50 protein-coding genes, 1 tRNA gene and 1 pseudogene (1 of these 52 cut by a window edge) are annotated in these 55,864 nt (G+C 67.5%); 30 read left to right on the forward strand and 22 right to left on the reverse strand.

The window, feature by feature from the left end:
* On the reverse strand, positions 1–173 hold a 173-nt coding region (locus FBQ73_RS23565), incomplete at its 3' end, for a GCG_CRPN prefix-to-repeats domain-containing protein (protein WP_392567248.1).
* Positions 174–298: 125 nt separating this feature from the next.
* Between FBQ73_RS23565 and FBQ73_RS20535 the strand changes: the two genes are divergently transcribed.
* Positions 299–487 carry a hypothetical protein gene (locus FBQ73_RS20535; RefSeq protein ID WP_138401363.1) on the forward strand — a complete coding sequence of 63 codons (189 nt, stop codon included), beginning with the start codon at positions 299–301 and terminating at the stop codon, positions 485–487.
* 370 nt (positions 488–857) lie between these two features.
* Here the strand turns inward: FBQ73_RS20535 and FBQ73_RS20540 are convergent, their stop codons facing one another.
* The 3 genes and pseudogenes from FBQ73_RS20540 to FBQ73_RS20550 form a co-directional block, all read right to left on the reverse strand.
* Complete coding sequence (locus FBQ73_RS20540) at positions 858–1,358, reverse strand: DUF1097 domain-containing protein (RefSeq protein ID WP_138401364.1); 501 nt, start codon at positions 1,356–1,358, stop codon at positions 858–860.
* 76 nt (positions 1,359–1,434) lie between these two features.
* Positions 1,435–2,320 (reverse strand): annotated as a pseudogene (locus tag FBQ73_RS20545) (SDR family oxidoreductase).
* 62 nt (positions 2,321–2,382) lie between these two features.
* On the reverse strand, positions 2,383–3,120 hold the full coding sequence (locus FBQ73_RS20550) for an SDR family oxidoreductase (RefSeq protein ID WP_138401365.1): 738 nt from the start codon (positions 3,118–3,120) through the stop codon (positions 2,383–2,385).
* Between the two features lie 126 nt (positions 3,121–3,246).
* On the opposite strand from FBQ73_RS20550, the gene FBQ73_RS20555 reads away from it, so the two are divergent.
* On the forward strand, positions 3,247–4,155 hold the full coding sequence (locus FBQ73_RS20555; protein WP_138401366.1) for a LysR family transcriptional regulator: 909 nt from the start codon (positions 3,247–3,249) through the stop codon (positions 4,153–4,155).
* Between the two features lie 266 nt (positions 4,156–4,421).
* Here the strand turns inward: FBQ73_RS20555 and FBQ73_RS20560 are convergent, their stop codons facing one another.
* Together FBQ73_RS20560 and FBQ73_RS20565 are read right to left on the reverse strand one after the other, a co-directional pair.
* Positions 4,422–4,634 (reverse strand): hypothetical protein, encoded by a 213-nt coding sequence (locus tag FBQ73_RS20560; RefSeq protein ID WP_138401367.1) that lies wholly within the window; start codon positions 4,632–4,634, stop codon positions 4,422–4,424.
* Between the two features lie 138 nt (positions 4,635–4,772).
* The gene (locus FBQ73_RS20565) at positions 4,773–5,792 is read right to left on the reverse strand and encodes a zinc-binding alcohol dehydrogenase family protein (protein WP_138401368.1); all 1,020 of its coding nucleotides are present in this window, start codon (positions 5,790–5,792) and stop codon (positions 4,773–4,775) included.
* Positions 5,793–5,905: 113 nt separating this feature from the next.
* Between FBQ73_RS20565 and FBQ73_RS20570 the strand changes: the two genes are divergently transcribed.
* The 6 genes from FBQ73_RS20570 (at position 5,906) to FBQ73_RS20595 (ending at position 11,575) form a co-directional block, all read left to right on the forward strand.
* Positions 5,906–6,283 carry a winged helix-turn-helix transcriptional regulator gene (locus FBQ73_RS20570; protein ID WP_138401369.1) on the forward strand — a complete coding sequence of 126 codons (378 nt, stop codon included), beginning with the start codon at positions 5,906–5,908 and terminating at the stop codon, positions 6,281–6,283.
* Positions 6,284–6,756: 473 nt separating this feature from the next.
* Positions 6,757–7,521 (forward strand): enoyl-ACP reductase FabI, encoded by a 765-nt coding sequence (fabI, locus tag FBQ73_RS20575; protein ID WP_138401370.1) that lies wholly within the window; start codon positions 6,757–6,759, stop codon positions 7,519–7,521.
* A 95-nt stretch (positions 7,522–7,616) separates the two neighbouring features.
* Entirely contained in the window at positions 7,617–9,023 is a 1,407-nt protein-coding gene (locus tag FBQ73_RS20580; RefSeq protein ID WP_138401371.1) for a bifunctional enoyl-CoA hydratase/phosphate acetyltransferase, read from the forward strand.
* A complete protein-coding gene (locus tag FBQ73_RS20585) occupies positions 9,020–10,219 on the forward strand; it encodes an acetate/propionate family kinase (protein WP_138401372.1) in 1,200 nt (399 codons plus the stop codon). Before FBQ73_RS20580 ends, FBQ73_RS20585 begins: the two co-directional genes overlap by 4 nt.
* A 13-nt stretch (positions 10,220–10,232) precedes the next feature.
* On the forward strand, positions 10,233–10,886 hold the full coding sequence (locus tag FBQ73_RS20590) for a CoA transferase subunit A (protein ID WP_138401373.1): 654 nt from the start codon (positions 10,233–10,235) through the stop codon (positions 10,884–10,886).
* Positions 10,887–10,921: 35 nt separating this feature from the next.
* Positions 10,922–11,575 carry a 3-oxoacid CoA-transferase subunit B gene (locus FBQ73_RS20595; RefSeq protein WP_138401557.1) on the forward strand — a complete coding sequence of 218 codons (654 nt, stop codon included), beginning with the start codon at positions 10,922–10,924 and terminating at the stop codon, positions 11,573–11,575.
* 206 nt (positions 11,576–11,781) lie between these two features.
* Here the strand turns inward: FBQ73_RS20595 and FBQ73_RS20600 are convergent, their stop codons facing one another.
* Positions 11,782–14,190 carry a DUF3141 domain-containing protein gene (locus FBQ73_RS20600; RefSeq protein WP_246089814.1) on the reverse strand — a complete coding sequence of 803 codons (2,409 nt, stop codon included), beginning with the start codon at positions 14,188–14,190 and terminating at the stop codon, positions 11,782–11,784.
* A 642-nt stretch (positions 14,191–14,832) separates the two neighbouring features.
* On the opposite strand from FBQ73_RS20600, the gene FBQ73_RS20605 reads away from it, so the two are divergent.
* From FBQ73_RS20605 to clcA, 3 genes are all read left to right on the forward strand, one after another.
* Positions 14,833–15,318, forward strand: a complete 486-nt coding sequence (locus FBQ73_RS20605) for a DUF1269 domain-containing protein (RefSeq protein ID WP_138401374.1) — start codon at positions 14,833–14,835, stop codon at positions 15,316–15,318.
* A 289-nt stretch (positions 15,319–15,607) separates the two neighbouring features.
* Positions 15,608–16,093 carry a hypothetical protein gene (locus tag FBQ73_RS20610; RefSeq protein ID WP_138401375.1) on the forward strand — a complete coding sequence of 162 codons (486 nt, stop codon included), beginning with the start codon at positions 15,608–15,610 and terminating at the stop codon, positions 16,091–16,093.
* Between the two features lie 273 nt (positions 16,094–16,366).
* Positions 16,367–17,830 carry a H(+)/Cl(-) exchange transporter ClcA gene (gene clcA / locus FBQ73_RS20615; protein ID WP_138401376.1) on the forward strand — a complete coding sequence of 488 codons (1,464 nt, stop codon included), beginning with the start codon at positions 16,367–16,369 and terminating at the stop codon, positions 17,828–17,830.
* 50 nt (positions 17,831–17,880) lie between these two features.
* On the opposite strand, the gene FBQ73_RS20620 is transcribed toward clcA, so the two are convergent.
* Positions 17,881–18,435 (reverse strand): hypothetical protein, encoded by a 555-nt coding sequence (locus FBQ73_RS20620; protein WP_138401377.1) that lies wholly within the window; start codon positions 18,433–18,435, stop codon positions 17,881–17,883.
* Between FBQ73_RS20620 and FBQ73_RS22865 the strand changes: the two genes are divergently transcribed.
* Positions 18,434–18,592, forward strand: a complete 159-nt coding sequence (locus tag FBQ73_RS22865; RefSeq protein WP_170218993.1) for a hypothetical protein — start codon at positions 18,434–18,436, stop codon at positions 18,590–18,592. The genes FBQ73_RS20620 and FBQ73_RS22865 overlap by 2 nt on opposite strands.
* A gap of 118 nt (positions 18,593–18,710) precedes the next feature.
* Here the strand turns inward: FBQ73_RS22865 and FBQ73_RS20625 are convergent, their stop codons facing one another.
* From FBQ73_RS20625 to FBQ73_RS20635, 3 genes are all read right to left on the reverse strand, one after another.
* On the reverse strand, positions 18,711–20,036 hold the full coding sequence (locus FBQ73_RS20625; protein WP_138401378.1) for an MFS transporter: 1,326 nt from the start codon (positions 20,034–20,036) through the stop codon (positions 18,711–18,713).
* A gap of 104 nt (positions 20,037–20,140) precedes the next feature.
* Positions 20,141–20,890, reverse strand: coding sequence for an SDR family NAD(P)-dependent oxidoreductase (locus tag FBQ73_RS20630; protein ID WP_138401379.1), 750 nt, complete (start codon positions 20,888–20,890; stop codon positions 20,141–20,143).
* Positions 20,890–21,744, reverse strand: coding sequence for a fumarylacetoacetate hydrolase family protein (locus tag FBQ73_RS20635; RefSeq protein ID WP_138401380.1), 855 nt, complete (start codon positions 21,742–21,744; stop codon positions 20,890–20,892). Before FBQ73_RS20635 ends, FBQ73_RS20630 begins: the two co-directional genes overlap by 1 nt.
* A gap of 384 nt (positions 21,745–22,128) precedes the next feature.
* On the opposite strand from FBQ73_RS20635, the gene FBQ73_RS20640 reads away from it, so the two are divergent.
* A complete protein-coding gene (locus FBQ73_RS20640) occupies positions 22,129–22,875 on the forward strand; it encodes an IclR family transcriptional regulator (protein ID WP_246089816.1) in 747 nt (248 codons plus the stop codon).
* Positions 22,876–23,207: 332 nt separating this feature from the next.
* Here the strand turns inward: FBQ73_RS20640 and treS are convergent, their stop codons facing one another.
* Positions 23,208–26,507, reverse strand: coding sequence for a maltose alpha-D-glucosyltransferase (gene treS, locus FBQ73_RS20645; protein WP_138401382.1), 3,300 nt, complete (start codon positions 26,505–26,507; stop codon positions 23,208–23,210).
* A 645-nt stretch (positions 26,508–27,152) separates the two neighbouring features.
* On the opposite strand from treS, the gene FBQ73_RS20650 reads away from it, so the two are divergent.
* Together FBQ73_RS20650 and FBQ73_RS20655 are read left to right on the forward strand one after the other, a co-directional pair.
* On the forward strand, positions 27,153–27,395 hold the full coding sequence (locus FBQ73_RS20650; protein ID WP_138401383.1) for a hypothetical protein: 243 nt from the start codon (positions 27,153–27,155) through the stop codon (positions 27,393–27,395).
* A 241-nt stretch (positions 27,396–27,636) separates the two neighbouring features.
* A complete protein-coding gene (locus tag FBQ73_RS20655; protein WP_138401384.1) occupies positions 27,637–28,875 on the forward strand; it encodes an MFS transporter in 1,239 nt (412 codons plus the stop codon).
* Positions 28,876–28,893: 18 nt separating this feature from the next.
* Here FBQ73_RS20655 and ppk2 read toward each other — a convergent pair whose 3' ends face one another.
* The 3 genes from ppk2 to FBQ73_RS20670 all read right to left on the reverse strand — a co-directional run bounded on the left by ppk2 (position 28,894) and on the right by FBQ73_RS20670 (position 30,735).
* Positions 28,894–29,724: a polyphosphate kinase 2 gene (gene ppk2, locus FBQ73_RS20660; RefSeq protein WP_210236847.1), complete on the reverse strand. Its 831-nt coding sequence runs from the start codon at positions 29,722–29,724 to the stop codon at positions 28,894–28,896.
* Between the two features lie 48 nt (positions 29,725–29,772).
* Positions 29,773–30,264, reverse strand: a complete 492-nt coding sequence (locus FBQ73_RS20665; protein ID WP_138401385.1) for a hypothetical protein — start codon at positions 30,262–30,264, stop codon at positions 29,773–29,775.
* A 222-nt stretch (positions 30,265–30,486) separates the two neighbouring features.
* On the reverse strand, positions 30,487–30,735 hold the full coding sequence (locus FBQ73_RS20670; protein ID WP_138401386.1) for a hypothetical protein: 249 nt from the start codon (positions 30,733–30,735) through the stop codon (positions 30,487–30,489).
* A 365-nt stretch (positions 30,736–31,100) separates the two neighbouring features.
* Here FBQ73_RS20670 and FBQ73_RS20675 point away from each other — a divergent pair, with 365 nt between their 5' ends.
* The 3 genes from FBQ73_RS20675 (at position 31,101) to FBQ73_RS20685 (ending at position 36,485) form a co-directional block, all read left to right on the forward strand.
* Positions 31,101–32,444, forward strand: coding sequence for a D-amino acid dehydrogenase (locus tag FBQ73_RS20675; protein WP_281278818.1), 1,344 nt, complete (start codon positions 31,101–31,103; stop codon positions 32,442–32,444).
* Between the two features lie 277 nt (positions 32,445–32,721).
* Positions 32,722–33,843 carry a metallophosphoesterase family protein gene (locus tag FBQ73_RS20680; protein WP_138401388.1) on the forward strand — a complete coding sequence of 374 codons (1,122 nt, stop codon included), beginning with the start codon at positions 32,722–32,724 and terminating at the stop codon, positions 33,841–33,843.
* Positions 33,843–36,485 carry an AAA family ATPase gene (locus FBQ73_RS20685; RefSeq protein ID WP_138401389.1) on the forward strand — a complete coding sequence of 881 codons (2,643 nt, stop codon included), beginning with the start codon at positions 33,843–33,845 and terminating at the stop codon, positions 36,483–36,485. The genes FBQ73_RS20680 and FBQ73_RS20685 overlap by 1 nt, the downstream gene beginning before the upstream one ends.
* A 27-nt stretch (positions 36,486–36,512) precedes the next feature.
* On the opposite strand, the gene FBQ73_RS20690 is transcribed toward FBQ73_RS20685, so the two are convergent.
* Positions 36,513–36,587 (reverse strand) — tRNA-Gly (locus tag FBQ73_RS20690).
* 169 nt (positions 36,588–36,756) lie between these two features.
* Here FBQ73_RS20690 and FBQ73_RS20695 point away from each other — a divergent pair.
* Both FBQ73_RS20695 and FBQ73_RS20700 read left to right on the forward strand, forming a co-directional pair.
* Positions 36,757–38,604, forward strand: coding sequence for an aminopeptidase P family protein (locus FBQ73_RS20695; protein ID WP_138401390.1), 1,848 nt, complete (start codon positions 36,757–36,759; stop codon positions 38,602–38,604).
* Positions 38,605–38,696: 92 nt separating this feature from the next.
* Positions 38,697–38,849 (forward strand): DUF3309 family protein, encoded by a 153-nt coding sequence (locus FBQ73_RS20700; protein WP_138401391.1) that lies wholly within the window; start codon positions 38,697–38,699, stop codon positions 38,847–38,849.
* 107 nt (positions 38,850–38,956) lie between these two features.
* Here FBQ73_RS20700 and FBQ73_RS20705 read toward each other — a convergent pair whose 3' ends face one another.
* The gene (locus FBQ73_RS20705) at positions 38,957–40,318 is read right to left on the reverse strand and encodes an aspartate aminotransferase family protein (protein WP_138401392.1); all 1,362 of its coding nucleotides are present in this window, start codon (positions 40,316–40,318) and stop codon (positions 38,957–38,959) included.
* A gap of 339 nt (positions 40,319–40,657) precedes the next feature.
* Between FBQ73_RS20705 and FBQ73_RS20710 the strand changes: the two genes are divergently transcribed.
* The gene (locus FBQ73_RS20710) at positions 40,658–42,523 is read left to right on the forward strand and encodes a tetratricopeptide repeat protein (RefSeq protein WP_138401393.1); all 1,866 of its coding nucleotides are present in this window, start codon (positions 40,658–40,660) and stop codon (positions 42,521–42,523) included.
* A 463-nt stretch (positions 42,524–42,986) separates the two neighbouring features.
* Positions 42,987–44,294 (forward strand): sigma-54-dependent transcriptional regulator, encoded by a 1,308-nt coding sequence (locus FBQ73_RS20715; RefSeq protein ID WP_246089869.1) that lies wholly within the window; start codon positions 42,987–42,989, stop codon positions 44,292–44,294.
* A 24-nt stretch (positions 44,295–44,318) separates the two neighbouring features.
* Here FBQ73_RS20715 and hslU read toward each other — a convergent pair whose 3' ends face one another.
* The 3 genes from hslU to FBQ73_RS20730 form a co-directional block, all read right to left on the reverse strand.
* The gene (gene hslU, locus FBQ73_RS20720; RefSeq protein WP_138401395.1) at positions 44,319–45,626 is read right to left on the reverse strand and encodes an ATP-dependent protease ATPase subunit HslU; all 1,308 of its coding nucleotides are present in this window, start codon (positions 45,624–45,626) and stop codon (positions 44,319–44,321) included.
* A gap of 71 nt (positions 45,627–45,697) precedes the next feature.
* Positions 45,698–46,246 carry an ATP-dependent protease subunit HslV gene (hslV, locus tag FBQ73_RS20725; RefSeq protein ID WP_138401396.1) on the reverse strand — a complete coding sequence of 183 codons (549 nt, stop codon included), beginning with the start codon at positions 46,244–46,246 and terminating at the stop codon, positions 45,698–45,700.
* A 72-nt stretch (positions 46,247–46,318) separates the two neighbouring features.
* Positions 46,319–47,110 carry an alpha/beta fold hydrolase gene (locus FBQ73_RS20730; protein WP_170218995.1) on the reverse strand — a complete coding sequence of 264 codons (792 nt, stop codon included), beginning with the start codon at positions 47,108–47,110 and terminating at the stop codon, positions 46,319–46,321.
* Between the two features lie 147 nt (positions 47,111–47,257).
* Between FBQ73_RS20730 and hisB the strand changes: the two genes are divergently transcribed.
* The 7 genes from hisB to coaA all read left to right on the forward strand — a co-directional run bounded on the left by hisB (position 47,258) and on the right by coaA (position 51,896).
* The gene (hisB, locus tag FBQ73_RS20735; protein WP_138401398.1) at positions 47,258–47,851 is read left to right on the forward strand and encodes an imidazoleglycerol-phosphate dehydratase HisB; all 594 of its coding nucleotides are present in this window, start codon (positions 47,258–47,260) and stop codon (positions 47,849–47,851) included.
* Positions 47,852–47,862: 11 nt separating this feature from the next.
* A complete protein-coding gene (locus tag FBQ73_RS20740; protein ID WP_138401399.1) occupies positions 47,863–48,354 on the forward strand; it encodes a DUF2628 domain-containing protein in 492 nt (163 codons plus the stop codon).
* 3 nt (positions 48,355–48,357) lie between these two features.
* Positions 48,358–49,005, forward strand: a complete 648-nt coding sequence (gene hisH / locus FBQ73_RS20745; protein ID WP_138401400.1) for an imidazole glycerol phosphate synthase subunit HisH — start codon at positions 48,358–48,360, stop codon at positions 49,003–49,005.
* Positions 48,993–49,730 (forward strand): 1-(5-phosphoribosyl)-5-[(5-phosphoribosylamino)methylideneamino]imidazole-4-carboxamide isomerase, encoded by a 738-nt coding sequence (hisA, locus tag FBQ73_RS20750; protein WP_138401401.1) that lies wholly within the window; start codon positions 48,993–48,995, stop codon positions 49,728–49,730. The genes hisH and hisA overlap by 13 nt, the downstream gene beginning before the upstream one ends.
* A 7-nt stretch (positions 49,731–49,737) precedes the next feature.
* Complete coding sequence (gene hisF, locus FBQ73_RS20755; protein WP_012114309.1) at positions 49,738–50,514, forward strand: imidazole glycerol phosphate synthase subunit HisF; 777 nt, start codon at positions 49,738–49,740, stop codon at positions 50,512–50,514.
* Positions 50,515–50,578: 64 nt separating this feature from the next.
* Positions 50,579–50,905: a phosphoribosyl-ATP diphosphatase gene (locus tag FBQ73_RS20760; RefSeq protein WP_138401402.1), complete on the forward strand. Its 327-nt coding sequence runs from the start codon at positions 50,579–50,581 to the stop codon at positions 50,903–50,905.
* A gap of 19 nt (positions 50,906–50,924) precedes the next feature.
* On the forward strand, positions 50,925–51,896 hold the full coding sequence (gene coaA / locus FBQ73_RS20765; RefSeq protein WP_138401403.1) for a type I pantothenate kinase: 972 nt from the start codon (positions 50,925–50,927) through the stop codon (positions 51,894–51,896).
* Between the two features lie 124 nt (positions 51,897–52,020).
* Here the strand turns inward: coaA and FBQ73_RS20770 are convergent, their stop codons facing one another.
* The gene (locus FBQ73_RS20770) at positions 52,021–53,496 is read right to left on the reverse strand and encodes a porin (protein WP_138401404.1); all 1,476 of its coding nucleotides are present in this window, start codon (positions 53,494–53,496) and stop codon (positions 52,021–52,023) included.
* 365 nt (positions 53,497–53,861) lie between these two features.
* A complete protein-coding gene (locus FBQ73_RS20775) occupies positions 53,862–54,338 on the reverse strand; it encodes a J domain-containing protein (protein WP_138401405.1) in 477 nt (158 codons plus the stop codon).
* A 443-nt stretch (positions 54,339–54,781) separates the two neighbouring features.
* Between FBQ73_RS20775 and FBQ73_RS20780 the strand changes: the two genes are divergently transcribed.
* On the forward strand, positions 54,782–55,864 hold the 5' portion of the coding sequence (locus FBQ73_RS20780; RefSeq protein ID WP_138401406.1) for an ATP-binding protein. The gene runs 453 nt beyond the window's last position; 1,083 of the gene's 1,536 nt are visible here — the first part of the coding sequence; it begins with the start codon at positions 54,782–54,784; the stop codon falls past the right edge of the window.

Consider the following 55,864-nt stretch of genomic DNA (forward strand, 5'->3'; position numbering starts at 1 on the left):
TCGCGGCAATGGCCCCACGGCCCGCGCCACCAGCCCGGGCCGCAGCCCTGCGCGACGGGAAGGACCGAGGCGGTCTCGGGCACGGGCGATGGCGCAAGCGGCAGGGCCGAGGCCGGCAACGCCGCCAGCGCGCCGAGCCACAAGCCGGAAAGCAATCTGAAGGTGTTTCGCATGGAGAGCACTCGCAGTGTGACGTCCCGGGCCTCGAACATCGCAGCCCGCACCAAGGGTCCCTTTACGGACCCGAGTGCCACAAAATTATCTCCACCGCCTTGAAGGCGCATCGACAGAAGTGGTGATGCGCCAAGTTGTCTATCGGCTCTCTGACATCGAAACGGTGGCGACATTCGGCGCGACCGGGATCGAAGCCGAACAAATCAAGCTGGGTGCAAATGCGCACTATCGAGGTGTGAAGGTCTGCGCCAACACCGAGCAGGTGCTGGGCCGTCACCCCTTAGGTCTGAATTCTCGAGAACTTCGTTTATGATACGCGCACGTTTATGGCGGTCAGGACCATTATATCGGATCCGCAAATACACCGCCCTCCCCTGATGGTATCGGGTTGGTATAGACTTGGAGTGCGCGCGGAAAGGCCAGCAGCTACAATGCGCCGTCAAACCCATCGACCATCGAGTGGGACTGATTCAGGCCCATCCGAGGGGCACACGAAGCTGCGAAAAGTGGCTGGTCAACGTTTCGATGGCAGACAGCACGCGTGCGATGATGCTGCCCGTTGCATCTTCAATGGCGACCCGGTTCAAGGGGGGCGCCTTGAGGAAATTGACGCCGGTCCAGCGCGAGGAGCAACGGGCAAACGGCGCCTATGCCGCGCCGTTCGCTGAGAAGCCTTCCTTCTCTCATGTCACTGACGCCCGAAGCGGGATGCGCTGGGGCAGATTGTGCGACACCCATCCAGCAATCGAACCGACTGCGCTTGCGGTGAAGAGCTGCACCACGCTTTCAAGCGAAGGATCGAGATGCGCGGCGAACCGCGCGACGAGGCCCAGGAAGTAGCCAAGCAGGTTGTTGAGCACGGGCAGCCCGCGCAGACCAACGACCACCAAGGCCACGACGAAAACGACAATGGGCAGACCGGCACCCAGGCCGAAGTTCGCGGCCATTTGGGGGATAGCCAGAGAGGCGAGCAGCCCGATCACCATCCCGAGGCCGATGCACACCAGGTTTTCGACGGAGGTCCGGGTGTCTTGGACTCGCGTGAAGAACGCGATCCAGCCGACGAACATGGCCCAGACGGGCAGTGTCAGCGCCAGGCTCGCGGCCGCTGCGAGCGCAGCGGTCGCAGCGGCGACGAGCGTGGTCACGACGAAGACCTGGCGCGAAGGGGCGAGAGTGGACATGTCTTTTCTCCTGTTGGGGCTGGCGAGCAGATCCGCCGATGGCGGGCGGCGAAGCCGGCCGCCATCGCTGGCTGGCTCAGGCCGTCTTCACCGGCTTCAGCAGGTCTGACAGGCCGACGCGGTGGAGCATCTCGGCGCGGAGGCGGTCGAGCACGGCGAAGCCGACGTTCGCGCGTCCTGCGTCGGATCGTAGTGGATCCGGAACGGGCGCGTGCCGAAGGGCGTGTCGACCACGTCCACGATCATGTCGGCAACGGGTGCGGGATCGGCATCGTCGGGGACGATCTCTGCGAACGCTTTCTGCACCTGCTCACCGAAGCCCGCATAAGGGCCGGCCTCATATTCGGCGCGGGCCTCATCTGCCGGACGGCCGGAATGGGCGAAATGGTTGGTGCCCCTGGTGAAGGCCCCCCGGGACGACGATCGTCGTCTCGATGCCCCAGCGCGACAGCTCACGGGCGTAGAGGACCGCGAGCGAATCCATGCCGGCCTTCGCCGCGAAATACGGCGTAGCGCGGCGTACCGCCGGCCGAACTGGAGCTGGACACCCAGACCAGCAGGCCCTCGCGGCGCCTGCGCATGTGCGGTAGCACCGCGCGGTTGACGCGTTGGGTGCCCAGCACGTTGACGTCGTACTGCTGTGCGAACTATTCGGGGGTGAAGGCTTCGGCCGGGCCAAACATCATGTGGCCGGCGTTGTGGACGACCACGTCGGCTTGGCCGCTTTCGGCGATGATCTTTTCCACGGCCGCTTTGGTCGACGGCTCGGACTGCACATCGAGTTCGATGGGGCGGATATCGGTGCTCTCGATCGCGGACAGCTCGGCGGCATTCTGGGCGTTGCGACGGGCCACGTCGCGCATGATGGCATAGACGGTGTGGCCGGCGCGGCCCAGCGCTTCGGCGGTCAGCCGGCCGAAGCCGCTGGACGAGCCAGTGACCAGGATGATCTTGTTGGGCATGGGGAAATTCCCTTCGGATTGGTCCGCGTCAGGGCGGACGCAATGATGGGTTGGGGCGATGATCAGATGATCCCGCCGTTGGCGCGCAGGACCTGGCCGTTGATCCAGGCGCCGTCCGGACCGGCGAGGAAGGCGACCGCGTTGGCTATGTCCTCGGGCTGGCCGAGGCGCTCCAGCGGGGCAAGCTTGGTCAGGGTGTCGATGACCGCCTGCGGCTTGCCGTCGAGAAACAGGGCCGTGGCCGTCGGGCCGGGAGCGATGGCGTTGACCGTGATGTTGCGACCGCGCAACTCCTTGGACAAGACGTGGGTCATCGCCTCGACGCCCGCCTTGGTGGCCGCATAGACGCCATAGGTCGGCTGATAGAGACCCACCACGCTCGACGACAGGTTGATGATCCGCCCGCCGCTGCGCAGCCGCTGGGCCGCCAGGCGCATGGTGTTGCGCGGCCCCTTGAGGTTGATGGCGATCTGGCTGTCGAACAGCGCGTCGTCGCCGTCGGCGATCGTCGCCAGGCGCATGATGCCGGCGTTGTTGACGAGAACGTCGACGCCGCCGAACGCGGCTTCGGCAGCGTCCCACATGCGGGCGACGGCGGCGGGATCGCTGACATCGGCTTGGGCGGTCAGAGCCTTGCCGCCGGTCTTTTCGATGCTGGCGGCCAATTCCTCGGCTTCGGCGACAGTGCCGGCACAGTTGACGACGACGATGAACCCGTCCTTGGCAAGGCGCCGCGCGATGGCCGCGCCGATGCCCCGCGAGGCGCCCGTGACGAGCGCGACCTTGGTGCTGTTGCCCATGATGGTTCTCCTTGTGACTGCGCTCCGGGGCGCGGCTGGAACATGAACCTTGTTCAATTCCGGATAATCACCGAGTTTTGGACATCACTATTCTGCGTGAACGAATAAATGCGAGAGGCGCGTGAAATGGACCGGTTGGAGGTGATGCGGCTGTTCACGCGGGTGGTGGAGCGGCGCAGCTTCACGCAGGCGGCGCGGGATCTCGCAGTTCCCCGCTCGACCGCGACCCAGGTCATCCAGCAGTTGGAAGACCGACTGGGCGCGCGCCTGCTTCAGCGGACGACACGCACTGTCCGGCCGACCCTCGACGGCGAGGCCTATTACCGCCGCTGCATGTCCATCCTAGACGACATCGAGAACGCCGAGGGCGCGTTTCGCGGCGCCAATCCCCGTGGGCTGCTCCGGGTCGAAGTCCAGGGCACGCTCGCCCGGCACTTCCTCCTGCCAGCGCTACCGCAGTTCTTCGAGCGCTATCGGGATGTCGAGATCGCCATGAGTGAAAGCGACCGGTGGGTCGACGTGGTGCGCGAGGGAGTCGACTGCGTGCTCCGCTACGGCGCGCTTCCGGACAGCGACCTGGTGGCGCGGACCGTGACGACGCTTCGCCGGATCACCTGCGCAGCGCCAGCCTATCTTGAGCGGCACGGCGTGCCGTCTCACCCCGATGACATGGCCAATCATCGCGCCGTCGGCATCCGATCGTTGACGACGGGGAGCCTGACGCCGTTCGAGTTCACCTGTGATGGGCAGACGCGGCGGATGGATGTCGCATCGTTCTTCTCCGTCACCGGGACGGAGAGTTTTCGCGACGGTGTGCTGCTGGGGTTAGGTCTCGCGCAGATGCCGGTCTTCCACATCGAGCGGGATCTCGCGGAAGGGCGGCTCGTGCAGGTTTTGCCGGAGTTTCCACCCCTGTCCATGCCGGTTTCGGTGCTCTACCCGACAAGCAGGCAGCTCTCGCCGCGGGTGCGCCTGTTCATCGACTGGGTGGTGCAGCGCTTCGATGCCCCGCAATTCAAAGATCAGTTGGGCTAAGATCGTTCCGTGGCGCAGGGGGCCAGGGCAGATCAGGTGTAGTGGTCGAAGCGCGGGGCAGGACCGACACCGCTTTCGATCCACGCCAGTTTATCCATTACACAGGCGATCATCTGGCGATATGTTCCCGTCGCTCCTTGAGCTGCTTCGGCTGACCTGCCGGAACGGTCTTCGACCGTTCCGGCAGGTCAGCCGCCCCGCAGCGTTTTCCGCCAGCAATTCGCCGATCTCCCGCAGTGGCAGGCCGAGCGATTGCTGCATGCGGATCAGCCCACGGTCTCGACGTCCTTCTGCGAGAAGATCTGGTAAGGCCGATTGCCGCCTTTGGTGCCCGTCGTGGGATTGAGGAGGCCCAGGCCACATAGAAGCGCACCGCACGCGATCCATGGCTTCGCCAGGGTCGAGGAAGCGGCGACGGCGGTCGTGTTCTTGGCCGGCCCCAAGACCGGCTTCATCACCGGCTTCATCACTGGCTTCATCACCGGCTTCACCGCCTGACGGATGGTTTCTGCGCCACCCCGGCCTGCCTTTTGATGCGCGCCTCACGCCGAAGCGCAGGAAGCGCAGGTCCTCCGACGGGACTTCCTTTGTCCCGCGACGGAGGACGAAGCGTTGGGCTAAGCGGCGGCGAAGCCTTCAAGCACGATCTTGCCGCGCGCCTTCCCGCTCTCGATGAGCGCGTGGGCGCGCGTGAGATTTTCAGCCGTGATCGGGCCGAAGTTCTCTGCGATCGTGGTCTTCAGCGCTCCGGCGTCGACCAGGCGCGAGACTTCGTCGAGCAAGGCGGCCTGCTGGAGAATGTCGGCGGTCTGGTGCATCGACCGCGCAAACATGAATTCCCAATGCGTAGAGACGCTCTTGCGCTTGAAGGGGACGATATCGAGAACCTGAGGATCGTCGATTAGCGCGAGGCGTCCCTGGGGAGCGATCAGCTTGACGATTTCCAGCAAATGCTGGTCCGTGTGCGTGGTGGACAGCACGAAGCCTGGCACGCCGAGCTTCAAGCGGGCGATTTCATCGGACAGCGGCTGCGAATGGTCGAGGACGTGATGGGCGCCAAGTTCCATGATCCAGGTGCGTGTCTCCGGCCGTGAAGCGGTGCCGATAACCGTCAGATCGGTCAATTGCCGCGCCAGTTGAACGGCGATGGAGCCGACGCCGCCCGCCGCTCCGATGATCAGAATGCTCGATGCGCCCGGGACGGGACGTTTGACGTCCAGGCGATCGAACAACGCTTCCCAGGCGGTGATCGTGGTGAGCGGCAGTGCCGCGGCGCCAGCCCAATCGAGCGACTGCGGCTTGCGGCCGACGATCCGTTCATCGACGAGATGAAACTCGCAATTGGCTCCGGGCCGGGTGATATCCCCGGCATAATAGACCTCGTCGCCCGGCTTGAAGCGGCTGACATCGGCCCCCACCCCCACCACGACCCCGGCGGCGTCCCAGCCGAGGACATTCCACTCGCCCTGCGACGGAGGCGTGCTCTTGCGCACCTTCGTGTCCACCGGATTGACCGAAATTGCCCGCACCTCCACCAGGAGGTCACGGCCCGTGGGCACCGGGGTCGGCAGATCGACGTCGGCGAGAACCTGAGCCCCCGCGATTGGACCGGGGGCTCTGTAGGCGACAGCACGCATTTTGGTCTCCATCCGCTGTTGGGAGACCATGTGCTCCTTATAGGCCATTCTTGCAAGAACATACAAATATCGCTTATAGTACCTAAAATGATACTGTGAAATGGAAGGGCCAGATGCCTCGCATCCGTCACAAGAGCCTGGACTGCAGCCCTGGCTGCGTCGTGGAAGGCGCGCTGGCGCTGATCGGCGGCAAGTGGAAGGGCGTCGTGCTCTATCACCTGCTCCAGGAGGAGGTGCTCCGGTTCAACGAAATCCGCAGGCGGCTGCCGAATGTGACGCCGCGCATGCTGACTGCACAGCTCCGCGAACTGGAAGCCGACGGTTTTGTCGAGCGGAAGGTCTATCCCGAAGTCCCGCCAAAGGTGGAATATCGCCTGACCCGGCACGGGATGAGCCTTGCGCCCGTCATCGCTGCGCTGAAAGCCTGGGGCGACGCGCACATTGACCTCGAGGCTCGCGTAAAGCCATCAGCGAAAAAGAAGGCGGCTTAGGAAGCCCCCGTCTATGTAGAGCAGCAGCTTGCCGATCGGGAGACCCTTGCCGGTCGCGGCATCACCGCGCTCGATCGCTCGCCCGTGCTGGAACTGCAAGCAGCAGGTCTCGCTGTCCCATCTCGCCCACCGCGCCGGGAGCGGTTCGCTGGAGCCCCCCGATGCCTCATGCGGCACCGAGGCGCCAGGCCCTCGCGCGGACGCCTGGCGCGCGACCAAGTTCGCCTGGCCATTTCCGCCCAGTGCAAGACGAGACAAGACGCGACGAGACAAGAGGCAGATTCGCAAAGTAAATAGACAATGATACAAGCTGGACACTCAACTCAAGCAAATCGACATTCTACAATTTGATAATTATCAAAATTAAATCTGTTATATAAGTTTCAAACTGCCACTATAAAACCCTGCTTAGCATAAGACGTAAGAACGGTCGTGCATTTGGCTTTCCGACGACCGGAACAGGCGGGGGATCCATGTTCAGCCTCCAGGGACACAAGGCACTTGTGGTGGGTGTCGCCAACGACCAGTCGATCGCCTGGGGTTGCGCGAAGGCCTTGCGAGCGCAGGGGGCGGATCTCGCCATCACCTATCTCAACGCGCGGGCGGAGACGTTCGTCCGTCCGCTGGCGGAAGACCTGGGCGCGAGCCTCATCCTGCCGCTGGACGTCGGCGTTCCGGGACAGCTCGAGCTCGTGTTCGAGGAGATTGGCGAAAAATGGGGGCGGCTCGACACGCTCCTGCATTCCATCGCCTTCTGCCCGCGGGAGGACCTGCACGGCCGGGTGATCGACTGCTCGGCGGAGGGCTTCGCCAAGGCCATGGACATTTCGGTCCATTCGTTCCTGCGCATGATCCGCCTCGCCGAACCCCTGATGCCGCAGGGCGGAACCTGCATGACCGTCTCCTTCTACGGCGCGGAGAAAGTGGTCGAGAACTACAACATCATGGGTCCGGTGAAATCGGCCCTGGAATCCGTCGTGCGCTATGCGGCGGCGGAGCTGGGCGAGAAGCGCATCTCGGTGCACGCCCTCTCGCCGGGACCGCTCATGACCCGCGCGGCATCGGGCATCGATCACTTTGACGAACTGCTGAACGCCGCAGCCGAGCGCGCACCCACCCACCTCCTCGCCTCCATCGAGGACGTGGGCGCCTATGCCGCGTTCCTCGCCAGCCGCGAGGCCGCAAACGTGACCGGCGGCGTCCACCAGATCGACGGTGGATACAACATCATCGCGTGACGCAGGGCGGTGCACGCAGGGGCCGGCCCCTCGGCCGGGACATGCCCAGCGCCCCCTTCTCCCGGACTGTCGAGAACATCGGAGGCGAGCCCGCCATGAAGCGAGAGAACCGGACATTCGACGAATTGCAGGTGGGCGACGCCGCCGAGCTGAAGCGGGTGTGCACGGCAGACGATCTCTTCGTGTTCGCCACCGCGTCCGGCAACCACAATCCGGCGCACCTGCCGGGGTACGACCTCAACGGGGACGGCCACCCCGATGAGGTGACGGCCCCCGCCATGTGGGTCGGCTCCCTGATCTCGGCAGTGCTCGGCAACATCCTGCCGGGCGCTGGCACCCTTTACCGCGCGCAGACCTTCGAATTCCTCGGGCGGGCCAAGGCGGGCGATGATCTGGTGGCCCGGGTGCGGCTGGTGGAAAAACGGGACGACGGCACCGTGGTCTTCGCCAGCTCGGTATACCGCGACGAGCCGGAAGAGCTGCTGCTGCGCGGCGAGGCGGCGGTGAGCGCGCCGCGCACCAAATTCCAGTACGACGAGCACGACATCCCCGGCCTTCTGGTCCAGCGCCACCGCCATTTCGACGCCCTGGTGGCGCGCGCCGAGCCGCTGGAGCCCCTCGCGACCGCCGTGGTGGCGCCGGAGGAGGCCAATTCCCTCGGCGGGGCTCTGCTCGCCGCCCGTCACACCCTCATCACGCCCATCCTCGTGGGCGCCCGCGACAGGATCGCGGCTGCGGCCACGGCGATCGGGGAAAGCCTCGACGGCATCGAGATCATCGATGTGGCGGACCATGGCGCCGCGGCCCATGCGGCCGTGGACCTGGTGGCGGACGGGCGCGCCAAGGCCATCATGAAGGGACACCTGCACACGGACGAACTGCTGCGCGCGGTGCTGCGCAAGGATCGCGGCCTGCGAACCGGCCGCCGGCTCACCCACATTTTCGTCATGGACGTGCCCGGCGTGTCGCATCCGCTGCTCGTCACCGACGCCGCCATCAACATTCTCCCGGACCTTGCCACCAAGGTGGACATCGTCCAGAACGCCATCGACCTCGCCATCTCCCTCGGCATCGAGCAGCCCAAGGTCGGCGTCCTCTCGGCAGTGGAGACGGTGAACGCGCAGATCCCCTCCTCGGTGGATGCGGCGCTGCTGTCCAAGATGGCGGAGCGCGGCCAGATCACCGGAGGCCTGGTGGATGGGCCGCTGGCCATGGACAATGCGATCGACATCGCGGCCGCCCGCACCAAGGGCCTCGTCTCGCCGGTGGCCGGGCGGGCCGACGTGCTGGTGGTGCCCAATCTCGACGCCGGCAACATGGTGGCGAAGCAGCTCACCTACCTCTCCCATGCGGAGGGAGCCGGGCTGGTCATGGGCGCCCAGGTGCCGATCATTCTCACCTCCCGCGCCGACAGCGCGAAGGCGCGGCTTGCATCCTGCGCCGTTGCCGCCATCCATCACGCCCGCATGGCCGCCAAGGCCGAGGAGATGCAGCACCCATGACGCAGCCGGTCACCCTTACGCTCAACGCCGGCTCCTCGTCGCTCAAGTTCAGCCTCTACGACATCACCGGTGCGCCGGTGCAGCTCGCCATCGGCAATGTGGAGAACATCGGCCGGCAGCCGCGGCTGAAGGCGAGCCTCGGGGATGGCATGCCGCGCGTCGAGCGTGAGCTCTCGCCCTCCGAAGCCAGCGACCACCCGAGCACGCTGAAGACGGTGCTCACACTGCTGCGGGAGCATTTTCCCAAGGCCCACGCCGCAGTGGTGGGCCACCGGGTGGTGCATGGCGGCCCCCGCTTTTCCGAGCCCATGGCGGTGACGGACGAGGTGATGGCGGAGCTGAGGACGCTCTCACCCTTCGCGCCCATCCACCAGCCGCACAATCTCGCCGGCATCGAGGCGGCCAGGGCGGCGTTTCCCGACGCGCTGCAGGTGGCCTGCTTCGACACGGCATTCCACCGCCACCACCCCAAGGCCAATGACGTGTTCGCCCTGCCGCGCGAATATTACGATAAGGGCATCCGGCGGTACGGTTTCCACGGCCTCAGCTACGAATACGTCTCGGGGGAGCTGAAGCGCATCGCCCCCCTCCTTCACGCCGGCCGCGTCGTGGTCGCCCATCTCGGCAATGGCGCCTCCATGTGCGGCATCCTCGACGGCCGTTCGGTGGCCTCCACCATGGGCTTCACGGCGCTCGACGGCCTGCCCATGGGCACGCGCTGCGGCCAGGTCGACCCGGGTGTCATCTTCTACATGGTCCAGCAGGAAGGCCGCACCATCGACGAGGTGCGGGACATTTTCTACAACAAGTCGGGCCTGCTCGGCCTGTCGGGCATCTCCAACGACATGCGGGTGCTGGAGAGCGCAGGCGTGCCGGAGGCCAACGAGGCCGTGGATTATTTCGTCTTCCGCATCCGCCGCGAACTGGGCGGCCTCGCCGCGGCCCTCGGCGGCCTGGATGCCCTGGTCTTCTGTGGCGGCATTGGCGAGAATTCGCGCAAGATCCGTCGACGCATCTGCGACGGCATGGACTGGATAGGCATCGAGCTCGATCATGACCGCAACGACAGTGGCGCCCAGGTCATCTCGACGGACTTCAGCCGGGCCCGCATCATGGTTATTGCGACCAACGAGGAAATCGTGATCGCCCGCGCCGCCAAGCGGCTTCTCTGGGAGCAGGCGGGCGTCGGCGCGTAAGGAAGGGGGGAACATGAGGAAGGCGATCAAGCCGGATGATGCGGCGGCGCTGGTTCCCGATGGAGCGACCGTGCTCATCGGCGGCTTCATGGGTGTCGGCACGCCCGAGCGCATGATCGATGCCCTGGTGGCGCGCGGCGCGCGGAACCTGACGGTGATCGCCAACGACGCGGCGATGCCCGGCAAGGGCATCGGCAAGCTGGTGTCCGCCGGCGCGATTTCCCGGGCCATCATGTCCCACATCGGCCTCAACCCGGAGATCCAGCGCAAGATGATCTCCGGCGAGATTGAGGTGGAACTGGTGCCCCAGGGCACGCTGGTGGAACGCATCCGCGCCGGCGGCGTCGGCCTCGGCGGCGTCCTCACCGCGACCGGCCTCGGCACGCCAGTGGAAGACGGCAAACAGGTCATCGAGGTCGACGGCAAGCGCTACCTGGTGGAGAAGCCCATACTGGGCGACTTCGCGCTCATCGCCGCCCAGCAGGCCGACTATTCCGGCAACCTCACCTATTCGCTCACCGCGCACAATTTCAATCCGATCATGGCGCTGGCCGGTCGCATGGTCATCGTCGAACCGGAACTGATCGTGCCGGTCGGCGTCATCCCGCCGGACGCGGTGAAGACGCCGGGCGTGATCATTGACCACATGCTCGCGAGGGTCGCGTAATGGAGCAGCAGGTGACAGGCCGCCCCCATTCGGGCATGAGCGCCAAGGAAGTGATCGCCCGCCGCGTGGCGCAGGAGGTCAGGCCCGGCATGCTGGTCAATCTCGGCATCGGCCTGCCGAGCCTGGTCGCCAACTACATCCCGCACGACTACGGCGTCTTCTTCCAGGCGGAAAACGGGGTGATCGGCCTCGGCGCCCGCCCGCCGGAAGGCATGGAGGACCCCCACCTCACCGACGCGGGGGGCAGCTTCGTCACCGCCGTTCCCGGCGCCGCCTCCATCGACAGCGCCATGAGCTTCGGCATCATCCGTGGCGGGCACCTCGACATGACCGTGCTCGGAGGGCTTCAGGTGGATGAGCGGGGCTTCCTCGCCAACTGGATGGTGCCCGGCAAGATGGTGCCTGGCATGGGCGGCGCCATGGATCTGGTGGCCGGCGCCAAGCGCGTCATCGTCGCCATGGTGCATTCCGCCAAAGGCGAGGCCAAGATCGTGCCTGAATGCACGTTGCCGCTCACGGCCCTGCGCCGGGTCAGTCTCCTTGTCACGGAACTGGCGGTCATCGAGCCCACGGCGGATGGTCTCGTACTGCGCGAGCGCGGCCCGGATATCTCGGTCGAGGAGATCCTCGCCCAGACCACGGCGAAGCTCATCGTCACCGGAGACGTCCCCACCATGTGCCTCGGCTGATATCCGCCATCACCGGACCGATGCGGCCCCGGTCTTCCGGCATGTCGGCCGGCGACGGCACGGCCCGACGTCCGGCGCGGTGACTTCAGCGGCACGGACTTCAGCGGCACCGGTTTCGGACGCCGCCGCGTGGGATGCGCCCGCCGCCGCGGCGCGGCGGGGTCCGGGAGCCGGTGAGCGAAGCTCTCCGGCTCCGTGCAGGACCTCTATTGCGCGGCCTGGGTCAAGGCCGACAGCGGATCATCCAGGACATCCATGGTCGCGGGCGGAAGGTCGAGCAGCTGCCGGAAGCGCTGGAGCATGGCGAGGGTCCGTGGCTCCATGTCACTGAGGACGCCCGGCACATACTGCACCACCTCGGCGGCCCGTCGCCGTTCCTCCGGCGTGCGCAGCAGGAGCGGCAAGGTCTCCAGGGCGGCGGCGCCGGCATATTCCACGATCAGGCTCTGCTCGTGGATGATCTGCGCCCGCTGCTCGGTCCGGAGCGAGCGGAAGGGCTCGTCCTTGGTCAACACCCGCGCCGACCGTTCCAGACGATCCCGGCGCACGGTGCCGCGCGCCTCCGCCAGCAGGATCAGCATGCGGATCACCGCCTCCACGAAGCCGCCGGATGCCACATGGAGGAGGGCCGACTGGACCTCCGGCAAGGCGACCAGTTCCTCCTTCGACTTGCGGGTCCGCTCGAAGTTGAAGTTGCGACCGAACCAGCGCATCTGCGGGGTGGCATAGATGCTGTAGAAGGTCATCTCGTACCAGGCGTCGCGCAGGTCGCGCACGATGTCGAAGGACTGTTCGAAGGCGTCGGCGAGAAGCTTTTCCGCCAGCACGAAGGGGTTGTCCTCCGCCACCGCCGCGCGCGCACGCGCCGTGGCCTCTGCGGCCGCCGGCAGCACGGAACACTGCGGATTGCGGGAGGAGAACAGCGCCCGCTGCAGGCGCAGCGGATGGAATTGCCGGCCGAGTTCCGCACTGGCCCGGGTCACGCTCGCCTGCACGAAGGGGCGCACGAAGATGTCGTAGAGCTCGCCCTGCAGCTCGGATGACCGTTCCACCGCGCCGAACGGCAACTCGTCCTGCCGGCCATCGCCATAGCCCGGCAGGTCACTGATCCGGCGTTCGGCGAAGGACACGGTGAAATGCTTGGAATGGCCTTCGCCGGCCACATCCTCGATGACCATTTCATAAAGGCCGGGCGCGAGCGCCTCGATGGTCTTCAGCGTCGAGGCAACCTCCTGGTGCTCGCGCTTGGCGATGGAGGACGAGACGAAGATGCCGAGGTGGCCAATGGACTCATGCACCATGTAGACGATGCGCTGACCGCGGATCTTGATTTCCGTCTCGTCGGCGTAAGTGTCCATGATCCAGTTCAAGGCCTGCTTGACCGGGGTGATATTATCGCCATGGCTCGCGAACACGATGATCGGCGAGCGGATCTGCTTGATGTCGAGCACGCGGCCGTGTTCCAGGCGGGCCTCGTTGCGGGCAAGCTTGTTGCCGACGAAGAGTTCGCGCACGATCCAGACGATCTCGGGCTCATTGAGCAGGAAGAAGCCGCTCCACCACTTCTCGAACTCGAGGAAGCGGCCGCGCTCGGTATCCACCCGCTCGAACACGTCGTAATACTTGCGGAACCAGGTGCGGCCCGGATTCAGCATTTCGAAGTTCAGCACCAGCCATGCGCCATCGAAGACGCCGTCGCCATAGTCGGCCCAGAACATCGGCTGGACCTGCCCGCCGAGCAGGCCTGCATTGTAGCGCATGGGATTGGAGCCCACGTCGCCCGACCAGGTCTCCACCGGTGCGCCGTTAAGCACCAGGGGGCCGGTGATGTCCGGATGGGAGGCGCCGAGGACCAGGGTGGCCCAGCCACCCTGGCAATTTCCGATCACCACGGGCTTGGGCGCATCCGGATGCTCCGCCTGCACATGGCGCACGAACACCGCTTCGGCGCGCGCCACGTCCGCGAGGGTCTGGCCCGGCTCAGGCTCCCGCCAGAAGGCAGTGAAATAGACCGGGTGCCCACCCTTCAGCGCCACACCCACCTGGCTGTCGGCCTTGAAGCCGCCGATGCCCGCGCCGTGGCCCGCCCGCGGGTCGATGATCACATAGGGCCGCTTCCAGGCGAACACCTCGACGCCTTCCGGGGGCGTGATCTTAAGCAGCATGTAGTTGCACGGGCGCTCCAGCTTCCGCCCATCCACCACCACTTCATAATCATAGATCAGCACCGGCGGGCAGCCGGCCGCCTCGTGGGCGAAGAAATTGTCCCCGCGTTCGCGCAGAACGTCGGCCATCAGAATGGCCCGCTGCGCCCGGTCCGTGGCATAGGCACGGGCATCACCCAGGAGGGAAAACGGGGAGCTTTTCGGCTTGGTGATCTCGGCGACGAGACCCGTCAGCGCATTGAAGGTGCCCCGCAGGCGCTCGCCGTGGGTCGCCGATATGTTGTTGAAGTGACGGCCGGCGGCCTTTGACGTCAGCTCGCCGACGGCGGACCATTCGGACAGCTGGGCGGTGAGCGCCACCGCCCGCTGGCGCGCCGTCCAGGCATTGCCATCCGTCACCACCGAGAAGAAGGGGTTGATGTTATCCCCATGCGGAAGACCAAATGCCACAGCGCCTCTCCTTCTGGCGAATGACGCAACGTGTACCTGCAACCGCCGATGCCCGCAGTGTCCGACGGCAAGCCATTCGATCCCTTAAGATACGCTGCAAATATTGCAGGCTGGTGGCTGATATTGATCAATTAATATGAGCCGGCTTCATTCATGCATATTCTTCGAAATATGTACTTCTGATATCTTGAAATTCTGATGCACGTACGCCTGATCCACTCGCCTGCCAGTGGAACAGCAGTTCGGATCGGCAAGCGGATGGCGTTCCCAGGGAAGCCGTGCGATCCCGGGATTGGTAGAGGCTCCCCCGTCCGAGAAGGCCGCCGCATCGTGCCCGATCCTGCACAGCAGCGGCGGTCGCGGCCTCAGCGTGCGGGCAATGGATGTGGCGCGGCGATCCGGTCGGCGGCGTGGCCGCTATGTTCCTTCCGCTGCGGCTCATGGGCGGCCGGCTGGGCCGGCGGGTGCACGAATTCGCGATGACCATCGCCTGTCGCCGCCGCAAGCGCGACCGGCTCGCGTCCTGCCGAAAGGCCATCCGTTTTGTCCCGGGGGCAACGGGGGTTGCGTATCGCGCGGACATGCTCTGTATGACGTGCGCGGGTCCGATGCGAATCCGCGCTCTCTACCCTGGAGACTGACATGGCCGACCTCGTTATCATTGCCTATGAATCTGAGGCCAAAGCGGAGGCCGCGCGACAGGAGCTCCTGAAGCTCCAGAAGGAATATCTGATCGAGCTGGGCGATGCCGTCATCGCCGCCCGGCAGGAGGATGGCTCGATCAAGCTGCACCAGATGGTGAACACCACCCTCGCGGGCGCGGCCTCGGGCGGGCTCTGGGGCGGCCTCGTCGGGCTGATCTTCCTCAACCCGCTCTTGGGCATGGCCATCGGCGCCGGCGCCGGCGCGCTCGCCGGAAAGTTCACCGACGTGGGCATCAATGACGACTTCATCAAGCAGGCCAGCTCGGCCCTCGGTCCGAATCAGGCTGCCCTGTGCATCCTCGTCGGCAAGGTGACCGCGGACAAGGTGGTGGCCGACATGGCCAAGTTCGGTGGCACCGTGCTCCAGACGAGCCTCTCCACCGAGCAGGAGGAAAAACTCCAGGCCGCCCTCAAGGGCGCCTAGTCTTTCGCATGATCGCCGGCCAGCGCCGGTGAGCCTTCACTGCGCGCCGGCGGGAGCCAAGATGAAAGAGGTGCGACCGGCGCGGTCGCACCGATGGTTCGGATCGGCATCATGCCGGCGGCGCGGATATTCCGGCCGCGCCTGTTCTCCGGTACGGGCGGCTTTCCGCCCGCACCGCAACCGCCGCAGCGATCGAATCGCCGAGCCTGTGTAAAACGATCGGGCGGCGACGCGTTCGCCGGCTGATACTCTTCACGTGTTTCAGTTCAAACAGCTTGAAAGGGTTAGCATGATGCGCGGTCGGGGCCTTCTTGCAGCGGTTTTCGCTCTCATCATCGGCGGGGGCAATGCGGCCCTCGCGGCGGGCGCGTTCGAGTGTCCGGCCAAGCCGCTGGAAAGCGCCCAGGCGGCCAGCATCAAGGCACTCCTGCCCACCGGCGATGCCTTCGATCAAGTGGAACGCCTCAACACGGCGGTCACCACGCTCAAGGCGCAGGGCGCAAGCCCGGTGCTCGTCATCGATAGCCTGATCGCCGCCTACTGCCCCGTGGTGGCCGCGCAAAGCGGGCTGACCGACGCGCAGAAGACCGCCCGCGTCACCCGCTTCGCCGCGCGCATCACGCGCACGGTCTATGCCCTCGACACTGCCGATGCGATCATTCTCGACGTGAGCTTCCCCCCGCAGGTGGTGAATGCCATCACCGCGAAAGCCCAGGCGGCAGGGGTCTCCCCCGAGGCGTGGATTCAAAGCGCCGTCACCGCCGCCTTGAAGTAAGCCCAAGGCGTGACGCCGGTTGCCCCCCGAAGACCGGCTGGGCCGTTCAATCCGGCGTAACCGAATGCCGGCAGATATCGGCATGCTCCTGTCCGAACGCGGACAAGGTGCATGCCGAGCGCCCCAGGGGCGCGACCGGCCCTGGGATCTGCGCCCCGCCCTGCGGCCACGACGGCCGCAGCGATCGGTCCGGCGCGCGGGCCCGGGCCTCCTGCCGCGATCGCCAAGAACAGGCGCCGACGAGGACCTACCGCAATCGGCCTGATCCGGGTTATGACCGCGAAGGTGACGACCCTCTTCAAGGCGCGCTTCCGCCGCATCCAGCAGCCGCCAGCCGCGCGGGAGCATTTCGGGAGATCCCCCTTGAGTTCGCAAGATGAGGCCGTGCCGAGCCGTACCGGCGATGCTGTTTATTTCATCGTCTCAATCGTCGTCGGAGCCATTACCGGCGTGCTTGGGACACTGCTGCATCTGGGCACGGACCGTCTGCTCGAATGGCCGGCGCTCCTGCGCTCCCATCTCGGCGTCGGCGAGCTGCATTTCCTGCTTATCACCGGCGCCATCGCCGCCTGCCTCGTGCTCGTGTCCGTGTGGATCGTTCGAACCTTCGCGCCCGAGGCCGGCGGTTCCGGGGTGCAGGAGATCGAGGGGGCCATGGAGGGTCTGCGGACCGTCCGCTGGCGGCGTGTCCTGCCGGTCAAGTTCTTTGGCGGCTTCCTGTCGCTCGGCTCCGGCTTGGTGATCGGCCGGGAGGGGCCGACCATCCATATCGGCTCCTCCATCGCGCAGGCCGCCTCCGAAGGCATGAAGCTGCCCACCAAGGAGACGAGAGGCCTTCTGGCGGCAGGCGCCGCCGCCGGGCTCGCCGCCGCCTTCAGCGCACCGCTGGCGTCGATCCTTTTCGTGATCGAGGAAACCCGCAGGCAATTCCCCTACTCCCTTAAGACCTATACCGGCGTGATGCTCGCTTCCGTGACGAGCGGCATCGTCACGCAGGCGATCGCAGGCCGGCGGCCGTTCATGGAAATGACCGTTCCCGAAATGCCGCTGGACTTCCTGCCGGCCTTCATCGTCCTCGGCATCCTTCTTGGCGCCATGGGTGTCGTCTTCAACCGCAGTCTGGTCTGGTCGATGGACCTCGCCTTGGCGGTGGGCAAATCGACCTCGTTCTACCTCGTCCCCGCCATGGTGGGCTTCGCGGTGGGGGTGCTCCTCATTCTGCGGCCCGAGGCGACCATGGGCGGCGAGACACTCGCCGTGTCGCTGGTCCGGGAAAACCTGCCCCTTGCGACCATGGCGATCATCGTTGCCGTGCGCTTCGTCACCACCATGGCCAGCTACTCCACCGGCGTACCCGGCGGCATCTTCGCCCCGATCCTGGCGATGGCCACCGCCCTGGGGCTGCTTTTCGGACTGGGCCTGGAATTGCTGATGCCCCTGCCGCCTGGCGCTGCGGCGGCCTTCGCGGTGGCGGCGATGGGCGGCCTGTTCTCGGCAACGATCCGCGCCCCGCTCGTGGGCGTGGTGCTGCTCGCGGAGCTGACCGGAGCCTACACGCTGCTGGTGCCCACCCTGCTCACCTGTATGTTCGCGAACTTCGTGGCCGACTGGCTCGGCGGCAAGCCGATCTACGAAGTCCTGCTGGATCGCACGCTGCGCCTCGCCGGCGAGGCCGATCGCTCACCCGCGCCTGCGTCGGATGAGGATAGGCCGATCGGCGGTTTCGACCAGCGCTAGGGGGCGCAAAAAAGAAGGCGCCGATTGGCTTGCCCTGCTCGCCGATCGGCTCAGGCTTTCCGTCGGACCCAGAGGATGAAGCCGAAGGCGCCCAGCAGGATCACCGCCAAGGCGCCGAGCGAGAGCAACAGCGCCGACTGATCCACCCAGGCCACGGCCGGCACGCAAAGCGCCATCACCACGCCATTGAGCCCGATCCGCCAGGACGCCGTGTGCACGCCGGCCACGAAAGTCCCGAGCGCCAGCAACAGCAACACGATGAGACTGGTGGAATCGGCATCCGCCACCGCCTGTACGCTGGGCAGGAAGACCAGAGCCATCGCGACCAGGAACGCCGCCCAGTGCAGGATCTGGGTCCAAATGAGCCGCCAGCGCGCCCGCCTGTCCCGCGCGCGGCTCCAGCCTTCATAGATGCAGGTGGCGCAATTGCAGAACGCAACCAGGACCCAATAATATTGCAGCGGGCTGCGAGTCATGGCCGAATAGCCGACCCCTCCCAGGGTCAGCAAAAGGATGGCTATGTAAGGCAGCTCCCGCAGCCAGACCGATCCGCCAGCGTCAGTGGCGGCGCCCGCCGCCGGTGTGGCCCGATTGGTGTCCGACATGCATCTCCCCATCAAACGAACGGGAGTCTGCCATAGCCTGGAGCGCGATCCGAGCAAATTGAACCATTTGCCCGGCAAATCGCGCGGTCATGTCATGATGCTGCACAAGCCGACCGCCCCACCAGGCCTCGAAGCCAGTGGCGAACTGGAAGCATGATCAGGCAGGGTGCAGGCAACCGACCCCAACGCGCGGCGGTCCGTCCCCACGCTCACCGATCAGGTGGCATGGCCACCCGATCGGATCAGCTTAAAGGCCGTCTTGCCAGTCTGCGGCCTCAGCGTTGTGCGCCGGGCGTCCGCTTCACCTGGATGGCGAGGCACAGCACCGCGGCGATGATGGGACCCGCCGCCAGGGTCAGCAGGGCTGGCGTGAAGCTCTGGGTGGTGTCCTTGATCCAGCCCACCAGATAGGGGCCGGCGAAGCCGCCGATCTGCGCGAAGCCGTTGATGGCGGCAAGGCCGCCGGCGGCCGCAGCGCCGGTGAGAAACTGCGTCGGCAGGGACCAGAACACCCCGAGCACCGCCCACACACCGAAGGCCGCGGCGCTCAGCAGCAGCAGGCCGGTGAGCGGGGTCGGCGCGACGGCGCTCGCCGCCAGGAACACGCCGCCCATGAGCGCCGAGAACGCCGTATGCCACTTGCGCTCGCCGGTGCGGTCCGAGTTGCGCGACACCAGGACGAGGCCGATGGCGGCGAACACGAAGGGGATGGCGGTGACGAAGCCGGTCTGCAATTCGGTCAGCCCGCCGATGGAGCGCACGATCTGCGGTAGCCAAAGCACGACGCCATACACGGCCATGGCATTGAACATGTAGATCAAGGTCAGCAACCACAGCCGATAATCGCGGAAGATGGCGCTGAAATCATGGGTTCCCACAGTCGCTACCTGGCGGTTCTCGCGGTCGAGTTCGGCAATCAGCCAGCTGCGCTCGGCGGCATCCAGCCAGCGAGTGTCCTGCTGCGGGCGGTCCACGAGATAGAAGAAGGTGACGACGCCCAGGATCACCGCCGGAAGGCCTTCGAGGATGAAGAGCCACTGCCACGGCGCAAAGCCGAACCATGTGGGATTGCTTGACAGGATGAAGCCGGAAATCGGCGCACCGATCACCGTGGACAGCACGGTCGCGGTCATGAAGCCGGCGGTGGCCTTGGCCCGGTCGCGGGCCGGGAACCAGTAGGTGAGATAAAGCAGGATGCCGGGCACGAAGCCTGCTTCCGCGAGGCCCAGCAGGAAGCGCATCACGTAAAAGCTGGTCTCGCCCTGAATGAAGGCCATGCCGCACGACAGGAGGCCCCACGTCACCATGATCCGGGCGATCCAGATCTTGGGACCGACCTTGTGCATGATCATGTTGCTGGGAACTTCAAAGGCGATGTAGCCGATGAAGAAGATGCCCGCGCCAAGTCCGTAGGCGGTGGCCGAGAGGCCCAGGTCCTTGTTCATGTGAATGGCGGCGAAGCCGACGTTCACCCGGTCGAGATAGTTGATGATGAACAGGATGAAACAATAAAAGACGATGCGCCAGCGCAGCTTGCCGAGCACCCGCTTGCGGATCGCATCGCCGCCGGCGATGGACGCGTCTAGAGCCACCGATGACATGAGTATCCTCCCGCAAATCCGATTGGTTTCCTGGCCTTGGCGTCGGCTTAGGCTTGGTGATGGGTTTGGCCCGGCCGGCGGCAGCATCGCCGGCCGGACGATGCTCAATAGGTGGCGCGGCCGCCGGAGACGTCGAACACGCCCCCCGTGGTGAAGGAGCATTCCTCCGACGCCAGCCAGCAGACGAGCGCCGCCACTTCCTCGATCTGGCCGAAGCGGCCCATGGGGATCTTGGACAGCATGAAGTCGATATGGGACTGGCTCATCTGCTCGAAGATTGCCGTGCGCACCGCCGCCGGAGTGACGCAGTTCACGGTGATCTTGTTCTTGGCCAGTTCCTTGCCGAGGGATTTGGTGAGGCCGATCACGCCCGCCTTGGACGCGCTGTAGGCCGGGGCGTTGGGATTGCCTTCCTTACCGGCGATGGAGGCGATATTGACGATCCGCCCGTAATTCTTCTCCAGCAGGTACGGCACGACGGCCTTGTTGCAGTAGAAGAGGCCGTTGAGATTGATGTCGATGACCTTGCGCCAGTCCTCCACCGGATAGGTCCAGGTGGTGGTGTTGGGGCCGGTGATGCCGGCGCTGGCCACCAGGATGTCGAGGCCGCCGAAGGTCTCGGCGGTGGTCTTCGCCGCGGCTTCTACCGCGTCCCAGTCCGACACGTCGAGCACGACGCCCAGGCTGTTGGGGCCGAGTTCGCCCGTGGCCTTCGCGACGGCTGCGGGATCACGATCCCAGATGGCGACCTTGCCGCCCTCGGCGATGACGCGGGAGGCAACGGCAAGGCCGATGCCGGCGGCGCCGCCGGTGATCGCCGCGACGCGGCCGGAAAAGCGCGTGGTGTCCGCCATCACTTCTTCTCCCACGCGATGCAGGTCTGCTGCTGCCGGCCGAGCTTGTCGATGCCGAGGGTCATGACATCACCGGCCTTGAGGTAGACCGGCTCGGGCTTCATCCCGAGGCCGACGCCGGGTGGGGTGCCGGTGGTGATGATGTCGCCAGGCAGGAGCGTCATGAACCGGGACAGGTAGCTCACGATGGTCTTCACATCGAAGATCATGGTAGCGGTGTTGCCGGTCTGCATGCGCTTACCGTTGACGTCCAGCCACATGCCGAGGGCCTGCACGTCGCCCACCTCGTCCGCCGTCACCAGCCAGGGGCCGATGGGGCCGAAAGTGTCACAGCCCTTGCCCTTGTCCCAGGTGCCGCCGCGCTCGATCTGGTATTCGCGCTCCGAGACGTCGTTGATGAGGACGTAGCCGGCGACATGGGCGAGGGCCTCGTTCTCCTCCACATAGGAGGCCCGGCTGCCGATGACGATGCCGAGTTCCACTTCCCAATCGGTCTTGGTGGAGCCGCGCGGGATGACCACGTTGTCGTTGGGACCCTGGATGCAAGAGGTGGCCTTGGCGAACACCACCGGCTCGGCGGGAATGGGCAGGTTCGATTCCGCCGCATGATCGGAAAAGTTCAGGCCGATGGCGATGAACTTGGAAACACCGGCCACCGGCGCGCCATGGCGCGGGGTGCCTTCCACCAGGGGCAAGCTGGCAACGTCAAGCGCCGCGAGCTTGGCGAGGCCTTCCGGCGACAGGACGGCCCCGGTGATGTCGGGCACCACGCCGGAGAGGTCGCGAATGATCCCGTCGTCGCCAACGAGACCCGGCTTTTCCTGGCCTTGAGGGCCATAACGCAAGAGCTTCACTTTCGGTTTTCCCTGGATTGGTCGAACGGCAGCGACGCGCCGCACGGCTGGCGCGCGGCTCGTCGATCGCCGCACAGGCGCGGCGCTGGTTCGGACATGGAGGCGGGGCAGCGATGGGGTGCCGTCCGGCGCGGAACGCCTAAGGCACCATCATCTCCCATTCGACAATTCTTGGTCTTGAATATTCCAATATATGGAATATTATTACGTTATATGGGATATGAAAGTTTGATCCGGGACGATTGTCAAGGCAGTCTTGCGCGTGTTCGATCAAGGAGAGGGACAATGCCAGCGGGTGTGCCGACCGATTCCGTAGAGGCAACCAAGCCCGCACCCCGGGGAAGGCCACGGACTGTCGGCGCCGGTGAAGGCGCGCAGACGCTGATGCGCGGACTCGACGTGCTGGAGGCCATCGCGGACGGAACCACCGACCTTGCCGCCCTGGCGGCGCGCCTGGGGACCACCCGGACCACGACCCACCGGCTGGCGGCAGCCCTGGTCGCGCGGCGCTATCTCAACTTCGCGTCCGGCGACGGCTACAGCCTTGGACCCAAGCTCCTGGAGCTGGGGTTTCAGACCCGCCACAGCATGCCCTTGCACCAAGCCGCCCGCGCGCACCTCGCGCGGCTGGCGGAGCGCACCCTCGACACCGTGCAGCTCGGCATCCTCGATGAAGGAGTGGTGTTCTACATCGACAAGGTCCCCGGCCAGCGCCGCTTCGAGATCCGCTCCAATATGGGCGACCGCCATCACGTCTGGGCAACGGGCCTGGGCAAGGCGCTGGTGCTCGACATGACCGAGGACCAATGGAACGGTTTCTTCGGCAAGGGCCGGCCGGATGATGCGCGGCCCTCCGAAGCAGCCCGGCAGGAATGGCTCGCCCAGATGCGCACCTACGCCCGCAACGGCGTCGCCTTCGACCTCGGGGAGACCGAGGCGGAACTGCGCTGCGTGGCCGCGCCCATCCGCGACGCCAGCGGCGCCATCGTCGCCGCAGTCAGCGTCTCGAGCATCACGCAATACATGCAGCCCGAGCGGATGACGGATCTGTCCCACGATGTGCGGGAAACCGCCGCCGCCATCAGCGCCGCCCTTGGCTGGCGCAAAGGCGTGGGTACGGCATCCGCCTGATTGGGAGGCACCCTGAAGCCTCGGGCAGCCATGATCCCGAAGGAGCTACGGGCGGGACTCACGCCCCGCCCGATCCCGTCAGCGCGAGACTGCGGGGAAGCCAAGCCCTGACCTTGGCGAGCTAAGCGCAACATCGAGAACCGCGACAACTCCTCTAATCAGAGGATAGGCCGTCCCCGGAGGAGCGCCGGTGCCGCATCCGCGCACCCCCCTGCCCGCCCCCCCGGGGAAAGGACGCATCCGCCGGGACGGCGACAGGCAAGGGGCGACACTACGCACACCACGCCCGGCCGCCTTCTCGTCATCGCGCGGGCTGCGGCCCGCCACGACGATCATGAGGCCCCCCGGGTGAGGGCGGCCGCCTCCTCTACATCGGCGGCCTTCAACAGGCGCGCCGTCTGGCGGTGGAGGCCGGCAACGAGGGCACGGGTCCGGTGCGGCTGCTCCCGCTTCGCGACCACCATGTGCGCCAGCGCCTCGAGGACGAAGGCGTCGGCGAAGGCGCGAGACGAGGTTGCGCCCGTTGGCGCGCGCTCCAGATAGCCACCCAGCACCGCGCGCTCCGCCCGCGTCAGAAAGGCGGCGACAAGCTCGGCCCTCAACTCCGGCGCGTCACGCGCCGCGCCCGCCTCACCACCGGCGATGCTGCGCGCTGCGGCGCGTTCCAGTGCCGCCAGCAGCTCGGCCACATCGCGCCATGGGCTCTGCGGCGCCCGCTCGCCTTCCGGCACACCCTCCAGACCGCCGAGGGCACCCACGATCAGCGCATCGCCCCCCGCCACCAGCATATGGTGGAGATCGCACCTGCCATGAATGCGGATCACAGGCAGCGCGGCGCCGGAATAGAGCGCGCCAAGCCGCTCCACCAGCGCGGCACGCGCGCCATGCAGGTCCGCAAGGCGGCTGGGGCGCGCTCCGTCGGAGGCCGGCAGGCGGGAGATGACGTCGAGGGCGGCAGCGAAGGTCGCTTCCGCCCGCGTGCGCCACATGGCACGCGCCTCCGGGCTCGCCTCCTGCGGCGTGAAGCTGACATCGTCCGACGGTATCGACAAGGCGGCGTGCAGCTCGCCGAGACGTCGCCCCATGTTGCGCAACAGCGCCATCATGCCGGCGATCTCGTCCTCGAAGCGCTGGCGCGCGCCATCCACCGTGGAGGCGGCGGCGTCGAGGGCACGCTGGAGCTGGGCCATGGTCCAGTCCGCGGCATTGCCCTGGTGCTGCATATGGCCATAGACGAGGGCCAGCGGCGCCTTCGCGCCGGCCGGGTCGGTGCGGGTGACCGCGCCGAGCAGCGGCGGCACATGCGGCAGGCCCAGGGCCGTCAGGTGGCGCGCCATCTCCTCTTCCGCCGTATGGCCAAACGTCATGTGGCGGAACAGCTTCACCGCCACCTGGCTGGTGATCACGAGGTTTGCGGCCGGCTCGTCGGCCTCGATCAGCTCCGCCGTCGCGCCCCGCTCCACTGTCACGCCGTCGAGCCGGTCGGTGCGGGAGAAGACGATGGCGCCACCATCCGGCAGCGGCACCGGCCCATCCTCCCGAAGCGCCCGCACCACGCCGGCCGCAAGCCCGTCGAGCACCGCCGCATCGGTCAGGAAGCCCACCCGGCGGCCCTGACGCACCCGGGTCAGGGCCAGTTGCTCGGCGATGGCCGGAGGGTGCTGGTCCTCCCAGGCGATGCACAGGGGCATGAGATAGCGCTCGGTCGTGCCCGCGATCTCGGCCTCGATCTCGGCGAGCACCACGTCCCGCTCGGTGCCCGGCAGGCGCATGGCCCAGCCGAGGCGCGTCGCCCCGATGGCGTCCGCGCGTCCCTCGAACCAGCGGCGGCGGGCGAGATAGGCCGGCAGCGCCTCCTTCTCGATGACAGCGCGATGGGGCTCACCGAGCGCGCCCATGAGCCCGTCGCGAACCACCAGGGTGGCAAATTCCGGCAGCGCTTCCGGCGCCGGGTCACGCCAGGACGGCTCCGCCGCCGTCTGCGACAGGCTGAAGGCGTAAAAGCCATAAGGCGGCAAGGTAAGGACGAACGGCGCGCGGCCGAGCGTGGCCAGGGAGGTGCCGCTCACCAGGTCCACCGGTACCCGCCGCTCGAACTCCGCGAGGTCCAGTTCCACCGCCTGCAGCGTATGGGCGAGATTGGCGACGCACAGCACCGCCTCGCCCTCCAGCTCGCGCAGATAGGCCAGGATGCGCCGGTTACGCGGGAACAACAGACGGAAGGTGCCGCGCCCGAACGCCACGTGCTGCCGGCGCACGGCCAGGAAGCGCCGCGTCCAGTTCAGTAGCGAATGGGCGTCGCGCGACTGCGCCTCCACATTGACCGCGCCATAGCCGTAGAGCGGATCCTGGATCACCGGCAGCACGAGCCGCTCGGGATCGGCCTTGGAGAAGCCGCCGTTGCGGTCCGGCGACCACTGCATGGGCGTGCGCACGCCGTCGCGGTCGCCCAGATGGATGTTGTCGCCCATGCCGATCTCGTCGCCGTAATAGATCACCGGCGTTCCGGGCAAGGTGAGCAGCAGCGAGTTCATCAGCTCCATCCGACGCCGATCCCGCTCCAACAGGGGCGCGAGGCGGCGGCGGATGCCGAGGTTGATGCGTGCCCGCCGGTCCGCCGCATAGACGCTCCACAGGTAGTCGCGTTCGGAATCGGTCACCGTCTCCAGGGTCAATTCGTCGTGGTTGCGCAGGAAGATGGCCCACTGGCAGGTGGGCGGGATCTCCGGCGTCTGCCGCAGGATGTCGGTGATGGGGAAGCGGTCTTCCTTGGCGATGGCCATGTACATGCGCGGCATGATGGGGAAGTGGAACGCCATGTGGCATTCGTCCGCGTCCGCGCCGAAATATTGCTGGGTGTCCTCCGGCCACAGATTGGCCTCGGCCAGCAGCATGCGGCCGGTGTAGTGGGCATCCAGATGGGCGCGGATCTGCTTCAGGATGGCGTGGGTCTCCGGCAGGTTGCCGCAGTCGGTGCCCTCCCGCTCCACCAGATAGGGCACGGCGTCGAGCCGCAGCCCGTCCACGCCGAGGTCCAGCCAGAAACGCATGATGGAGAGCACATGCTCCAGCACCTCCGGATTGTCGAAGTTAAGATCCGGCTGGTGGGAATAGAAACGGTGCCAATAGAACTGGCCGGCCACCTCGTCATAAGTCCAGTTTGACTTCTCCACGTCGCAGAAGACGATGGGAACGCCGGGATAACCCTTGTCGTCGTCTGCCCACACATAGAAATTGCGCTCGGGGCTGCCCTTGGGCGCCCGCCGTGCCGCCTGGAACCAGGGATGCTGGTCCGACGTGTGGTTGATCACCAGCTCGGTGATGACGCGCAGGCCCCGCGCATGGGCCTCGGCGATGAAGCGGCGCGCCTCATCCATGGTGCCGTAGTCCGGCGACACGCCCTCATAGAGCGAGATGTCGTAGCCGTCGTCGCGGCGCGGCGAGGGATAGAACGGCAATAGCCACACGGCGGTAGCGCCGAGATCGGCGATATAGTCGAGCTTGGAGATGAGACCCCGGAAGTCGCCGATGCCGTCGTCATTGGCATCGAAGAAGGACTTCACATGGAGCTGGTAGATGATCGCATCCTTGTACCAGAGCGGATCATCGCCGGCGGTGACGGGCTCAGGCATGAAGAACCCTCCCTTGAGGGAGCGAGGAAGAAACGCAGGTGCTGGAGATGGAGAAGAAGGGCACGGCAATCCTTGAACCGTCGCATTTCGGTTGGAGCCGGACCGGATCAGAATGCGATGCCATCTGATCGGCGGGTGCTCCAGGCCGCAGGGGCCACGCTTCATGCAACTCTGCTGAAGCTTGACGGTTCCGCTGCCGATGCGATGGGGAGTGCCGAAACAGGCAAGCCTGCCGCAAACGCTCCTGATGCAAGCAAGCCTTACGATTAAGGCAGCCGGACGGCATGCGGGGGAATGCCGTCCGGCTGGCGCGCTTTGCCGAGCGGGCATCGTGCACACCGACGGTTCTAAACTGCTACGCGCTGCTCACATCCCGAATTTGGAGGATGAGCTGAAAAACCCGTCGCAGGGCGGCGTGAAAAAAATCCAGATGAGCGGGAACCGCCACGGCACCTCGGCGTTTTCACCGGTGAGCGGGCTCCGGGAGCCTCCGTGCCCGTTCTTCGGCCATGCATGAAATCTCGGGTCCCGGAACATCCGGTGCGCCCCCGGGGTGCACTTCCCCCCAATGCGGGAAGCGCCAAGCGTCTTTGGCCGACACAAGAAGACGTAGCCAACGCGCTGCAACCCTACGGAGGATCGTCCATGTTCGAAGCTGCCCGTCGCCCGCTGAAGATCTGTGTTGATGGCTCCTGCATTGTCCTGCGCTCGCTCGATGATGCCATCGGCTTTGTCCGCTCGCATCCGGTGCACGAGCATGCCGAGATGCTGCTCGACCAGATGGAAGCCGCCCGCCTGCCCGAACTCCAGCGTCGGGCCTGGGTGGCCTTCGAGACCTTCGCCGACGCGATGAAGCTCGTTCCGGATGCCCCGCGCCGGCTGATGTGATCCCGCAGAGCGCGGCGCCCTTCAAGATGCCCCGCAATGGAAGTCCCGCCTGTGGCCCGCCGCCACCGGCGTGACTTCCGTGCGCCCATGGCCGCGCCATGAACTGGAACGGCCATGCATCAGGCGGGCATCCGTCCGGGCTTAAATGCATTTGGAGAATTTGTTGCACTGCGGCATAAATTGACGCTCATCCTCCGGCGCCCTGCGCCAAAACCGGCATCCGCCCCATCCGGTGATCGTCATGGCCGCACAGCCCTCCGCCCCGTCGCCTGCCCCGGCGCGCGGCAATCCCCGCATGCCCCTGCTTGCGCTGGGCGCCGCCGCCTTCGGCATCGGCACCACCGAATTCGTCATCATGGGCCTGTTGCCCCAACTGGCCGACGACCTCCATGTCACTATTCCCCAAGCCGGCCTCCTGGTGACGGGCTATGCCCTGTCGGTGACCTTCGGATCGCCCTTCCTCGCGGTGGCGACGGCGCGCATAGACCGCAGGCGCGCGCTCCTGGTGCTGATGGGCGTCTTCATCCTCGGTAACCTCATGTGCGCGCTCGCGCCGTCCTACTGGCTGCTCATGGGCGCGCGGGTGCTCACCGCTTTATGCCACGGCGCCTTCTTCGGCCTCGGGGCGGTGGTGGCGTCCGCTCTCGTTTTGCCCGGCCGCAAGGCGCAGGCCATCGCCATGATGTTCGCCGGCCTCACGCTGGCCAACGTGCTGGGCGTGCCGGCGGGGACCGCGCTGGGCGAGGCCATGGGATGGCGCAGCCCGTTCTTCGTGGTGGTCGCCATCGGCATCGCCGCAGCGCTGGCGCTCTTCGCCTTCCTGCCGCGCACCATCGCGGTGCCGCCCATGAACCTCAGGCGGGAGGCCAAGTCGCTGGGCAGCCCTCAGGTCATGTTCGCCATGGCCATGAGCATCGTCTCGTCGGCGAGCCTCTTCAGCGTGTTCACCTACATCACGCCGATCCTCCAGAATGTCACCGGCATCGGCACCCAGGGGGTGACGCTGATGCTGCTTCTGTTCGGCGTCGGCCTCACCTGCGGCAATTTCCTCGGCGGCCGGCTGGCCGACTGGCGATTGATGCCCTCGGTGATTGGCATCATCGCGGTGATCATCCCGCTACTGGCCTCCTTCGCCTTCACCAGCCATGCGCTGATACCGGCGGCGCTCACCCTGTTCGTGTGGGGCGTGCTCGCCTTCGCCCTCGTCGCGCCACTGCAGTCGCGGGTGGTGAGCGAGGCGGCGAAGGCGCCCAACCTCGCCTCCACCCTCAACCAGGGGGCCTTCAACTTCGGCAACGCCATCGGCGCCTGGGCCGGCGGCCTCGCGCTCACCGCCGGACTGCCCTATGCGGACCTGCCCTTCATGGGCGCCGGCATCGCCGCGGTGGGGCTCGTCCTGGCGCTCCTTTCCCATGCCCTCGACCTGAAGACCCAGCGGGAAACCCCGGCGGACGCAACGCCGGCCATCCACCAGCGCTGACGGGCGATCCGGAACGGTTCAGAACCGCTCCGGCACCCGGTGGCGGGCGTAGTCTGCCTCGACATAATCGTGGGACTTCTGGCGCTTGGGCAGCTTGATCTTCTCCCGCGGCACCTCCTCGTAGGGGATACGCGAGAGCAGGTGCGAGATGATGTTCAGCCGAGCCCTTTTCTTGTCGTCCGACTGGGCGACGAACCAGGGCGCCCACTGGGTGTCGGTGGCCTCGAACATCTCGTCCCGCGCGCGGGAATAGTCATACCAGCGCGAATAGGATTCCAGGTCCATGGGCGAAAGCTTCCAGACCTTGCGCGGATCGTCGATCCGGCTCTCCATGCGAAGGGTCTGCTCCTCTTCGGACACCTCGAGCCAGTATTTGAGAAAGATGACGCCGGACTCGACGATCGCCTTTTCCACGAAGGGCGTCGTGGCGAGGAACTTTTTCGCCTGCTCCTCGGTGCAGAAGCCCATGACGCGCTCGACCCCGGCACGGTTGTACCAGGAGCGATCGAAGATGACGATCTCGCCCGCCGCCGGCAGCAGCGGCAGGTAGCGCTGGATAAACATCTGCGTCTTTTCACGCTCGGTGGGCGGCGGCAGCGCCATGACGCGGAAGATGCGGGGGCTCACCCGCTCCAGGATCGCCTTGATGACGCCGCCCTTGCCGGCGCCATCGCGCCCCTCGAAGATCACGCACACCTTGGCGCCGGTGTGCTTCACCCACAGCTGGAGCTTCACCAGTTCGGCGTGCAGCGCCTTGAGCTCCTGCTCATACTCCTTGCGCTTCAGCGGCTCTTTCCTGCCGGCGTCGTCATCTTTCCCGTGATCGTCTTTCCCGTGGTCGTGGGCCATGGCGTTCCTCCCGTTCTTGTTTTGCCGGCGCCCGAACCTGGGGGCGGGTCAGGCCCAGCTGAGGAAGAAGCCGATGTCGCCGGGCATGCCGTTCGGCCAGTCGATGACCATGGCCTTCAGCTTGTAGTGGCCGGCGCGCAGGTGATCACGCCACAGTTCGTAGGCCTGACGTGGACGGCCGGTGAGGCTATCCGGCCAGCCCTCCTCCGCATTGTTGATGGCGCGTCCCTTGTCGGTGCACAGGGTGTTGGGGAAGCGCATCACCATGATCTCGGTCTCGCCCCTTTGGGCGGCAAGGCGCATCTTGGTTTGCAGGCTGGTGGCGATCTCCTGCAGCATCTCGGGGGTCAGGCCGACCGGCTGCGACAGGGTCTTCACCAATTCCTCGCGCGCCTTGTCGGCGCGGTCCATGGCGGCGAGTTCCTTCGACAGCTTCGACTGCTCGATCTCCTGCATGTAGGCCTTGAGGTCATCGGCCGTCATGAAGGTCTCGTCGCCGAGACTTGCGTGCAGTGCATTCGGCGCGGCAGTTTCCGACATGGATCTCTCCCTCTTGTCCCAAATTTATGGACGGGCGGCGCAAGTCTCGACAGGCGCGCGCCGTCGTCATTGTCCGATATCAACACCTTCTTGGCACCGGCGCCAAGACGCCGTGCAGCACGCCACCACCGAGAGGTTTCATCGTAAGGGGCAGATCTGACAACAAAAAACCGGCGCGGCCAAAGGCCGGCGCCGGTCTGTCTTCAACCAAAGAGAAAGCGATCAGACGGTCGCGAACGCCTCGGCGGGAATGCGGAAGAAGCCGCGGCCGTTGGACAGGGTCCGGTAATAGGGAGCAGCGCTCAGGAAGAGGCGCTCGAACCAAGCCTTGGGGGCCACGCCCTCGGGCAGGCGATCGATCGTGAGCACTTCGGCGCTGGGGCTGAAGCGGACGTGAATCAGCACGTCATCGGCCTTCTGGACGCGGACTTCTTCAACCGGCAGCTCAATGCGCTTGGCAAGGGCACTCATAACATCGTCTCCTCTGGAAGAGATCAATAAATCCGCTACGGGGTCCTTCGGAAGACCGTCGCGCTGCCTCGAACAACTGGACAGCGCCAACCCTGCAACCTTGTTCAAGCTTCTGCCGGTCGGCGCGAACGCCGCCCGCATACCCAAAGGCCCCGTCAACGATTTCGAGGCTATGAGACGACAAAAGATCGTTCTTTGATCATGATCAAACATTGAGCGACGAAGTGCCCTGCACTGAAGCGACAGGCCGTCGCACGGGCGCCGGGAACCGACTGATATCCTGCGGACCAAGCAAGCAAACGTGATCGTAGGCGAGGCGCGAAAATTGCTTGATCTGGACTGGATTGCGCCGATTTCGGCGCTCAATGTCGTTTTGCCGCCTCTTGGGGCACCGGCGGGAGCTGGGTGCCGGCTGGGCGGGTGGGTCCGGAGGGGTCTTCGCCATGCGCATTCTGATTCTCGGCAGCGGCGTCGTGGGAACTGCATCGGCCTATTACCTGGCAAAGGCCGGGCACGAGGTGACCGTGCTCGACCGCCAGCCGGCCGCGGGCATGGAAACGTCCTTCGCCAATGCCGGCCAGGTCTCTCCCGGCTATTCCGCGCCCTGGGCCGGACCCGGCGTGCCGGTGAAGGCCATCAAGTGGCTACTTATGCACCACCGCCCCCTGGTGCTGCGGCCGAGCCTCGACCCGAAGCTCTATCTGTGGCTCGCCAGCCTACTGGCCAACTGCACGGAGGCGGCCTATCGGCGCAACAAGGCCCGCATGGTCGCCCTGGCAGAATACAGCCGCGACGCCCTCGACGCCCTGAGGTCCGAGACCGGCATCGCCTATGATGAACGCATGCTGGGCACGCTCCAGCTGTTCCGTACCCAGAAGCAGCTCGACCACGTGCATTCCGACACCGAGGTGCTTGACGCCCACAACGTGCGCTACGAACTGCTCGACCCCTCCGGTTGCATCCGCGCCGAGCCGGCCCTCGCCCGGGTGAGGGACAAGTTCGTCGGCGGCCTGCGCCTGCCAGGGGATGAGACCGGCGACGCCCACATCTTCACCCGGAACCTTGCGGACATCTGCGCGCGGCAAGGCGTCACCTTCCGCTATAACGTCACGGTGGAAAGGCTGCGGCACGAGGCCGGGCGCATCACCGGCGTGGCGCTGGCGGGAGGCGAAATCGTCACCGCCGACATCTATGTGGCCGCCATGGGCAGCTATACGCCGGCGCTGCTCGCGCCTTTGGACATAAGGCTGCCGGTCTATCCGGTGAAGGGCTATTCCATCACCCTGCCCATCACTGACCCGGACGCGGCGCCCCGTTCCACCGTGATGGACGAGACCTACAAGGTGGCCATCACCCGCCTCGGAAACCGCATCCGGGTCGGCGGAACGGCGGAACTCGCAGGCTTTGACCTGACCCTTCGGGAGCCGCGCCGGGCCACCCTCGCCTTCTCGGTGGGCGACCTCTTCCCTGCCGGCGGCGACATCGCCAAGGCCACCTTCTGGACCGGCCTGCGCCCCATGACGCCGGACGGAACGCCGATCATCGGCCCCACCAAGCTCGACAACCTCTTCACCAATACCGGCCACGGCACGCTGGGCTGGACCATGGCCTGCGGCTCCGGCCGGGTGTTGGCCGACCTGATCGGCGGCCGATCCCCCGACATCGACACCGCGGACCTCTCGGTTGCCCGCTACGCCGAGGCGGCCTGAGGGCCCCGGGGCGGACCTCGCACCCCGAGCGCCGGATTGAGGGCCAGATTGAGGGCGGCGCTGGATTGAGGTGGCGCCGCGCTGACGCATACTGCCCGGGAGGAGACCTGCCCACCGATCCCGACGCGACCCCGGTGATTCGCCGCCTCCAGCCGGTGCCCCACCCCGTACCATTTCGCGCAACCGCAAGTCCCGCTGCCGGTTTCCCGCACCCCCGCGCACAGGCCTTGCCTTGCCGGCGGCGCCGGCGTCTAAGCTCCCGGCCCGGGAGGGCCGCATGCGTTTCATCCACACCTCGGACTGGCAGTTGGGCAAGCCGTTCGGGCGCGCGCCGGAAGAGGCTCGCGCAGCCCTTCAGGAAGCCCGCCTCGGCGCCATCGACACCCTCGCCCGCGCCGCGCAGGCCCACGACGCGCCGCTGGTGCTGGTGGGAGGCGACGTATTCGACAGCGCCGAGCCCGGCGATCGTGTCTACCGGCAGGCGCTCTCGCGCATGCGGCAGGCAGCAGGCGTGAAATGGGTGCTGCTGCCTGGCAATCACGATCCCCTGCGCGCCGACGGCCTGTGGACCCGCCTCAAGGCCGAGACGCCGCCCAACGTGATCGCCGCCACCGCAGCCGAGCCCATCGCCATCGGCGAAAGCGCCGTGCTGCTGCCGGCCCCCCTCACCCACAAGCGCAGCCTGTCCGATCCCACCGCGTGGTTCGATACGGCGCAGACGCCGCCCGGCGCGATCCGCATCGGGCTGGCCCATGGCTCGGTGCAGGCGTTCGGCTCCGATCCCGACACCAACCTCCTCGCCCCCGACCGCGCCCGCCGCGCCGGCCTCGCCTATCTGGCGCTGGGCGACTGGCACGGCCGGCTGCGCATCGATGAGCGCACCCATTACAGCGGCACGCCGGAGCCCGACGATTTCGGCCGCGAGGCCACCGGCCTTGCGCTGCTGGTGGAACTGGCCGGCCCCGGCGCGCCGCCGCAGGTCACCGACCTTCCTGTCGGCCGCCACCACTGGATCGAGGCCGACTGGAGCCTCGCCGCCGCCTCTGATCTCGACACCCTCATGGCGGGCCTCGCCCCCGGGATCGCGCGGCAGGACGTGGTGGCGCGGCTGCACGTGAGCGGCCTTGTCTCCCTCGGCGACAAGGTGGCGGTGCGCCGCCGGCTGGAGGACGCCCTCGCCCACGAATTGCGCTGGCTGGACCTCGACCTCGCCGGCCTCGTCACCCGCCCCACCGACACCGACCTTGCCGAGATCGACGCCTTCGGCGACCTGCGTGCCGCCGCCGAGCGCCTCAACGTCATGGCGGCCGAAGGCGGCTCCGAGGGCCGTCTCGCCGCCGCCGCGCTGGAGCGGCTTTACGTGGAGCATCATCGGGCCCAGCGGCCGGGAGAGGCCTGATGCGCATCCGCCGCCTGACCATCGAGAATTTCCGCAAGTTCCGTGCGCCCGTGGTGCTGGAGGGTTTCGCCGACGGGCTCAACCTCGTCTGCGAGCCCAACGAGACCGGCAAGTCCACCGTGCTCGACGCCCTGCGTGCCGCTTTGTTTGAGCGCCACAGCGCCAAGAGCGACCGCATCCGGTCCTTCCGCCCGCAAGGGGACGAGGTGGCGCCGACGGTGGATCTCGCCTTCGACGTGGGCGGCGGCGAATGGCGCCTGTCGAAGCGCTTCCTGGCCGCGCCGCAGGTGACGCTGGAGGGGCCGGACGGGCGCTTCTCCTCGGACGCAGCGGAGGAAAAGCTCCAGTCGCTGCTCGGCTTCAACCGCGCCGGCAATCGCGGCGCCGACGATGAAAGCCGCGGCGCCCTCGGCCTGTTGTGGGTGGAGCAGGGCCTGTCCTTCCAGCTCGGCGCCCCCGCCGAGACCGCCCGGCGTTCGCTGGAAGAAGCGCTCGCGGGGGAAGTGGGCGCGGTGACCGGCGGGCGGCGGGCGAAGGCCGTGGTCCTGCAGGTGGAAAAGAGCCTCGCCGATTTCCTGACCGCCACCGGCCGCGCCACCGGCCGCCTGAAGCAGGCGCAGGAGACGGCGGAGGCCGCCCGCGTCAGGGCCGACGAGGCCCAGCGCGAGCTGACCCAGTTCGAGGGCCTGCTGGAGCGGCTGGAGGGCAAGCGCAACGAGCAGCGTCGCCTCGTCCGCGACATGGAAGACCCTGAGATCGACGCCGATCTGAAACGGCTCGGCGAGGACATCGACCGCGCCAAGGCGGCGGGACAGGCGCTGCGCATCGCCGAACTCGCCTTGCAGAGGGCCTCTGGCGAGCGCACGGCGCTGGAAACCCGCACGACCACCCGCGCCCAGATGCGCGACGCCCTCGCCAAGGCCGAAACGGCGGCCCGCAAGGCCGCCGCCGATGTCGCCGCCCACGCTGAGGCCACGGCCCGCGCCCGGACCGCCGAGCGGGAGGCCGCTGCCGCCCTGGAAATCGCCCGCACCGAGTTGCGGGCCGCCGAAGACGCCCGCGACACCGCCCGCACCGAGCGCGATGCCGCCGAGCGCCGCCGCATGCTGGTGGCCGCCTTCGCGCGGCTGGAGCGGGCCGAGGCGCTGGCCGGCGAGATCCGCGTCCGCGAGGCCCGCATCGCCGCCGAGCGCATGGACGAGGCGGCGCTGAACCGCCTGCGCCAGCTGGAAGACGCCATCGGCGCCGCCCGCGCCGCCGTCGAGGCGGGCGCCGCCACCTTGCAGGTGGCGCTGGAGCTCGGCGCGCCGGCCATACTCATGGATGGCGCGCCCCTCGCCGACGGCACGACGGTGCGCCTGACCCGCCCCTTGGTGCTCGCCGTCCCCGGCGTTGGCAGCTTCACCCTCACGCCGCCCGCGAGCGGCGCGCCGGCCCTCGCCGCGCTTGAAGACGCCCAGCTGAAGCTGGCCGATTTTCTCTCCGCCTCAGGCCGGGCCACCCCCGCCGCGGCGCGGGCGGCGGCGCGGGCGCGAGCCATCGACGAGGCGGAGCTGCTAGGGCTGCGCACCCGGCTGAAGGCCGAATGCCCGGCTGATACCGCCCTCGGTATCCCGGCGGGCCTCGACCCGCTGCGCGGGGCGCTTTCCGGCCTCACCGCTCCGGCGCCGGAAGCGAAGGAAGCCCCGGCGGGCCTTGCCGACCTTGAGGCCCGCACCCGCGCCCTGCGCACCGCCGAGACCGAGGCGGCAGCCCGGCGCGAGGCCCTGCTGGACGGATTGACGGGCGCCCAGCAGCGGGAAATGGCCCTTGCCACCGCGCTGGAGCGCGCCGAGGGCGACCGGCTCCGGCGGGCCGAGGACCTCGCCTCCGAGATGGCGGATCTCGCGGATGACGATCTCGCCGTCGCCCTCGACGCGGCGCGGACCTCGGAGGGCCGCGCCCTCGTGGATCGCGAGGCGGCCCAGCGCGCCGCCGAGGTGCTGGACGAGGCGACCCTCGTGCGCAAGCGCGACGCGTTGCGCAAGCGTCGCGAGACCTTGCAGGGCCAGCTGCCGGCCCTCGCCGGCGAGGTGGCGCGGCTGGAGGAACAGGCCAAGACCCTGGGTGGCGAAGGCCCCGCAAGCCGCGCCGCCGCTGCGACCGAAGAGGCCGACGCGGCCGAAGCCTCCTTCCAGCGCCTGAAGCAGGAGGCGGACACGCTGGCGCTGCTCCTCAAGGTGCTGAAGGAAACCCAGCAGGAGGCGGCCCGTCGCTATCTGGAGCCGGTCACCCGCCGCATCGAGCCCTATGTGCGCCGGCTTCTGCCCAATGCGAGCCTCGCCTTCGGCGAGACCCTACGGCCCGAGGCGCTGAGCCGCGGCGGGCGGGAGGAGGCGGCGGACCTGCTCAGCAAGGGCACGCAGGAGCAGATCGCCATTCTCACCCGCATCGCCTTCGCGGACCTCCTCATCGCCAAGGGCAAGCCGGCCTCGCTGGTGCTCGACGACGCCCTCGTCTTCGCCGACGACGACCGCTTCGACACCATGATGGAGATCCTCGCCGAGGCGGCCACCCGCATGCAGGTGGTGATCCTGAGCTGCCGCGCCTCGGCCTATCGCGGCGTGGACGCCACGCGCCTCGCCATCCGCGAGGGGCGGTAGGGATGCGAAGCGCTCAATAAGGAAGGATGGAGCGGGCGATGGGAATCGAACCCACGACATACAGCTTGGGAAGCTGTCGTTCTACCACTGAACTACGCCCGCGCGCCGGGCGACCATAATCGCAGGCCCCCTTCTCCATCAAGGGCGTTGCGCGAAATACCCACCGTCTGGAGCGTATGCCCACCGTGTGCCGCGAAACGGTACCCAATGCGCCTGATATGGCTCTATGGTTGGCGCAATATCCTTATCCCCAGCTCCGGCCGCCCCGCCCATGACCTTGCACCACAAGACTCCCCGCGCCTTCAAGGCCGTGTTCCAGACCTTCGACGACCTCGCCGACGGCGCGGCCGGTCCTGCCCGGCTCGCCGCGCTGCGGGCGGAACTCGCGCGACTCAACGTCGACGGCTACGTGGTGCCGCGCGCCGATGCGCACCAGAACGAATATGTCCCGGCGTGCGAGGAGCGTCTCGCCTTCCTCACCGGCTTCACCGGGTCCGCCGGCACGGTGATCGTGCTTGAGGACACTGCCGCCTTGTTCGTGGACGGGCGCTACACCCTCCAGGCCCCGGCCCAGGTGGATCTGTCTGCCTTCACTGTGGTGCCCCTGTCCCAGACCCGCCCGGATGCGTGGGTGGAAGCGAACCTCCGCCGTGGCGCGCGGCTGGCCTACGACCCCTGGCGCACCACCATCGACGGCCGCGACCGGCTGGCCAAGGCGGTGGGTGCGGCCGGCGGCATCCTCGTGCCGCTGGAGGCCGACCCCTTCACCGCCATCTGGCCCGACCGGCCCGAGCCGCCCCGCGCGCCGGTGCGGCTGCTCGACCTCTCCGTGGCCGGCGAGGACACGGCGGCCAAGCTCCTGCGGGTTCAGGAGAAGCTCGCCGAAGCCAGGCTCGACGGGGCGCTGATCTCCGATCCCCACGGCGCGGCCTGGCTGTTCAACATGCGCGGCGGCGACGTGGCCCACACGCCGCTGCCGCTGGCCTGGTGCATCGTGCCGCGCGAGGGCCTGCCGGAGCTGTTCCTCGAACCGCTGAAACTCTCCCACGAGGTGCGCGCGGCGCTGGCCGGGCATGCGCGCCTCCACGGCACCGGTGACCTCGACACCGTGCTCGCCGCCTTCGCCAAGGACCGCAAGGTCCGGCTGGATCAGGCCACCGCCCCGGTGCGTCTCGCCGGCCTCATCGAGGCGGCGGGCGGCACCGTGGAGAAGGGCACCGACCCCATCGCCCTGCTGAAGGCCTCCAAGAACCCGGCCGAGATCGCCGGCATGCGCGCCGCCCACGTGCGCGACGGCCTCGCGCTTGCGCGGTTCCTCGCGTGGTTCGACGCCGAGGCGCCGAAGGGCCATCTCACCGAGATCGAGGCGGTGGAGGCGCTGGAAACCTTCCGGCGCGGCACCGGCAACCTCACCGACGTCTCCTTCCCCACCATCGCGGGGGCGGGGGAGAATGGCGCCATCGTGCATTATCGCGTCACCCGCACGACCAACCGGGCGATCCATCCCGGGGAGTTGTTCCTGCTGGATTCCGGCGCCCAATATCCGGACGGTACCACCGACATCACCCGCACCCTCGCCGTGGGTACGCCGACGCAGGAGATGCGCCGCCACTACACGCTGGTGCTGAAGGGTCATCTGGCCCTGAGCCGGGCGGTGTTTCCGCAAGGCGTCACCGGTGCCCAGCTCGATCCGCTGGCGCGGCGGTATCTGTGGGCGGCGGGACTGGATTTCGACCACGGCACCGGCCATGGTGTGGGCGCCGGCCTGTCGGTGCATGAAGGCCCGGCGCGCATCTCACAGCTCGGGCACCTGGCGCTGGCCGAGGGCATGATCCTCTCCAACGAGCCGGGCTATTACCGCACCGGGGCCTATGGCATCCGCATCGAGAACCTGATTTTGGTGGAGCGGCGCACCGTCGAGGGCGCGGAGAAGCCGTGCCTCGGCTTCTCGACCCTGACGCTGGTGCCCTACGACCGGCGCCTCATCGACCTCAGCCTGTTGGATGGCGCCGAGCGGGAGCAGGTGGACGCTTATCACGCGCTGGTTGCGCAGGCGCTGGCCGACGATCTCGACGAGGTGGATCGGGAGTGGCTGGCGCAGGCCACCGCCCCGCTCTGAAAGGAACCAAGCGGGAACCCTACGGTCAGGCTGGCGTTATCATCCGCGAGAGGTGAGACGAAGCTCCGCCGATCGATAAGGGAGGCCCGTCCATGTCCACTATTCTGATTATTGTCCTCGTCCTGCTGCTCATCGGAGCACTGCCGCGATGGGGCTACAGCTCGGGCTGGGGCTACGGGCCCGGCGGCATCGTCGGCGTGCTGCTGATCATCGTGATCGTGCTGGCGCTCACGGGACGGCTCTGACCTCCGCGGGGGCCCGGGCGGGCCACGTCCGCTGCGCGACCCCCTGCTGAACCCGTCATGCCCCGGCCTGTCCGGGGCATGACTTTTTAAAGGAAGCCGGCGCGGGCTCAGGCCACCTTCTCGATGACCCGGCCCAGCTTCTCCACCAACTCGCCCACCTGATCCTTGGAGATGATGAGCGGCGGCGTCACCACCAGCGTGTCGCCGGCGATGCGCATCATCAGGCCTTCTTCGTGGAAGGCACGCTCCAGCGCCTCATAGCCCTTCAGGCCCGGCGCGCCGTCCTTCGGGGCGAGGTCCACGGCGCCGGTGATGCCCACGGTGCGGATGTCGAGCACGCCGGGCTTGTCCTTCAGGGTCATGATCGCGTCGGCGAAGAAGGGCTCCAGCGCGCGGGCATGGGTGAAGGTGTGCTCCTTGGCATAGAGGTCGAGGGTGGCAAGACCCGCCGCGCAAGCCAAAGGATGCGCCGAATAGGTGTAGCCGTGGAACAGCTCCACCACGTGCTCCGGCCCCTTCATGAAGGCATCGTGGATGCCCTTGCGCACAAGCACGCCGCCCATGGGCACGGCGCCCGCCGTGATGCCCTTGGCGAAGGTGATCATGTCCGGCACCACGCCATAGCGCTCGGCGGCGAAGGCATGGCCCAGGCGGCCGAAGCCGGTGATGACCTCGTCGAAGATGAGCAGGATGCCGTACTTGTCGCAGATCTCGCGCAACCGCTTGAGATAGCCCTTGGGCGTCGGTAGCACGCCGGTGGAGCCGCCCATGGGCTCCACGATCACCGACGCGATGGTGGATGCGTCGTGCAGGGCGACGATGCGCTCCAGTTCGTCGGCGAAATGCGCGCCGTAGTCCGGCTCGCCCTTGGTGAAGGCCTGATGCTCCCGGTCATAGGTGGAGCGCAGGTGATCGACGCCGGTGAGCATGGTGCCGAAGGTCCGGCGGTTCGACACGATGCCGCCCACCGAGATGCCGCCGAAGCCCACCCCGTGATAGCCGCGCTCGCGGCCGATGAGGCGGGTGCGGGTGCCGGCGCCCGTGGTCTGGTGATAGGCGAGGGCGATCTTCAGCGCGGTGTCCACCGCCTCCGAGCCGGAATTGCAGAAGAACACATGGTCGAGATCGCCTGGCGCGAGGTCCGCGATGCGGCTCGCGAGCCGGAACGCCTGCGGATGGCCGTACTGGAAGGTGGGGGCGAAATCCACCTCGGTGGCGGCCTGGCGGATAGCCTCGACGATGGGCTCGCGGTTATGGCCGGGATTGACGCACCACAGTCCGGCGCAGCCATCGAGAATGGCGCGGCCTTCCGGAGTGTAATAGTGCATGTCCTTGGCCCGGGAGACGAGCCGCGGTCGCTTCTTGAACGAACGGTTGGAGGTGAACGGCATCCAGAAAGCGTCGAGATCGTTGGGAATCGCGTCCGCACCCACGCCAGCGCCTTCGGTGACCAGATCGTCCAGAGCCATGATGAAACCTCTCCCGCGCGGCGGCAGCTCCAGGCGAGAGTGGGCCTGCCGGCTGCCATTCTTCGGCCGCGTCGGTGCGGAAGCTAGCAGCGCGCGTGGCCGCTGGAAACACTGGAGCGGGATACTTCTCGACGCAACCACGGCGGGTTTCGCTCCAAAGGCCGGGGCCGGCTGCGTTCAAGGGATGACCAGCTGTACACCGCCCCTTGGGAAACGGCGCCGTTTCCAAAGGGGCGGTTTCCAAAGGGACGGTTTCCAAAGGGACGGATGGCGTGCAAGGGGACCGGCAAGCCGTGCCCCTTGCACGCGCCTGGGTTCTGACCCACAAAGATTGTGACCGTGCGTAAGGAAGGTACTTTGGTAGAGCAGACCACAGAGGCTGGTAGCCCGGACGCCGTCGAGACCGTCGACGCTGCGGCACCCGCGGACGCCCTGCCGCCCGGCGGCGACGAGGCGGTCCTCGTTCGTGCCGCGCTGGACCGTGTGCTCGCCGCCCCCGACTTCACCTCGTCGCCGCGCCTCGCGGCGTTCCTGCGTTTCGTCGTGGAAGCGACCCTCGATGGTCGCGCCGACGAGATCAAGGGCTACACCATCGCTGTGGAGGCCCTCGGCCGCCCGCCCTCCTTCGATCCCCAGTCCGACCCCATCGTGCGGGTGGAGGCGACCCGGTTGCGGCGCGCGCTGGAGCGCTATTACGCCACGGGGGGCGCCGAAGATCCGCTCGTCATCGACATTCCCAAGGGGGGGTATGTCCCCCTGTTCCATCCCCGCACGGAAGCACCCGTCGAGCCGGTGCCCTCCGGGCCGGAGCCGCAGGCCGCACCGACGATGCCGGACGCGCCACCACCGAAGCCGCTCTGGCGTCGCGCCGGCGCGCTGATGGCCGCGGCGGCGGTTGTGGTGATCGTCGCGGGGCTGGCCCTGTTCGCACCCCGGATCCCCGCTTTCAAGTCCGACCGCGGGGCGGCCATGGCGGACCGCATCCGGCTGCCGGTGGTGGAGGTGCGCCCGTTCGAGGCCTCCGGCCCCGGCGCGCCAACGGAGACCGAACTGCGCGCCATCGAGGAGCGGATGCGCGACGCCTTCGCCCGCTTCGATTTCGTCGAGGTGAAGGCGGCTGGCGCCACCGCTCACGAAGCGGGTGTGCCCGAGGCCTGTTCCGGACCGCAATCGCGCTCGGTCTTCGCCCTCGCCGGCCTCGCCGAAGGCCGTGCCGACGGCACCTTCTCGCTGGTCACCCGGATTACCGACCGCTGTGACGGCTCCATCATCTGGTCGGCCACCCTCGACGGCCTCGCCCAGGGGACCGGCCTTGCGGACAGTGAGCGCCGCGTGGTTCACGACGTCGCCGTGGCCATCATTGAAAGCTACGGAGTCATCCCGGTCCGGGCGCGGGCGCAAGCCCTGGCAAAGGCCCCGGATTCAGGCTTCGGCTGCATCGCCGCCGCCATCGCCTACATTCGCGGCGACCCGCAGGGCCAGCGCGGCAACGGGACCGCATGCCTGGCCGAGCTGACCAAACGGGAGCGCGACTTCGCCCTCGGCTACGCCGTGCGGGCGACGGTACAGCTCTACGCCACCCTGCACGACGACACCCCCAACCCCACCACCGAGGAAATGGGGGAGTTCCTTGACGAAGCGGAACTGGCCTCCGAACTGGCCCCGGCGAGCGCCTACGCCGCCCGCACCCTCGCGGTGGTCCAGCTTTATGCGGGCGAACCGGACGATGCCGTCGCCACCGCCGAGAAGGCCCTGAAGCTCAATCCGCTGGATTTCGACGTGGCGGCAACAGTGGCCACCGTGTTCATCGGTTCCGGTCGCGTCGAGGAAGGCGAGGCTTTGCTCCTGCGCGCCCGGCGCGAAGGCGCGGTCCGCACCAATCTCCAGGATGCGTTCCTGGCCATGGCCGCCTTCATGCGGAACGACGTCCTCGCCGCCCAAGCTCTGGTGCCACAGCTCACGCTGCACTCGGCCATAGAGAACAAGCTGGCGCTCGCGCTCTGCCTCCACACCCTCGGCCGCACAAACGACAGCCGCGAAGCGGTCGGCGCGCTGCTCCACCGCATGCCGGACGGAGCGGAAGGCGTCCGCCGCCTCGTCCATCGCCTGCTGCCGGCCCCGGCGCTGGCCGACAAGGCCCTCTCCGCGCTGGAGACCGCCGGTCTCTCGCGCGAGGCCGTGGCCGGCAAACCACCGCGTGGATAGAATGTTTCGCGCAAATCAAATGCCATTTCGGAGCCGACAGATGCGCCGGACCAAGGCGCTGACCGCGTCCCGTGAGCGCCCGGATCGAAGCATGCGCGGGGTGGACGGCCAGGATCCCGGCAGTTTTGCGGTCGCACGCAGCGTCAAGGATTCCGTCCCCGGGTACAGCTCCCATGCGCCGCCAGCGGCATATGGTACCGATCCAGATTCAAGATTGGGAACCGATTCACCTAAAGCGCTTCAGGTTCTTGTTTTCATGCCATTTTACCATGCAGTATCGCGAGCCAATCCTGCCTGATGCGCTCTAGAGACCGGACCGATAGCTTGGTCTAGTGTGATCTTCGCTTACCCTTGCCGTAACTTATTACCACGAACACATGCTATGATTGTAAACCCATCGGCCCCACCGACCGACCGGCGTACCTGCGTTCTGGTTTGCGACCCGGAAGCGGACGTGCGCACCATGATGCGCGCCGCGCTCGCCCGGCGCGATGCCTTGCATGTGCTTGAGGCGGAGGATCTGGCGGCCGGCCTGCCCCTGGCGCCGCGCTGTGCGGCGATCTTGCTGGCGGCTGACCAACCGGAACAGGCCACACGGCGACTGCGGGCCGCCGGCTTTGCCGGAACGCTGGTGGTGGCACTGGCGCGCGGGGCCTCGGTGGCGGATGCCGTGGCCGCCATGCGCGCCGGGGCCGACGACGTGGTGATCAAGCCCGTCGGTCCCGAGGAGGTGGTGGATCGCCTCCTGGCCGCCACGCCGGCCCGTCGTCCCGAGCGGCGGCGCCGCGATCGTCCGCAACTGCCGCGCAGCGGCGACTTCTGCGGCTTCCTGGGCCGCTCGCCGGCCATGCTGGCCGTCTATGAACAGATCGAGCGGCTGGCGGCTTCGCGCGCGCCGGTGTTCGTGACCGGGGAAAGCGGAACCGGCAAGGGCCTTGCGGCCTCGGCCCTCCACGTGGCCTCCACGCGGCAGGAAGGCCCCTTCAACGCCCTCAACTGCGCCGCCATTCCGGCCACCTACATGGAACAAGCCGTGTTCGGCCTCACCGGTCCCGGTGCCCTCGAGCGCGCCCACGAGGGGACGCTGCTGCTCGACGAGGTGTCGGAGCTGGACAACGCCACCCAAAGCAAGCTTCTGCATTTCCTTGAGAAAGGCCGCTTCCGCCGGGCCGGCGAGACGGACGAGCGCAAGAGCGACGTACGCCTCGTCTGTGCCACCGCCCGCGATCCGCTGGAGGACGTGCGCGCCGGCCGCCTGCGCGAGGACCTGTTCTACCGGCTGGACGTTCTCACCCTGACCCTGCCGCCCCTGCGCGAGCGCGGCGACGACGTGGTGCTGCTGGCCGAAGCCTTCCTGGCCCGTTTCGCCGGCGAGGAAGGGCGGCCGATTTCGCGTCTCGCCCCCGGCGCAGCCGACGTTCTGCGAGCCCGGTCGTTCCCGGGCAATGTGCGCGAACTGCAGAACCTGATGCGGCGCGCGGTCATCCTCGGCGACGGCGGATTGCTGGGACCCGAGCTGTTCGAGGAGCCCGAGGCGCCTCTGCCGGAAGAAGCCCCGAACGCCCAGGCCGCCGCCATGCTGATGGACGCGGCGCACGGGGGCACCTTCGGCCGGGTCGAGCCCTTCGCCATCGTGGAGCGGCGGGTGATCGAGGCGGCCATCGCCGCGTTCGATGGCAACATCCCGCTCGCGGCCGCGGCCCTCGATCTCAGCCCCTCCACCCTCTACCGCAAGAAGCTCGCCTGGCAGGACCGGCGCCGGCTCTCCTGAGAGAGGCCGGCACATCCGGCTCCGTCAGAGGATGAAGCGGCTCAGGTCGGCGTTGCGGGCAAGGTCGGCGACGCGCGAGCGCACATATTCGGCATCCACAACGACCGTCTCGCCAGAGCGGTCGGGGGCAGAGAAGGACAGATCGTCCAGCACCCGCTCGATGACGGTCTGGAGCCGCCGGGCACCGATATTCTCCACGTTTGAATTCACCTCCACCGCCGCGTCGGCGATGGCCTCCACCGCGTCGGCAGTGATGGTAAGGGTCACGCCCTCCGTGCCCATGAGCGCCACCGACTGCTTGACGAGGCTCGCCTCGGTCTCGGTGAGGATGCGCACGAAGTCGGCCCGCGTCAGCGCCTCCAGCTCCACCCGGATGGGCAGCCGGCCCTGAAGCTCCGGCAGCAGATCCGACGGCTTGGAGACGTGAAAGGCGCCGGAGGCGATGAACAGGATGTGGTCGGTCTTCACCGGCCCGTGCTTGGTGGAAACCGTGGTGCCCTCAATGAGGGGAAGCAGGTCGCGCTGCACGCCCTCGCGGGAGACATCCGCGCCCGAGCGGCCCTCGCGGCCGGCGATCTTGTCGATCTCGTCGAGGAAGACGATGCCGTTGTTCTCCACCTGGTGGATGGCGTCCTGGACGATGGCGTCCTGGTCGATGAGCTTGTCCGCCTCCTCGGCGAGCAGGAGGGGATGGGCCTCCTTCACATTGACCCGTCGCGGCTTGGAGCGGCCGCCGAAGGCCTTGCCCAGCATGTCGCCCAGATTGACCGCGCCCATCTGGGTGCCGGGCATGCCGGGGATGTCGAACATGGGCATGCCCTGCCCGCCCGCCTGGATCTCGATCTCCACTTCCTTGTCGTCCAGCTCGCCCGCGCGCAGGCGCTTGCGGAAGGCGTCCCGGGTGGCGGGCGAGGCGGTGGCGCCCACCAAGGCGTCGAGCACCCGGTTCTCGGCGGCGAGATGGGCTTTGGCCTGCACATCCTTGCGCCGCGCCTCGCGTACGAGGCCGATGCCCACCTCCACGAGGTCGCGCACGATCTGCTCCACGTCGCGGCCCACATAGCCCACTTCCGTGAACTTGGTGGCTTCCACCTTGAGGAAAGGCGCGCCGGCAAGCCGGGCGAGGCGACGGGAAATCTCGGTCTTGCCGACGCCCGTGGGGCCGATCATGAGGATGTTCTTGGGCAGCACCTCCTCGCGCAGCTTGTCGTCCAGCTGCTGGCGCCGCCAGCGGTTGCGCAGGGCGATGGCCACCGCCCTCTTCGCATTGGCCTGGCCAACGATGTGGCGGTCCAGCTCGGAGACAATCTCGCGGGGGGAAAAGTCGCTCATGAAGGGTCGCTCATGGAATCTGGTGGCGTTCGGGTCGCGGTCCGTCGCGCCGTGAAGGCGCGGGCGGGGCCTCAGGCGCCGATGGTTTCCACCACGATGTTGCGGTTGGTATAGACGCAGATGTCGGCGGCGATCTCCAGCGAGCGGCGCACGATGGCTTCCGGGTCCTCCTCGCGGTCGAGCAGGGCCCGCGCGGCGGCCAGCGCGAACATGCCGCCCGAGCCGATGCCGGCCACCCCCACTTCCGGCTCCAGCACGTCGCCGGTGCCGGTGAGCACGAGGGAGATGGAGGCATCCGCCACGATCATCATGGCTTCCAGCCGGCGCAGGTAGCGGTCGGTGCGCCAGTCCTTGGCGAGCTCGACCGCGGCGCGCTGAAGCTGTCCGGGATATTGCTCCAGCTTGGATTCCAGGCGCTCGAACAGGGTGAAGGCATCCGCCGTGGCGCCGGCGAAGCCGCCGATCACATCCCCCCTGCCGAGCCGGCGCACCTTGCGGGCATTGGACTTCAGCACGGTCTGGCCGAGCGTCACCTGCCCGTCGCCGGCGATGGCGACGCGGTTGCCTTTGCGCACGGTGACGATGGTGGTGCCGTAAATGGTATCCGGGGAATGCTGCATGAAAAGCTCCGCTCGGGGCCTTACTTAGGGCGTTCCCGCGCGGACGCAACCGAGTGGCGCCATTCTGTGCCGTCAGCTGCCCTTCAGGAAGGCGCGGACGGTGGTGGCGAAATTCTCCGGGGCCTCCACCATGGGGCAGTGCCCGCTGTCGACGATCTCATCCAGCACCGCGCCGTTGATGGCGTCCGCGATCTCCCGCACCATGTGCGGCGAGAACATCCGGTCGTCATCGCAATAGATGGCCAGCGTCGGCGCCGAAATGAAGCCGAGCCGCGCCAGGGTGTCCGCCTGTGTGCAGACCTCGAGCTGGCGCAGGAAAGCGTCCTTCCCCTGGTAGAGCCCGGCATCCAGAGATTGCTGCACCGCAGCAAAGAGCGGGATCTTCTTCAGCGTACCCATGCCCAGAACGAAGCTGGTAAGCGCCGCGCCGAAGGTCAGCTCGTTGTCGAGCTGGAGCCGCAGCTCCTTCAGCAGGCGCATGATCTGCGTGGTGTAGAGGTCGTTGCGGGCGATGGTGTTGGAGAGCACCAGCCGGTCCACGCGCTGCGGCGCCATGAGGACGAGTTCCTGAGCGATCATGCCGCCCATGGAATGGCCGATGACATGCGCCTTCTGGATTCCCGCCGCGTCGAGCACGGCGAGGGCGTCTCGCGCCATGTCGGCGGCGACATAGGGTGCCTTGGCTCGCGCGCTCTTGCCGATGTCGCGGTTGTCGAACTCGACGAGAGTGAAGCCTGAGAGTAGCGGCCGTGTCAGCGCCCAGAACGAGCGCTCGGCAGACAGGCCGGAAATGATGAGGACCGGCGGGCCCTCCCCGCTTACCTGATAGGCAAGCTCAAGCCCGTCGTTCTGCGTCGTCGGCATCCGCATCCCCCATCCGCTGGAATTGCTGCTATGCCACATCGCCCCGGGCGCGGCGAGGGGAGGATCGGACGCCTGAAAACGTCATCTCTTCGCCATATGGCAATGCAGCGACGTTGCTGATAGAACCCGCGGCCTTGGAGGAGTTCCATGCGCAAGGCCGACATCGTCCGCGAAACCAAGGAGACCCGCGTCGCCCTCACCGTCGATCTCGACGGAACGGGCCGCTCTGCCATCTCCACCGGGATCGGCTTCCTGGACCATATGCTGGACCTGCTGGCCCGGCATGCCCGCTTCGACCTTGAGATCAAGGCCGACGGCGACCTCCATGTGGATTTCCACCACACCACCGAGGATGTGGGCATCGTGCTCGGCCAGGCGCTGAAGAAGGCGCTCGGCGACATGCGCGGCATCACCCGCTACGCCGACGTGCTGCTGCCCATGGACGAGACGCTGACCCGGGTTGCCCTCGACATCTCGGGCCGGCCGTTCCTGGTATTCCGCACCGAATTCGCGGTGCCCAAGATCGGCGAGTTCGACACCGAGCTGGTGCGCGAGTTCTTCCAGGCCTTCGCCTCCAGCGCCGGGCTGACCCTGCATGTGGAGACCTTGTACGGCGTGAACGCCCACCACATCGCGGAAAGCTGCTTCAAGGGCCTTGCCCGGGTGCTGCGGGCTGCGGTGGCGGTGGACCCGGCGGCGGCGGGGGAGATCCCCTCCACCAAGGGCGCGCTGGGAACCTGAGGAGCCGGACGATGGGCATCTGGACGGTCCTGAGCAGGACGGAACCCGGCGACACCGCCGAGGCGGTGGCCGGCCGCACCGTGTTCGTGCGCGAGAAATTCTCGTGGGCGACTTTGTTTTTCGCGCCGTTCGTGCTGGCGCGCTTCCGCCTGTGGCTGCCGCTTGCCGCCTATGTGGCGGTGGTGGTGGTGCTCCAGCTCACCGCCCACTTCGCCGGCCTCGCCCAGGCGGTGACCGACGTGGTGATGGCGGGGTTCCACCTGCTGCTGGCCTTCGAGCTTCCGGCCCTGCGCCAGCGCAAGCTGGCCCGCAAGGGCTATGAGGAAGCCGGCGTGGTGATCGCTCCCAACCGGGACGAGGCGGAACAGCGCTTCTTCGCGGATTGGGTCGCGGCCCGTCCCGCACCGCTGGCGCGCGCCGACCTGCCGGCCATCCGCCCCATGGCGCCCCCCGCCTTCGCAGGCGGCCAGGCCGGCGTCATCGGCGCCTTTCCGGGAGCCTGAGGGATGAGCGTCGCGATCATCGATTATAATTCCGGCAACCTCCACTCCGCCGCCAAGGCCATGGAGCGCGCCGCGCTCGACGTGGGCGCGGAACAGGTGATCGTCACCAACGATCCGGAGATCGTGCGCACCGCCGACCGGGTGGTGCTGCCGGGCGTCGGCGCCTTCGCCGACTGCCGCGCCGGCCTCGACGCCGTGCCGGGCATGGTGGAAGCCATGACCGAGGCGGTGAAGGAGCGCGGCCGCCCCTTCCTCGGCATCTGCGTCGGCCTCCAGCTGCTCGCCGAACGCGGGCTGGAGCATGGCGTGACCGATGGCCTCGGCTGGATCCGCGGCGAAGTGGAGCGCATCGCCCCGTCCGACCCCGAACTGAAGATCCCGCACATGGGCTGGAACACGCTCCAGACTGCGCGCGAACACCCCCTCCTCGCCGGTATTCCCACCGGTGAAGGCGGCTTGCACGCCTATTTCGTGCATTCCTACCATCTGAAGCCGGCCGACGGCATCGACCTCGTCGCCACCACGGACTATGGCAGCACCATCACCGCCATGGTCGCGCGCGACAACGTGGCCGGCACCCAGTTCCATCCCGAGAAGAGCCAGAGGCTCGGCCTCGCGCTCCTCGCGAATTTCCTGAAGTGGCATCCGTGATCCTTTTTCCGGCCATCGACCTCAAGGACGGCCTCGCCGTGCGCCTCGAACAGGGCGACATGGCGCGGGCCACCGTGTTCAACCGCGATCCCGCCGCCCAGGCGGCGGAGTTCGAGACCCTCGGCTTTCGCTACCTCCATCTCGTGGACCTCGACGGCGCTTTCGCCGGCAAGCCGGTCAACGCGGCGGCGGTGGAGCGGATTTTGGAGACCGTCTCCATCCCCGTGCAGCTCGGCGGCGGCATCCGCGACCTGAAGACCGTCGAGGCCTGGCTGGAGAAGGGGGTGACCCGCGTCATCCTCGGCACTGCCGCAGTGCGCGACCCGGACTTCGTGAAGCAGGCCGCGAAGGCTCATCCCGGCCGCATCGTGGTGGGCCTCGACGCCCGCGACGGGCGCGTCGCCGTGGAGGGATGGGCCGAGACCTCGGACATCGCCGCCGTGGACATCGCCAGAAGGTTCGAGGATGCCGGCGTCACCGCCATCATCTACACCGACATTGCCCGCGACGGCCTGCTGAAGGGCCTGAACCTCGACGCCACCGTGGCGCTGGCGGAGGCGGTGAACCTGCCGGTGATCGCCTCGGGTGGCCTGGCGTCGCTGGCCGATATCGAGGCGCTGCTCACCCCGCGCGCGAAGAAGCTGGAAGGCGCCATTACCGGCCGCGCCCTCTATGACGGCCGGCTCGATGCCCGCGAGGCGCTGGCGCTGGTGGCGGGACGATAGGTGTGACATGCTGAAAGTCCGCGTCATCCCCTGCCTCGACGTGAAGGACGGCCGCGTGGTGAAGGGTGTCCAGTTCGTGGACCTGCGCGACGCCGGCGATCCGGTGGAGGCGGCGCGCGCCTATGACCTCGCCGGCGCGGACGAGCTGACCTTCCTCGACATCACCGCCAGCCACGAGAACCGCGGCACCATCCTCGACGTGGTGCGCCGCACCGCCGAGCAGTGCTTCATGCCGCTGACCGTGGGCGGCGGCGTGCGTACCGTGGACGACGTGCGCACGCTGCTCCATGCCGGCGCCGACAAGGTCTCCATCAACACCGCCGCCGTGAACCGCCGCGCCTTTGTGGGCGAGGCGGCCGAGAAGTTCGGCGAGCAGTGCATCGTGGTGGCCATCGACGCCAAGCGCGTGAGCAAAGAGGGCGAGGAGAACCGCTGGGAGATCTTCACCCATGGCGGGCGCACCCCCACCGGCATCGACGCCATCCAGTTCGCCCGCGAGGTGGTGGACCTCGGCGCCGGTGAGATCCTGCTGACCTCCATGGACCGGGACGGCACCGGCCAGGGCTTCGACTGCGCCCTCACCCGGGCGGTGGCGGACGCGGTGCACGTGCCGGTGATCGCCTCCGGCGGCGTGGGCACCCTCGACCATCTGGTGGACGGCATCCGCGAGGGTGGCGCCTCGGCGGTGCTGGCCGCCTCCATCTTCCATTTCGGCACCTTCACCATCCGCGAGGCCAAGGAACGCCTGGCCGAGGCGGGGCTTCCCGTCCGCCTCGATGTCTAGGCCCAGCGCCTCGATCCTCCCTTCTCCGCCTCCCTTCCCCGCCCTCCCTTCCCGGGCCACCGTCATGAGCGACAGCTTCACCCTCGCCGACCTCGAAGCCATCGTCGCGGCGCGCGCCTCGGCGGATGCGGGGGCGTCCTATACCCGCTCGCTGCTCGACAAGGGCGTCGAGAAATGCGCCCAGAAGCTGGGCGAGGAGGCGGTGGAAACGGTGATCGCCGCCGTCTCCGGCGACGAGAAGGCGCTCGTCGCGGAAACCAGCGATCTGCTCTACCATCTGCTTGTGTTGCTGAAGGCGCGCGGGGTGCCGCTGGCCGATGTCCATGCGGAGCTTGCGCGACGAACAGGCCAGTCCGGCCTCGCCGAAAAAGCCGCCCGGCAGCACGGCTGAGAAGAGCACGAGGCACACGATGGATCGACGGCTCGACCCAGGCCTCTCGCCCTACCGCACCTTCTCGCGCGCCGAATGGGCCGCGCTGAGGCGCGACACGCCCATGACCCTGCGCCCGGACGAGATCACCCGGCTGGAGGGCCTCGGCGTCCATCTCTCCATGCAGGAGGTGGAGGAAATCTACCTCCCGCTATCCCGCCTGCTTTCACTTTATGTTGCGGCAACACAAAAGCTTTTCCGGGCGATGAGCCACTTCCTCGACCAGCGCGACAGCGAGGCGAACGGGGAAGGCAAGATGCCCTACATCATCGGGGTGGCCGGATCGGTGGCGGTGGGCAAGTCCACGACCGCCCGCGTGCTGCAGGCGCTGCTGGCGCGCTGGCCCAACACGCCCAAGGTGGATCTCGTCACCACCGACGGCTTCCTTTTGCCCAACGCCATCCTCGAGCGCGAGGGGCTGATGGACAAGAAGGGCTTCCCCGAAAGCTACGACCTGCCGCTGCTGCTGCGCTTCCTCACCGACATCAAGGCCGGCCGGCGGCCGGTGCGCGCGCCGCTCTATTCGCACTTCTTCTACGACGTGATGCCCGACCAGTTCGTGGAGATCGACCGGCCGGACATCCTGATCGTCGAAGGCCTCAACGTGCTGCAGACCACCCGTCCGCCGAAGGACGGCAAGGCCATCCCCTTCGTCTCGGACTTCTTCGATTTCTCGGTCTATATCGACGGCGACGAGGACGTGATCGAGCGCTGGTACGTGGAGCGCTTCATGCGGCTGCGGGCCACCGCCTTCAAGGACCCCTTGTCCTACTTCCACCGCTACTCGCAGCTCACGGAAGACCAGGCCCGCGCCACCGCCCTGTCCATCTGGCGCGGCATCAACCTGCCCAACCTCATGGACAACGTCCTGCCCACCCGCCAGCGCGCCGACCTCATCCTGCGCAAGACCGGCGAGCACGAGGTGGCGGAGGTGAGCCTGCGCCGCCTGTAATACCAATAGCCCGGGAGCTTGATTCACGGACTGTCGGTGAAACCCCGCGCGGCGCTTGAGCGGACCCGCTCGGCCTCGGTCAACGTCCGAGGCCGAGGGTATATTGCTGCGCAGCCGATGGCCCTCAGAAGCTGCGCTGGATTCGCACCGCGCCCGAAACCGCATTGGCGGATCCGCCCACCAGGGTGGGGATGACGGCGCCACTGGCGGAAACGGCGTTGGTGATGCCCAGAGGCCGGCTGCCGTCGACGGCGGTGTAGACCACCTCCGCGCCGATATCGAGATTGCGCACCGGCGACCAGAAGGTGTTCACGCCCGCCTGCCACATGGCGAAGCTCGCCGCCCCCACCACATTGGTCGGCACGTCAACGCTGACATAGCCGCCGAACACGGCGGAGCGCACCGCGGGGACCCAGAAATGCCGGAACTGGCCCTGGATCGCCCAGGCGCCGACCATCTCGTAGGATCCGTCGGGGCCCATGACCGCGTCGGCCAGGGGATAATAGGCGCCGCTCATGAGGCCATAGCTGGTGAGCGGGACAAAGCCGATGGCCTGAAGCCGGTTCTGGTTGCCGGCGGCAAGGCCGGCATAATTGAGCGCGCCTTCGGAATAGTTGGCCTGAAGATAAAGGCTGTCACCCGCAGCAATGAACGGCAGCCGGATCTCTGTATAGGCGCCGAGGGCATAGCCCCACTGGCTGGTGCTGGAACTGCCGATGAACGCCGCGCCGAGATAGGCGGGGGGCATCGCCTCCACCTGGTGCAGCGCCCCGGCCAGTTGCACGAGCCCCCACGATCCCTCGGCCCGCAGGTTGGCGACGATATCCGGCGTCTGCTGGCCGGCCTGGTAGTTCGAATAGAGCAAGGGCACACCGGTGCCGCCGCTCACGAACGGAAAGTCGGACGGCGAGGTCACGCCGGTGATGCTTACGCCCGTGGCCTGGACGCCGGTGGTGCGGTTGGCCGCGTCCTCGATGGCGATCGAGGCGGACAGGCCGTTGCCGAACTCCGCCGTATAGGCCGCCGTGGTGTTCCAGGTGTTCGAGCCGGCGAACAGGGTCGCGATGGAATAGCCGATGCCGGTGTCGAAGAACGACTGGGTGTAGCCGAACGTCAGCCCGGCGAACTGGATGAAGATGCGCTCCACATAGAGCGCCGGGCCGGGCCCATTGCCGGGGCCGGTCTGGGAATCCCATTCGGCGCCGCCACGGAAGTAGGAGCGCAACGTGCCGTAATCGGTCTGCGTCCGCGCATCGATTTCCGCGACGCCGCGCCCCTGGGTGAAGTAATCGGCGTCATGGGCGTCGCGGAAGGGAAAGGCGAATGGCGAATATCCAGGGCCACCAAACGCCGAGCCCTGGGAGAAGATCGCCGCGACGTTCATATAGGTGTCCATGCGGGCCCAGCCGCCGACCCTGAGGCAGGTGTCCGTGCCCGGAATGTAGTAAAACCCGGGGCCATAGGCCGCGCAGACCTTCACATTCTCCGCGGCCTGGGCCTTGACCGGTAGATCGGCCGCCTCGGCCATGCACGGCGCAAGCAGCGTTGTCAGGCACACAAGGCTGACGGCGCCGCGCGGCGCCCAGGAACGTCCGGTCATTTTCCCCCCGCCGGTCTTCCCCGGTCGCATGGCCGGGGTTAAGCCGCTCTTCTTCCATCCGGGCCGGACTGAGGTAACTAATGGCCACTTCAGCCGGAGGGGATGGCAGAGGCGGCCAATGTAAGCGAACGAATCGCGACGCGCCTAGTGCAGGAACAGCTCATGCTGAATCAAACGCAGGGATAATCTGCCTATCATCTCTCGGATGATCCCTTGGCTGGCCTTTAGACGGTATCGAGATGCATTTCAGTCGCAGCCTCCCGGCCCGCTCGCCCCTGACGAAAGGTGAGACCCGATCTTGAGCCTGCCCCGCCGATCTGCCGGCCCTGTTCGAGCGGACGGCTCAGGTGGCACGGGCTCCGCGCTCATGAAGCGTCGGCGAACTGGTCGAGCAGCGCGTCTCGCGCCTCGGCGATGCGGCGATACCGCTCGTCGCTGCCGCCGGCATCCGGATGCGCGCTCTTGGCCAGGCGCCGGAAGGCGGCATTGATCTGCGACGGCTCAAGCGCGCCGTCCATGGGCAGGTCCAGGGCCTCACGGTGCTCCTTGTCGTCGTCGTCGAGATTCAGCCGGGACATGAAGGCCTGACGCTTCTTGCGCGCCTCGATGCGCAGCTCCACCTGATCTTCCTGCCATCTCACCCGCGACATGACGAGGCATTCACCGAAGGCGATCCGGCCCTTCGTCTCCAGCTCATCGAGGCTGAACGGCCCGACCACCCCGTAAGGCGGGGCGAGATACGCGCTCCGGCCGTCCGCACCCTGTTCGATCAGGCCGATGGTCACCGTATCGAGGACCCCCAGCGAGCCGTTCCAGACGACCCATTGCTCTTTGTCCGTCATGCCACGCGCTTCCATGCATGAGCCGGCGCCGCGTCCCCTTTTGTCCGAAAGGGTTCGCGGCCGCTGGACCGTCGGTGCCAGCATGCAGGTTTGAAGCCAGAATCCCGTGGAATGCGCCGACGCTGGCCGGGAACGGTCCGGTGCCGGGCGAGAAACCCTCCCGCCCTCAACGTCGCTGTTAAAAGGGCATCAAAATACCAGCTGCGGCGCATAGCGGCCCTGGCTTGGCATCTTGCGCATGCATGGCGCCCCCGGAGTGGCACCGAAGCCATGGAGCAACGCATTCTTTTCGCAGACGTTTCGAGGTAAATGTGTCGATGGAGATGGCGCGGCCCGGCCACAGCCCTTCCCCGCTCGCTGCGGCGCGCGGTTGAACCGGCGGCGCGAATTGATATGACTGCCCCCATGACGTCTTGCGCCCTCCCCGCAGGGCGGTCGCCGCGATGACGGCGCCCGCCAAGGTATCCATCGACCTCGGTACCCGCGCGGGCGGGGACACGGCCGTGCTGGACCTGGAGGAACTGCTGGCCACGCGCCTGCTGGTGCAGGGCAATTCCGGCTCCGGTAAATCCCACCTGCTGCGCCGCCTGCTGGAGCAGAGTGCCCCCTGGGTGCAGCAGGCGATCATCGATCCGGAGGGCGATTTCGTCACTTTGGCCGACCGCTACGGCCATGTGGTGGTGGATGCCCAGCGCGGCGAGGCGGACCTCCAGCGCATCGCCGCGCGGGTGCGCCAGCACCGGGTCTCGGTGGTGCTCAACCTCGAAGGGCTCGACGCCGAGCAGCAGATGCGTGCCGCCGCCGCCTTCCTGGGCGGCCTGTTCGATGCCGACCGCGACGTCTGGTATCCGGTTCTCGTGGTGGTGGACGAGGCGCAATTGTTCGCCCCCACCGCCGCCGGCGAGGTCTCGGACGAGGCCCGCAAGGTGTCGCTCGGCGCCATGACCAATCTCATGTCCCGTGGCCGCAAGCGCGGCCTGGCCGGGGTGATCGCCACCCAGCGCCTCGCCAAGCTCGCCAAGAACGTGGCGGCGGAAGCCTCCAACTTTCTCATGGGCCGCACCTTCCTCGACATCGACATGGCCCGCGCCGCCGACCTGCTCGGCATGGAGCGGCGGCAGGCCGAGATGTTCCGCGACCTGCAGAGCGGCCATTTCATCGCGCTGGGCCCGGCGCTGGCCCGGCGGCCGCTGCCGATCCACATCGGCCCAGTGGAGACATCCGCGCGCTCCACCAGCCCCAAGCTGGTGCCGCTGCCGGAGCCCGCCGCCGCCGAGGACGCCCACGACCTGATCTTCATGCCCGGCGCCGACGAGGTCCGCCCGCTGGTGCCGCGCCGTCCGCCGGCGGTGGCGCCCACGGCGGACGTACTGGCCCAGCTCGCGCGCAGCGGCCCCCCGACCCCGCCGCCGCCGGCCGCGCCGCAGGCGCCCGCCCTCTCGCCCGAGCAGCGGCAGGCCGCCATCGATGCGGCGCTGCGCGAGATCCTGAGCGAGCGGGACGCGGGCTTCCGCACCATCTCGGTG

Origin of the sequence: Xanthobacter autotrophicus, from assembly GCF_005871085.1 — a bacterium.
Lineage (GTDB): Bacteria > Pseudomonadota > Alphaproteobacteria > Rhizobiales > Xanthobacteraceae > Xanthobacter > Xanthobacter autotrophicus.

What these genes read in the sequence shown, in the direction of transcription:
- hslV (WP_138401396.1), bottom strand. Translation starts at nt 46,246, where the DNA reads ATGCAGCATTCCCCGGATACCATTTACGGCACCACCATCGTCACCGTG.
- FBQ73_RS20640 (WP_246089816.1), top strand. Translation starts at nt 22,129, where the DNA reads ATGCGCGGACTCGACGTGCTGGAGGCCATCGCGGACGGAACCACCGAC.
- FBQ73_RS20590 (WP_138401373.1), top strand. Translation starts at nt 10,233, where the DNA reads ATGAGGAAGGCGATCAAGCCGGATGATGCGGCGGCGCTGGTTCCCGAT.
- FBQ73_RS20665 (WP_138401385.1), bottom strand. Translation starts at nt 30,264, where the DNA reads ATGTCGGAAACTGCCGCGCCGAATGCACTGCACGCAAGTCTCGGCGAC.
- clcA (WP_138401376.1), top strand. Translation starts at nt 16,367, where the DNA reads ATGACCGCGAAGGTGACGACCCTCTTCAAGGCGCGCTTCCGCCGCATC.
- FBQ73_RS20775 (WP_138401405.1), bottom strand. Translation starts at nt 54,338, where the DNA reads ATGACGGACAAAGAGCAATGGGTCGTCTGGAACGGCTCGCTGGGGGTC.
- ppk2 (WP_210236847.1), bottom strand. Translation starts at nt 29,724, where the DNA reads ATGGCCCACGACCACGGGAAAGACGATCACGGGAAAGATGACGACGCC.
- FBQ73_RS20540 (WP_138401364.1), bottom strand. Translation starts at nt 1,358, where the DNA reads ATGTCCACTCTCGCCCCTTCGCGCCAGGTCTTCGTCGTGACCACGCTC.
- FBQ73_RS20570 (WP_138401369.1), top strand. Translation starts at nt 5,906, where the DNA reads ATGCCTCGCATCCGTCACAAGAGCCTGGACTGCAGCCCTGGCTGCGTC.
- FBQ73_RS20730 (WP_170218995.1), bottom strand. Translation starts at nt 47,110, where the DNA reads ATGCCGACGACGCAGAACGACGGGCTTGAGCTTGCCTATCAGGTAAGC.
- FBQ73_RS20625 (WP_138401378.1), bottom strand. Translation starts at nt 20,036, where the DNA reads ATGTCATCGGTGGCTCTAGACGCGTCCATCGCCGGCGGCGATGCGATC.
- FBQ73_RS20685 (WP_138401389.1), top strand. Translation starts at nt 33,843, where the DNA reads ATGCGCATCCGCCGCCTGACCATCGAGAATTTCCGCAAGTTCCGTGCG.
- FBQ73_RS20770 (WP_138401404.1), bottom strand. Translation starts at nt 53,496, where the DNA reads ATGACCGGACGTTCCTGGGCGCCGCGCGGCGCCGTCAGCCTTGTGTGC.
- FBQ73_RS20675 (WP_281278818.1), top strand. Translation starts at nt 31,101, where the DNA reads ATGTCGTTTTGCCGCCTCTTGGGGCACCGGCGGGAGCTGGGTGCCGGC.
- FBQ73_RS20620 (WP_138401377.1), bottom strand. Translation starts at nt 18,435, where the DNA reads ATGTCGGACACCAATCGGGCCACACCGGCGGCGGGCGCCGCCACTGAC.
- FBQ73_RS20565 (WP_138401368.1), bottom strand. Translation starts at nt 5,792, where the DNA reads ATGCGTGCTGTCGCCTACAGAGCCCCCGGTCCAATCGCGGGGGCTCAG.
- FBQ73_RS20700 (WP_138401391.1), top strand. Translation starts at nt 38,697, where the DNA reads ATGTCCACTATTCTGATTATTGTCCTCGTCCTGCTGCTCATCGGAGCA.
- FBQ73_RS20670 (WP_138401386.1), bottom strand. Translation starts at nt 30,735, where the DNA reads ATGAGTGCCCTTGCCAAGCGCATTGAGCTGCCGGTTGAAGAAGTCCGC.
- FBQ73_RS20680 (WP_138401388.1), top strand. Translation starts at nt 32,722, where the DNA reads ATGCGTTTCATCCACACCTCGGACTGGCAGTTGGGCAAGCCGTTCGGG.
- FBQ73_RS20580 (WP_138401371.1), top strand. Translation starts at nt 7,617, where the DNA reads ATGAAGCGAGAGAACCGGACATTCGACGAATTGCAGGTGGGCGACGCC.
- FBQ73_RS20595 (WP_138401557.1), top strand. Translation starts at nt 10,922, where the DNA reads ATGAGCGCCAAGGAAGTGATCGCCCGCCGCGTGGCGCAGGAGGTCAGG.
- FBQ73_RS20715 (WP_246089869.1), top strand. Translation starts at nt 42,987, where the DNA reads ATGATGCGCGCCGCGCTCGCCCGGCGCGATGCCTTGCATGTGCTTGAG.
- FBQ73_RS20705 (WP_138401392.1), bottom strand. Translation starts at nt 40,318, where the DNA reads ATGGCTCTGGACGATCTGGTCACCGAAGGCGCTGGCGTGGGTGCGGAC.
- treS (WP_138401382.1), bottom strand. Translation starts at nt 26,507, where the DNA reads ATGCCTGAGCCCGTCACCGCCGGCGATGATCCGCTCTGGTACAAGGAT.
- FBQ73_RS20740 (WP_138401399.1), top strand. Translation starts at nt 47,863, where the DNA reads ATGGGCATCTGGACGGTCCTGAGCAGGACGGAACCCGGCGACACCGCC.
- hisF (WP_012114309.1), top strand. Translation starts at nt 49,738, where the DNA reads ATGCTGAAAGTCCGCGTCATCCCCTGCCTCGACGTGAAGGACGGCCGC.
- hisB (WP_138401398.1), top strand. Translation starts at nt 47,258, where the DNA reads ATGCGCAAGGCCGACATCGTCCGCGAAACCAAGGAGACCCGCGTCGCC.
- coaA (WP_138401403.1), top strand. Translation starts at nt 50,925, where the DNA reads ATGGATCGACGGCTCGACCCAGGCCTCTCGCCCTACCGCACCTTCTCG.
- FBQ73_RS20535 (WP_138401363.1), top strand. Translation starts at nt 299, where the DNA reads ATGCGCCAAGTTGTCTATCGGCTCTCTGACATCGAAACGGTGGCGACA.
- FBQ73_RS20585 (WP_138401372.1), top strand. Translation starts at nt 9,020, where the DNA reads ATGACGCAGCCGGTCACCCTTACGCTCAACGCCGGCTCCTCGTCGCTC.
- FBQ73_RS20760 (WP_138401402.1), top strand. Translation starts at nt 50,579, where the DNA reads ATGAGCGACAGCTTCACCCTCGCCGACCTCGAAGCCATCGTCGCGGCG.
- hisH (WP_138401400.1), top strand. Translation starts at nt 48,358, where the DNA reads ATGAGCGTCGCGATCATCGATTATAATTCCGGCAACCTCCACTCCGCC.
- FBQ73_RS20695 (WP_138401390.1), top strand. Translation starts at nt 36,757, where the DNA reads ATGACCTTGCACCACAAGACTCCCCGCGCCTTCAAGGCCGTGTTCCAG.
- hslU (WP_138401395.1), bottom strand. Translation starts at nt 45,626, where the DNA reads ATGAGCGACTTTTCCCCCCGCGAGATTGTCTCCGAGCTGGACCGCCAC.
- fabI (WP_138401370.1), top strand. Translation starts at nt 6,757, where the DNA reads ATGTTCAGCCTCCAGGGACACAAGGCACTTGTGGTGGGTGTCGCCAAC.
- FBQ73_RS20655 (WP_138401384.1), top strand. Translation starts at nt 27,637, where the DNA reads ATGGCCGCACAGCCCTCCGCCCCGTCGCCTGCCCCGGCGCGCGGCAAT.
- FBQ73_RS22865 (WP_170218993.1), top strand. Translation starts at nt 18,434, where the DNA reads ATGCATCTCCCCATCAAACGAACGGGAGTCTGCCATAGCCTGGAGCGC.
- FBQ73_RS20650 (WP_138401383.1), top strand. Translation starts at nt 27,153, where the DNA reads ATGTTCGAAGCTGCCCGTCGCCCGCTGAAGATCTGTGTTGATGGCTCC.
- FBQ73_RS20550 (WP_138401365.1), bottom strand. Translation starts at nt 3,120, where the DNA reads ATGGGCAACAGCACCAAGGTCGCGCTCGTCACGGGCGCCTCGCGGGGC.
- FBQ73_RS20605 (WP_138401374.1), top strand. Translation starts at nt 14,833, where the DNA reads ATGGCCGACCTCGTTATCATTGCCTATGAATCTGAGGCCAAAGCGGAG.
- FBQ73_RS20610 (WP_138401375.1), top strand. Translation starts at nt 15,608, where the DNA reads ATGATGCGCGGTCGGGGCCTTCTTGCAGCGGTTTTCGCTCTCATCATC.
- FBQ73_RS20555 (WP_138401366.1), top strand. Translation starts at nt 3,247, where the DNA reads ATGGACCGGTTGGAGGTGATGCGGCTGTTCACGCGGGTGGTGGAGCGG.
- FBQ73_RS20630 (WP_138401379.1), bottom strand. Translation starts at nt 20,890, where the DNA reads ATGGCGGACACCACGCGCTTTTCCGGCCGCGTCGCGGCGATCACCGGC.
- FBQ73_RS20560 (WP_138401367.1), bottom strand. Translation starts at nt 4,634, where the DNA reads ATGAAGCCAGTGATGAAGCCGGTGATGAAGCCGGTCTTGGGGCCGGCC.